Origin of the sequence: Streptomyces enissocaesilis (genome assembly GCF_039533765.1) — a bacterium.
Lineage (GTDB): Bacteria > Actinomycetota > Actinomycetes > Streptomycetales > Streptomycetaceae > Streptomyces > Streptomyces enissocaesilis.
The window spans coordinates 1-40,900 of the sequence record NZ_BAAAUD010000032.1 but is presented as its reverse complement, the minus strand read 5'-3'; the positions used below and the strand labels follow the sequence as shown (position 1 = coordinate 40,900).

The window sequence follows — 40,900 nt, the reverse complement described above, 5'->3', positions numbered from 1 at the left end:
CCACCCCCTGAACCGCGGGAATGCGTCCGACGAACCGCCGCGCATGGAACTGCTCCACTTCCTGGAACGTGCCCGGCTCCGACAGCTCGACCAGAAGCCGGCTCCGCTGTCCCGCAGTTCAGGGGCAGTAACGGTCAGATGGTCAGTCCGTGACCATGGGGGAAGAGCGGGTTCTGCAAGTCGTCGGGTACGTCGGGGCGCGATGCTTCGACCGCCGCCATGGAGCGCGGCAGTTCGAAGGACGGGCGGCCCTGCGGTGTGGCCCGTCCTAAGGCGACGTCGCGGAGTGCGGCGTCGCTCGCGCCGCAGTCCGCGATCAGTGCCGCGGCCCGCCCGGCGGTCTCGAGGGTGACAGCCGCCCGTTCCAGGTCGACCCAGACGAGGGTACGGCGTCCAGGAGCCGCAGTACTTCCTTCAGTCCGTCGTCGGGGAAGGCGAGCGAACCGGAGGGGAAGAAGGGCTCGAACCTGGTCGCGCGCGGCTCGTGGGGTGTGCGCAGGCGCAGTACCGCGAGATCCGCGTCGGCCGGGCGGGCGACCACCTCGCCGTAACGGGCGGCGGTCTCCTCGGCGACGCCCTGGAGGTACAGCTCGGGGCGGCCGGTCAGTGGTACGCGGACCAGCCTCGGGGCCTGCGGCGTCATTGCGCCGGACGAGCGGCTTCGTCCTCACCGGCCTGGACGACCACGAAGGCCCGCCCGGGGGATGCGGGGGTCGCGTCCGGGTGCACGACGGGTACCGGTGGTCGGGCTCCTGCCGGGAATCCACCCGCGTCCTGCCGCCCGAGCAGGTGCTGTCCCCGCTCGTCCTGCGGGAACTCGCCCAGAAGGATCATCTGCGGGCGGCCCTGACGAAGGGCGCCCGACGAGGCAGGGGCACGCCTCCGAACTCCCGCTCCCGCGCCGGTTCCTGCCGCCGCGCCCGCACCCGCTCCCCTCGTCTCGTCGTGGCGAAGGCCGGGGGCTCGGACACCTTCGTCATGCCGCCGTTCGGCGTGTCCCTGGCGCGGTACAACGACCTTCCATGCGCACCGGGGCCCGAGTCCACGCCCGTCGCGTCACCTCTCGATGGAACGCGTGGAGGGGCCCTGGTGCCATATGGCACCAGGGCCCCGAAGGAACTGCTACACCATCTGCCGGCCCTGGTACTGCGCCGGCCTTCTGTTTCCGCAGACCCGGCCTGAGCACTGCCGGGGGTGCGGGGATCGCGGATGCGTGACCGGAGACCACCTGCCTGTCGATGTCCTGCGGTACCCAGGCTCCGTACTGCTCGCCCGGGCGATCCTGATGGCGCCCAATCCCTCCGTTCTTCCTCTGGGTCACTCACTTGCCAAACGGGAACTTCGAACCGCTGGTGGCCTCGAACAGCGCCACCCTTCGACAGCCAGCCCCGTCGCCCGTCCCGCATCTGCTCTGGCTTGGAACCCCACTGCCGAACCTCCCGGTACGCGCGCCCGCAGCCAGACGCCTTTACCGAGGAACTACTGGAAACCTCGCTGCTGGTACTGCGTGTGGCGGCCCCTGATCACTGCGGGCCCCCCGGTCCGGCCGTCAGCCCCGTCACCGTCCTGCAACCGCTCTGGCTTCGGAACTCCACCGCCGCACCGTCCTGCGAACTGCACTTGCGGGTACTGCTGCCCGGCAGTTCATCTCTGCCGGGCCCTTCTCGATCTCGGCTACGAGAGAAACCATAACCACACCACCACCCAATGTCTACTCCGGCCACCATAGATTTTCATGCGTTCGACAGTGAGGTAGTCGCCCTCGAACAGAACAGGGACAGGCGGTGGCCCCCATGGGGCCGCGTCGCCGATCCGACCGGCTCCGCCACCTCTCACCGGGCGCCGCGACCACGCCGCCCCGGCACCATCGAGGTGGCCGCCGGCCACGCCGGCCCGCGGACACTACGCACGCGCACCCCTGACCAGTACGGCGGCGCGGGAGGGTTCGGCCGGCCCATGGTCAGCCACCTCGCCCGCGCCACCGCGGCGACCCTCCGGACGACCGGCGGGAAGACCGTGCCCAGGTTCCAGGACCCGCGCCGGGCAAGGGCCGCCCTCAGGCCCGCCGAAGCCTCCGTCGCCCCCTTGTGCGGCAGACCGCTTCGCAGGAGGCCCTGAAGCGGGGACGGAGGAATGACGTCGGCGTGCCCTACTTGTTCGGGTCCCGGAAGCGGCCGAACGCCTTCGTGAGGGCGTTCAGCGGTGAGCCGCCCGCCTCGGCCGGACCCGGTGAGGGCGGCCGGGGCACACCGTCGCCACCGGTCACCTCGGCCAGAGCGGCGTGCGCCGCCTCGGCCGCCTCCCGGTAAAGGTCGCAGGACTTCGTCATGGCATCGAGCGCCTCGGCGTACTTGACGACCATGCCCTGGGCATGGACCAGCTCCTCGTCCCGGGACAGCAGGTGCCAGCCCTGGCGCAGCCGCGTCAGGGCCCGCTCGGCGTCGTCGGGCAGCGGCCGCGGCAACGCGGCGAACTCCTTGACGGCATCGAGGAGTTCCGTCGGTTCGGAGCCGTCCAGGAAGACAGTGCGCACCGTGAAACGCTCCGCGTCGTAATCCGGACTCCGCGGCTCCGAGGGCAGCACGACGGCGCCGCCGCGCGGCATCCGCACGTTCAGTTCCCGCTTCATCGCGAAGTCGGCGATCTGTGCCTGCTCCGGAGTGCCCCGGTGCTCGACCACCCGGTGCCGCAGGCTCGGCGGCAGGAACGTGGAGACCGGCTGCCGCCCCCTCGCGTCCGGCGTCATCGCCTCGTGCACCACGACATGGATCAACCAGCTCTTACGGGAGCAGTCCCGCAGCCGGTGGCGCAGCTCGTCGTCGTCCTTCGGCAGGTGGTTCACCGCCCGCAGACGCACGCCCGGCACCGTGTCGTGGCCCCAGGCGACCCGACCGCTGTCGGGCCAGAACATAGTGGCGGGCGAGGGCCACCGCATGTCCCACGTCAGCTCCGCCTCGGCGGCGAGGACCCAGGTGATGCCCTCGTCCTCCTTGCGGCGGACCTCGGGGTCGTACGTGGTCAACTGCGCACGCACCGTGACACCGTCGGCCACGCGCCAGCGGGCCTCGAAGAGACGACGGGCCGACGGACCGGGGTCGGCGGACTCGTCCCGCGGATGCAGGACGGTGGAGCGGGCCGCCTCGACGGGGTCGAGGTCCAGGAAGTCGTCGAGCACCCCGGCCGCCTTGAGGGCGATCAGGTTGCGCCGGACGTCCTGCTCGGGCTCGGGCCCGAGGTGGCGCCCGCGTCCCAGCCACGCGGTGTCGGGGACGATGGTCGAAGAGCTGCTGTTCTTGGCCATGGAATCGTTCTGTGGAGGGATCGGGGCCCGACCAGTATGGCCCTAGTACTGCAGCCGCGTCGTGCATGGTGGGGGTTGGGTTCAGGGGCTGTGGCCTCGCCGTTTGCAGGGGCTGATGCATGCTCGGTGTTGGGCGCGGCATCGTCGGCAGGGCCTGGGCGGCCGGGTATGTACAAGACTTGCTGCCTGTTGTCGGTCAGCAGCGCGATCACCAGCGCGGCCCCGCCGGCGCTGGAATCGATCGCCCAGGTCACCGGCCCGCCCTCGCTCAGCGCGAGGACGTCACCGCTCAGATCGAGCAGTGCGGTCTCGTCATCGGCCACACGCCGTGACAGCTTCCGCTTGCCGTCGGCCTCGATCACCACGCAGTGATGCTCGGCTTTGCCCGCGTCCGTACCGGCCCACAGCTCGGGCACGTCCACCTCCGACGTCGTCGCCTGTGTTTGTCCCAGCGGACGAATTCGCCGGCGTTGTCCTGCTCAGCGCTCTCCTCGCACATCCCGATCGCCACAGCGATCATCCAAAAAGCGGGAACCGATCAGCGTCGGTGCCGAGTCGGTGTTTCTCGGCGGCGGTCAGCGGCAGCCGGCCGGTCGCGGCCAGCGCGTAGTGCTCATCGCTCCAGTTCACCGGCACCGGACGACCGAGCAGGCCGTCGAGAGTGCCCCGTACACACCCCAGCCCGGCGGCTGCCGGCCGGGATGCAGGTGCCGGAAGGTGGGCAACGAGGTCAAGATGATGAATCGTGGCCTCAACCGCGAGAGTCTCCATCAGGTCGCCGACGGTGAGTACATGCCCCTGTGTACCGACGAACTGCTGGGGATCGCTGCGTTCAGCCGCAGTGACGGCCGCTGCCGCAGTCGCCAGATACAGCTCTCGCAACTGCTCGAACTCCAGGAACATGCTGGCGCCCACCCGGATGTACCGCCGCTCGTTCGCCGCATCTGCTGCGCCCGGCCGCCAGTCCGCCCAGTAGGTGACACCATCGCGGTCCGCGGGCCCATCAGCGGGCGTATGCAGAGCCACCAGCGCTCTCTGCGCGTCGGTCACGCAGTGGAGGACGAGATCCCGCACGGCCCACCCCACACATCCACTCGGCAGCCAGGACTCCTCCTCACCGAGCGAGGACACCACACCCGCGAAGGCGCCGTACGCGCTTTTCAGAGCACTGAGCGCCCCTGGCCCCGTCTCCCCTGTGTACATGCCGCCTCTCCCGTACCTGGTCGAACCGCGAGGCCGTCCGGCGCCCCGCGGCGGCTCACCAATGATCGTAGGCAGATCTGCCCTGCCCGACCCCGGTTCGGCCGATCCGGTCGCGCAGTCGGGGGGCCCGGGCCCATGCCGGGCCGGCTCCACAAATGTCCCGTGGGGCTGGTGACAACCAGCCTGCCTTTGTGACAACTGTCGCGCCTCGACTCAGCAGTCCGGGCTCGCGGGTTGTCCGGGGTACGGCCTCCACAGGCCGAACTCCAGGTGCCCGATGTCGGTGAAGCAGCCCTCCGCACCCAGAGCCGGCGCGGCAGCCGCCGCCCTGGAAACAGGTCTCCTTCGGGCCTCGACCGCGGCTTCGGCGGCAAACACCTGTGTACTGGCTACGGGGAGGGCACGAATTCGCGCCAGGGTCGTGAAACCAGGCTGCCTCACCTCTGCTCACCTCTGCTGTGTTGCGGCGCTGCATGATCCCTCCTTCGCGCAACGCCCGGCCACAAGACCACGTCCTTCTGGGCGTGACTGAACTCGTCGGCTCCTCCGGTCCCGACGACTACGAAGAGAAGGTGCGGCCTGGCCCGCTGCGGCGCCATGCCCTGTGGGGGGCGGGCATCGCAGTCCTCGGGGTGGGACTGGGTCGGGCGAGCGCCTTGTTCCGTACAGGACCCGAGGAATACGGGCTGCCGCCCGCCGCTCCGGGGACGGTCCGGCCGTATCTGGTCGCCTGGACTGCGACCGGCCTGGCTGCGGCAGCCGTCCTGCGGGCTGCCGCGGCGGTGATCCGGTCGATTGGCGGGGCGGCCGGGGGGGCGTTGGCCTCCCGTATCCAGCAGTGGACGATCGTGACGCCGATGCCGAGTCCGGCGGCGAGCTGGGCACAGGTGTCGCCGCACCGCAGGTGGGCCAGTGCGAGGAGGGCCTGACGGTCGGCTGTCAGCCGGCGTCATCGGGTACCGGTCTTCCGTCTCCGGAGGCCGAGTTGGTCAGCGGACGACGTCGAAAACGTTCTTCTGCAGGCCGTTGGCGTAGGCCTCGTGCTCGACGAGCTTCAGCTTCTGCGCGTCCTTGTCCGTGGCGCTGAAAAGCCGCTTGCCCGCGCCGAGCAGCAGCGGGAAGACGAGGAGGTGGTAGCGGTCGATCAGGCCGGCGTCCGAGAGGGCCCGGTTCAGGGAGGCGCTGCCGTGGACGATGATCGGTCCGCCCTCCGTCTCCTTCAGCGCGGCCACCTCGTCGAGTGAGCGCAGGATCGTCGTCTCGCCCCAGTTCGCCACCAGGCCGTCCTCGGTGAGGGTGGTGGAGACGACGTACTTCGGCATCACCTTGTAGTCGGCGAAGTCCTCCATGTCGGGCCACACCGGGCTGAACACCTCGTAGCTGGTCCGGCCCATCAGCATCGCGGTGGCTTCCTTCTGCTCCCGGCCCTTGATGTCGAATGCCTCGGGAAGGAACTCCACGTCCTTGAAGGTCCACCCCGAGTTCCGGTAGCCGGGCTCGCCGCCCGGGGACTCCACGACGCCGTCGAGCGACATGAAGGCGGTGCTGATCAGGGTACGCATCTCGGGTTCCTCGGTGTCTCGTGTCTGGTTTTCAGTGGGTCCGGCCGGTGCACGCTTCGAACACGCTCGTGACTGCGGTGCACCAATCATGAGCTCTGACTGTGGATCACGTAGAAACTCATCGGCCGTCGCCCACCCGTTCCGGCGGCCTCGGCCAGCCGGATCACCTCGGTGATCGAGATACGTACCCGGCCAGGAGAACTGCCAGCGGCGCGACAGCGACGGGCGCCACGGCCGGGTTGAAGGCGGTCTGCCAGACCACCTGCGCAACGGCTGGTACACCGAGAACCACCTCCAGGGCTTCACCGGTGCCCGCGAGCGCGACGTCGTCGCCGACAGCGTCGGCGCCGGCCGCGGCCACCTCGGCGGCCGGGACCGCTCCCAGCCGGGCGGACAACGCGACCAGGACCACGGCCAGGCTCATCGCCTTGTTCAAGATGACGGCCGAAAGCGCGGCGAACCCGAAGAGGCTGATCAGCAGCGGCAGGCGGAACTCCGCGCCGCCCAACCCGATCAGCCTGCCCAGAAGGCCGATGGCTGCTCCCGCACCGAACACCACGGGTGCTGAGCGCGTCGAGCGGAGGGGGACGTGGCTTCGGTCAGCGGTCATGGCGGGCATCCTCGCTGGTGACCGTCCCTGCCTGCTACGGCACGGCCTCACCTTCGGTGAAAGGAACCGGGTGTCCGCCCAGGATTCGTCCGGACCTCCGAGCACCGGCATCGACGCCCAAGTCCGCTCTGCGCCGGCACGTTCTGCGACCGCGCCCCGGTCCTCACGGAGCGACGCCGGTGCTTTCGAGAGCACTTGCACGAGCACTCGCACGAGGCTCGGGCGCTGACCGGTGTCTGACGGAAGCACGACGTACGTGTTCCTTGCATGTCTTCCGGCGGGCCTTGTCGGCCGCCCGCTCGTGTGCGTCGGCCTCTTCCGGCGCGATCACGAGGCCCACTGTCCACGGAGGCGCCTCCCCCGCCCGTGGCGGGCGGCGGGACCCCGGTCCGGTACGAGGCGATGGTGCCGCTCCCGCCGGGCGCTCCGGCCGGAGGCGGGCCGTCGACGGTGGGTTCGCTGTGGTCCGGCGGCCGAGGGGAGCCTGGGCGGCCGCCGTGGCCGGGAACTCCACGTGGTGGGCGCCTCTGACATCCGCGACGCCCTGTGGGCCCCCACGTCCGGCCACGACCGCGTCGACGCGCTTCGCGCCGGGGTGGCCTTCGTGGCGCCGAGTCCGCTCCGCGTGCTCCCGAGAGCGCAATGCCGCACACTTCGATATACGGGCCGGCGTTCACGAACGGCCCACGACGAGGGTGTTCGGTGTGCTTGAGGTCCCGTTGTGGCTGTGGGGGGCTTTCGCCGCGACCGTGGTGGTGTCGCTGGCGGTGGATCTGCTGTCCCACCGCACCGCGCACGTCATCGGTTTCAAGGAGGCCGCCGCGTGGAGCGGCCTGTGGGTGAGCCTCGCTCTGATCTTCGGCGCCGTCGTCTTCGTCGTTCTTGGTACGACGGCGGGCACCGAGTACACGACGGCCTGGCTGCTGGAGAAGAGCCTGTCGGTCGACAATCTCTTCGTCTTCGCCGTGATCTTCGCCTACTTCAAGGTGCCCCGCGCGTACCAGCACCGGGTGCTGTTCTTCGGCGTCATCGGCGCCCTGGTCTTCCGCGGCATCTTCCTCTCCCTCGGCGTCGCCGTGGTCAGCCGCTTCACCGCGGTGCTGTTCGCCTTCGCAGCGGTCCTGTTCTACAGCACCTACAAACTCCTCAAGGACGAGGAGGACAGTTTCGACCCGGGCAAGAGCTTCGCCGTACGGATGCTCCGCAAGATCATCCCGGTCCGGGACGAGTACGCCGGGGCGAAGTTCTTCGTCAAGGAGGCCGGCAAGCGGACAGCGACCCCGTTGCTCGCGGTGGTCGCGGCGATCGAGGCCGCCGACCTGATCTTCGCCGTCGACAGTGTGCCGGCCGTCCTCGCGGTCAGCGACGACGCGTTCATCGTCTACACCAGCAACGCGTTCGCCATCCTCGGCCTGCGGGCGCTGTACTTCATGCTCGCGGGGCTGCTGGACCGCTTCCGCTACCTGAGCAAGGGCCTGGCGATCATCCTCGCCTTCATCGGCGGCAAGCTCATCCTCCAGGCGTCCCACAAGATGATCAGTCCCAGCATCCCCGAGATCCCCTCACCGATCAGCCTCGCGGTCATCGTCATCGTCCTGACGGGCTCCGTGGTGCTCAGCCTCACGAGGCCGGCCCCCGTGCGCCTCCCGGAACCGGCTGACGAGCGGAGTGACGCCTCCGCGGCCGACGAGCAGGTCGAGGCGGGCTGCGCACCACCTGCGGTGGACGCCCCCGCGCCACCCATTGGTTCACCGGATCAGGACGGTGAAGCACCGTCGCGCGCGAGTCGGTCAGGAAACCGACCACTTCCCGATGTGACATTTCAGGCATATCGTAAAGAAATGGTCAAGATGAAGCACAAGGTCGACACGTACGTGTGTCCGGCCTGCCAGCAGTCCGTACCGGCCGCGGTCCACCGCCACAAGACCCTCGGGGTGTTCGTTCCCGTATGGGGCCCGGGTGCGTGCCAAAACCGCGACTGTCCCGACTACCGATTGGACCCCAGGCGCAAGCACCCTCCGGCCCGGTAGCGAGATCGACCACGCGTCGTGAGCCGCCTGCCTGGACCGGTGCGCCTGCCCGGTGTCACCGCGAACTCACGGGCACGGCCCCTGCGGGCCGGCGGTGGCGTCGCGGCCAGTGGGCCGGACCGGCTGCGGGGGCGCCGCGCGTCCGGGGCGACACCTCCCTGGTGCTCGGCATGACGCTGGTCGCCGCCGTCCTCGAAGAGGCCGACGTCTTCGAGTCCGTCACGTCCCGAGTGACAGGACGGGCCCGCGGGCCGTCACCGGCTGTCACCGGCCTGTACCTGTGGCTGCGCTGCTCAGCGCCCGCCTGCCCCGGGCGTCCACGCCGAGGAGGTGAGGACCGCGCCCGACTCCGACGACGACAGGAGCGCCGGTCTCGAAGCCGTGCTCTGATGCGGTCCCGCCCCAGGGACTGCTGCTCGCGGCGGGCCTGGCCGTGACCGCGACGGCGGTGAACCTCTTCGCGTCCGCCCGCGGGCGCCGTGTTCCGGCCGCCCAGGTCGTGAGACGGCTCGGGCCCGTACGCCAGGAGTGACGCCGACGCTGGAGCAGCCGCGCCGGCGGCGGCCGGGACCCCGGGCCCCGGGGCCGTCCCGGCCGGGCAGAGGCGCAGGCCGGAGGGCGCTTCCTGCGGCGTGCTCGGGTGAGCCGGGCGGGCATCGCGCCCGTACCTCCGGAGACGGGAGCGGGCCGACGGGAGGCAAGTGCTGGCGGCGCACGGGGCCGGATAAGATGGGAGGCTGCCTTCCCCCGCGCACAGGGCCGGACATCGCAGGGGGTTCAGCAGTGGTCCCCCGCCCTGCATCACCAGGAGAGCAACCGTCTTGTCCCAGCACACCCCGAACGCCGCCAACCCCGACCTGCAGGCCGACTGCGGGAACTGCTTCGGCCTGTGCTGCGTGGCGCTGCCCTTCGCCCGCTCGGCGGACTTCGCCGCGAACAAGGCCGCCGGTACCCCGTGCAGCAACCTCCAGCAGGACTTCCGCTGCGGTATCCACGAGCGGCTGCGAGGCAGCGGTTACAACGGCTGCACGGTCTTCGACTGTTTCGGGGCCGGGCAGAAGGTCTCCCAGGTGACTTTCGAGGGCCGCAGCTGGCGCGAGGAGCCGGCTTCGGCCCGCACGATGTACGAGGTCTTCCCGGTCATGCGGCACTTGCACGAGCTGCTGCGGTACATCGCCGAGGCCATGGACCTCCCGGCCGCCCGGCCCGTCCACCGCGATCTGCGTCGCGCCTACGACCGGATCGACGCGATGACCCGGGACACGGCCGAGTCGTTTCTCGCCGTCGACGTGATGGCGTTGCGCGGGGAAGTGAACGCGCTGCTGCTGCGGGCCAGCGAGCTCGCCCGCGCCGAAGTGCCCGGCCGCAAGAAGGACCACCGGGGCGCCGACCTCATGGGCAAGCGCATGCGGAACGCCAAGCTGCGCGGCGCCAGCATGCGCGGCACCTACCTGATCGCCGCCGACCTGTCCGGGGCGGACCTGCGGGAGGCGGACCTCATCGGTGCGGACCTGCGGGACGCAAACCTGTGCGGGGCGGATCTGACGGGAGCCCTGTTCCTCACGCAGCCGCAGCTGAACGCCGCCCGGGGTGACCTGGCGACCAGGATCCCGGCGGCGCTCCAGCGGCCCGGGCACTGGGCCGCGTAGAGCCCGGACCACCGGCGCGGCTTCGTGGGGAGGCCGGCCGAGGTCATCCGTACCGATCCGGGACGGCTGCGGGTGGCACTCACCACCTCGGCGTGGACGGGCGGATCGGTGGACGCCCAGGTGGCGGAGACCACGGTGACCGCCGGCAAGGTGCTGGAGCGGATCGGCCACACGGTGACCGAGACAGGGCTGGACGTCGATGGCGAGGCGGTCGTCGAGGCCGCCATGCTCACCGCCGTCACCACAGGTGGCGCAGTGCCGAGGGGCGCGTCCCGCCGGCCCGACGCCTCGTCGCTGGAAGCGGTGTCGCGCCGTGTGCTCGCCGAGACCGAGGCGTTCACCATGCTGGACGTCATGAGGGCGATGGAGGCCCAGCACCGGGTGACCCGGCCCGTGGGCCGGTTCTTCCAGGAGTACGACCTGCTGGTCACGCCGAAGCTGGCCCGGCTGCCCGCTCCGCACAGCACCCTGGACTACGACGCTCCCACCCTTCGGTGCGCTCCTGGCTGAGCCGCATCTTCACGCACGGGCCGTTCACCGCCACGTTCAACGTGTCGGGGAACCCGGCCGTCAGCCTGCCTCTCGGCCAGAGCGTGGAGGGCCTGCCCATCGGGGTGCAGCTCGTCGCGGCGCACGGCCGGGAGGACCTTCTCCTCCAGGTGGCCGCGCAGTTGGAGCAGGCCGTGCCGTGGAAGGACCGCCAACCGCCGGCGTACATCGGCTGACACCCGGGGCGGCCGGGCGGGCGCGTGCCGTGAGCGGGGCGGGCGCTTCGGCCCCGCCCCGTCAGGGCTCAGGGGCGGCGCGCGGAGTCAGCAGAGCGGACCTCGCCCGCGGACGACGACCGCGGTGGCCAGATGGCCGGGGCCCTCACCGGCCAAACTGCGCCACCGCCCCTCGAAGCGGTCGATCCGCTTCCCGGAGACGACCGGTCCGGGGACCTTGAGGGTTCCGGTGAAGGTTCCCCGGACCGGATCGGGCTCGATCACGCACTCGCTGAAGTCCAGCCAGCGGCCGGTCAGCGGGTACCACGCCTTGAAGACGCTCTCCTTGGCGCTGAACAGCAGCCTGTCCCAGGCGATCGCGGGCTCGGCCACGACGAGCCGTTCGAGGATGCCGCGCTCCTCGGGCAGCATCACCAGTTCCGCCACGCCGTCGGGCACGGGAGCGTTCGGTTCGGCGTCCACGCCCACCGAGGCGACCGCCGGACGCCGGGCCACCGCCGCGGCGCGGTATCCGTCGCAGTGCGTCATGCTTCCGACCACGCCGTCGGGCCATTTCGGCGCGCGGTGCGCCCACGGCGGACCTTCCCGGGCGGGCAGGATCGGCCCGGGTGCCACGCCGAGCCGGGCCAGCGCGGTGCGCGCGCACCGCCGTACGGTCGCGAACTCCCGCCGCCGTGCCTCGACGGCGCCGGCCACGACCTCGGCCTCCTGCGGGAACAGCGCGACGTCCGGTGGGTCGGTGAACAGCTCACTGACCATCACGTCGTCGGGGAGCAACCGGGTGAGCAGCCCGCGCCGGCCGAGGGCGGCGGTCACCGCCACCTCCCCGGTCCGGGGAGTATGCGGCAGAGTCCGGCGGGCGCGACCGGCCGGCTGCGCCACTCGCGCGGGTAACCGAGCGACACCTCGCGGTGAGGCACCCCGTCGCACTCGATCGTGCGCGGGATGTGCAGATGTCCGTAGACGACGGTGATCGCGCGGTACCGCACGTGCCAGTCGGCCGTGGCCTCGGTGCCGCACCACAGCGCGAACTCCGGGTAGTGCAGGACGCGGGTGGGCTCGCGCACCAGCGGGAAGTGGTTGACGAGCACGGTGGGCAGGGCGGGGTCGATCCGGTCCAGCCGCGAGCGGGTGCAGGCCAGTCGCGCCCGGCACCACGCCTCACGGCTGGGGTACGGGTCGGGGTGCAGCAGGTACTCGTCGGTGGCGACCACGCCCGCCTCGTGGGCGACGGCGAGCGCCTCTTCCTTGGTGTACGTGCCTTCGGGCCGGAACGTGTAGTCGTACAGCACGAACAGCGGCGCGATCACGGCCGGCCCGTCAGCGCCCTGCCACACCGGGTAGGGGTCCTCGGGCGTGACCACTCCGAGGCCGCGCAGGGTCTGGACCAGGTGCAGGTAGCGCTCCTCGCCGCGGAACTTGACCGGGTCGTTCGGCGGGGTCCACAGTTCGTGGTTGCCGGGGGTCCAGATGACCTTGGCGAAGCGGTCGTTCAGTGTCCCGAGCGCCCACACGATGTCGTCGAAGGTCTCCGCGACGTCTCCGGCGACCACCAGCCAGTCGTCGTCCGACTCCGGTCGCAGACCTTCGACGATGTCACGGTTGTCGGCATAGCGGACATGAAGGTCGCTGATGGCGAACAGACTCATCTCAGCGCCCTCGCCGCACCGTGATGGCCGCGCTGCCCGTCCTCGTACACACCGCTTCCCCGTCCATGTCGCCTGCGCACGCTGCCGCTGCGCAGCCCTGTCCCCGCGCACCGCTCCGTCCCGCGACGCGGGACGGCACACGATCTGCCCACTCTACGTGTCCCGGTCCCCGGGGCCGGGGCGCGTGGCGCCACGGCCCCGGGGAGGGCCCCGCGCGGTGCCGTCAGGAGTGTCCGCGGGGGCGCGGCGCCCGCCCGGCCGGCGCCTTCGTCCGGACCGTCTCCCTCTCCTTCCCCTCGGTCAGGGGTGGGGCGAGGGCTGCCGCGGTGCCGAACCCCGTGGCGAGCTGGGCGCAGGCGTCACCGCATCGCAAGGGGGTCAGGGGCAGGTGGGCCCGGCGGCCGGGGCAGGCGCCGCCTCCGGGTTCCGGTCTCCTGGCGGACGGGGCGGTCCTGGTCGAGAACCCGCCGGTCAGGGGCTTCGTCGTTCCGTACAGCCCTTCGCCGTCACCACCTCGACGCACCGTCAGGTCGGAGAAGGCTCACCGTCTTGGACATGTACACCGCGTTCGTGCCGTAACTCTTCGGCAGGCTGACCTCGTGATGGGCTTCGAATCCGTTCGCCGACCAGAAGGTGTCACTTCCCCCCACCGATACCAAGGACATCCGCTCATACGTTTTCGATCTGGCCGTTGCCGTCAGGTGGCGTATGAGACGTTTCGCCAGACCCCTGCCACGGAAACTTTCGGCGACGGCCAGATCGTGCAGATGCAGGTTTCGCGAGTGAAACGTGGTCTCTTCCACCCGGGTCAGATCCGGATAGTGGAACGTCGGGTAGGGCAACGCCAGCGAGTAGCCGACTATCTGCTGCTCACAATCCAGCACGAAGCAGGTGTCCGGTGAGGCGTGAGCCCTGGACTCCAGCGCTTCCCGTTCCTCCGACAACTCGCTTTCGATGTAGATGCTGGCTTCCAGCGCCACGATCCCGTCCCAGTCGCCTTCGGAGATGTGCCGTATATTCACCTTCCGGCCCATCTACGCACGGCCTTCCGGGCATTCGCCGTCCATCCATGCGTACGGGAGCGGGCCGGGGCCGTTGAAACCCCGTGCCATGCGGTCGGCGGTGTGGGCGGCGCAGGGGAACAGCCGGACCGGATCTCCCGGTGCGGCCGTCCTGGGCACGTGGACGGGGCCGCGCTCGTGCCAGGCTTTCCTTGCGCGTCGGGCGGACATCCCGGGCAGCTCCCGCGCCAATGACGCGTATCGCCCTTCGATTCCCACGGGGCCGAAGAACACCCGGCCCTCGGAAGCGGCTTCGGGGGCGGCGCGCACGCGCGTACTCACCTCCATGACCGGTGGACGTCCATGGTCCTGCTCGCCCGCATCAGCGGTTCCCAGGCTTCGGTCAGGAGTGCGAAGTCCTCGATGTCCTCCTGGGCTTCCTGGAGCAGCCGCCTGCCGCGTGACGCCAGGACGCCGGCGAACTCGGCATACCTGCCTCCCAGCTTTCGGTAGGACCGGTCGAGGACGTCCAGCCGGTGTACGTTCTCTCCCCGGTCCAACCGGGTGCTTTCCCTGGCGAATTCGACGATCGCGGAAGCTCGGACGCGATGCCGGTCGTCGAGCAGCGAATCGCCGGCCGTCGCCATCCTGTCGTAGATGAAATTGAAATAGAGCATCGACAGGAAGAACTTCGTCAATCGCAGCTGGTAGGCCAGGAATCCGGGGTCGGTTCTCCGCTCGGCCGTGTAAAAATTCACGATGTTCCGGTTGTGCAGGACGCCGGGTAATTTGGCGTCGTGTATCAGGTGCATGAGGAAGTAGTCACTGCCGATGGTGTCGGTGGCCGGTGGCAGGGGGACGAGCTCGTACACCTCGTGATGGAAACTGATGTTGCACATGTCCACCCGCATGGGGTCGACGGTGGTCAGCAGGGAGTGGTCCTCGACGAACGTGTCGGTGCCGGCTCCCCTGAAGGACTCGTCGACCAGCTGCCTCTTCTTCTCGTCCGGCCACTGTCCGGGAGCCCACAGGCCGACGATGTCGTAGTAGATCTCGCGGTCGAGCCGCTGGACCTCACCGATGTCCACGGACAGCTCACCGACGAAGGAGCTGCCCACCAACGCCACCGGTCTGTGCGCGTGTTCCGGATCCAGCTCGGTCCGGGACACGGCGTTCGCCGCGTCGGCGGCTCTTTTCCCGAGCGACATGAGCTCATGGTGAATGGGGAAGACGGGGTCGCCGTTCAGGAGCTGATAGCTGCTGTCCGAGTCCCTGCGGTGTACCGACCGGCACCCGAGCGCGCTGGCGATCAAGAACGCCCGGTTGGTGCAGGCACCGTAGGAGACGTCGGCCGGGAGCATGAGATCGAGCAGCAGGTCCGGCTTGGCGACGCCGGCCCGGTGGATCACTTGCCGCAGGAAATCCCTCTGCTGGGCTTCGCCGAGGTGATGGACGATCACGTTCGGCGCCCTCTGCTCCTCGTCTACGGTCCTGGCGTGCTCCGCGAACGCGTCCTCGTCGGAGGAGTCGAGGATCAGCAGGTGCACCTCGACGTCGAAGTTCTTCGCCGCGTAATCCGCCTCGTCGCCCATCGCCGATATCGTGTCGGCACACGCCCTGTTCGTGGGGAGAGTCAGACAGATTCTGCGCATGCCAGGTCTCCGGTCGCCCCTTCGAGTTCTTTCCCGCTCCAGGACGCGAGCCCCAGCAGCTTCGCACCGAGGTCGTTCAGAGTGGCCCTGCCGTACCTGAGGGACTCGTGCTTCGTCGCGTCGCCGACCAGCGTCTTGTTCCAGTCCGGCGTGCTGAGCCGGCGCCACGAGTCGACCCTGGACCGTCTCATCTCCTGGTGCGACTCCAGCGCGGGCATCATGGAGAGGTACTGGACCGCCCGCACACCGTTCTCCGAGGTGTTGCGTTCCACCCCGTGCGCCAGCAGACCGTTCCAGATCAGCAGGTCGCCGGCCTCGAGTTCCGGCCGGACCACGGGAAACTCCGTGCGGTCGGCCTCGGGCCGGACCGGATCACGGTCCGCCGGCTGGAATGCCTTCCACTGGTCGAACGTGCGGAACAGTTCGGGCGAGCACTGGAAACCGCCGTGGTCCGGCTGCGTGTCGTTCAGCGCGATGATCCCCTGGACTCTCTGGGGCGGCACGCTGAGTGTGCTGTCGACATCCCAGTGGAGCTCGATGTCGAAGCCTCTGTCCGTGGGCGCGATGAGCGCGCGATCGCGGTCCCTGATGTTGGGCGGGTTGAGGTTGAGCCGGTCCAGGGTCACCCACAGCTCTTCGCAGTCCCACACATCGACGAACGCGTCGTAGACTCGCCGCGTCTGGCGGCTGTCCCATATGAGCTGGTGGTGGTACGCCTCGACGAATCCGTAGACGTGCAGGTCTCTTTCCAGATCCGACCGGAACCGCCGTTCCGCGTACCAGCTGTCCGGCCTGGCGGGGTCGAGGCCCTGGAAGTCCCAGGTGAACTCCAGCAGGCGTTCCGCCGCCGCGGCGGGGATCGCCTGCTTCACGATGACGTAGCCGTAGGTCTGCCAGAAGGCGAAGTCCTGTTCGGAGAGCACTCGGAGCGGTCGTGTCTTCCGGAGGTCCCGCAAGGGTTTCTGTGCCAGGTACGACTCACCGTCGGAGCTGAAGTAGGGGATGTCCGAAGAGGCTCGGTGCAGGTAGGGGTCGGGCGTCGGCATGCAATCATTCCCAGGCTCGGATGTGCTGCGGCTGAGTGGGTCAACCGCGTGGTACGTGTGCGGGGGCGGCCGCACGGCCGCCCCGTCCGGTCAGACGGCGCCGACCAGCACCTCGGCGGCGGCGATGCCGGAGACGCGTGTCGCGCCGTGCGTGGCCAGGTGCACGGCTCCGGGGCGGTCGCCCGCGGGGACGCCCATCTCGACGACCAGCGCGTCGGGGCGGCGGCGTACGAGGACGGCCAGGGCCTGCGACATCCAGCGGTAGCGGGCCGCGTCGCGGACGACGACGACCAGCGCGCGGCCGGTGGCGGGCGCCAGCGCGACCCGGTCCAACAGACCTTCCTCCTCCGCGAGTTCGGATTCGCCGATGCGTACGGACGTGGTGCCGGGGCGCAGGTCCCGCAGCGGGCCGGCCACGCCCCAGGGGGTGCCGCCGTCGATGGCGAGATTCATCACCGGGGACAGTTCGACGACATGCGCGTCGCCCACGAGGGGCAGCTCGGTGCCGGTGTCCGGGTTCCGGTGCACCCGGACCGCGCGCCGGGCCGCCACCAGGCCGATGTCGGAGGCGTTCTCGTCGGGCTTCGCGTTGCGGGCGAGTTCGGCGGACCAGGCGGCGAACTCGCCCACCCGGGAGGCGGCTTCGGCGAGGCGCGCCTCGGGCAGGGTTCCTTCCAGGACACCGCGCACGAGCGCGTCGGCCAGCTCCTGGGTGGTGGACTCCTCGGCGCTCTCGCCGCCGACGCACACCGCGTCGGCGCCGCCGGCCACCGCCTTGACGGTCGCGCCCGCGATGCCGTAGCGGCCGGAGACGGCGCCCATCTCGATGCCGTCCGTGACGACCAGGCCGGTGAAGCCGAGTTCGCCGCGGAGCAGGTCGTTGATGATCGGGTGGCTGAGTGTGGCCGGCAGCTCGTCGTCGTACGCCGGGATGAGCATGTGGGCGGTCATGACCGTGCGTACGCCCGCTTCCATGGCGGCGACGAACGGCGGCAGGGCGGTCCTGGCGATCTCGGCGGCGTCGGCCGTCGCCCGCGGAAGGCTGTGGTGGGAGTCGACGTTGGTGTCGCCGTGGCCGGGGAAGTGCTTGACGCAGGCGGCGACGCCGGCTGACTGCAGTCCGCGGATCCAGGCCGCGGTGTGGCGGGAGACGACGTCGGTGCGCGCGCCGAAGGAGCGGACGCCGATCACCGGGTTCAGCGGGTTGGAGTTCACGTCGGCGCTGGGCGCGTAGTTCAGCGAGACACCGATGTCGCGCAGCGCGCGGCCGATGTCGCGGGCGACCTGTTCGGTGAGGTCGGTGTCGTCGATGGCGCCCAGGGCGAGGTTGCCGGGCCGGGAGGCTCCGGTGCGCGCCTCGATGCGGGTCACGTCGCCGGCCTCCTCGTCGATGGCGATGACGAGGTCGGGGTTCTCGGCGCGCAGCGACGCGGTGAGCGCGGCCACCTGTTCGGGGCTGACGATGTTGCGGCCGAACAGGACGACGGAGGCGAGACCTTCGGCGATCCTGCGGCGCACCCAGTCCGGTGCGGTGGTCCCCACGAATCCCGGCTGGAGTACGGAGTGGGCCAGCCGCATGAGTTCCGGGTGGCTGTTCTCTGCCATGAGGGTCCTCCGAGAGGGGCGGGGTGCGGGGCCGATGGATCGGAAGACCGCGACAGCATTGGTATAGGCCAGGACGGATATTGGCCTATACCAATCTGGGATGTCAAGGAGTGTCCGCGATGCGATTCGTGTCGAAATGAGCGCTCCAGAAAGCGAGTTGACGGATCCGCGACCTCGATTGACGCGCCGGGCAGCCTGTGCAAACCTCCCCGTGATCCATTTCTGGCGACGGGGGGACGACCATGCATGCCGCCACGGGGACGCCATGACCACAACGGCCGCGCCGGGGGTGTTCTCCCGCCCCTACCGGGCCTGCACGCTCGCGGTGGGCAGTACGTTCGTCCTGGTCGCGTTCGCCGGCCTGGCGCTGAGTACGGTCATGCCCATCGCCGTCCAGGACCTCGGCGGACTCGGCCTGTACGCCCTCGCGTTCGGCGGTTTCCTCACGACCGGCATCGTCGGAACCGTACTCGCGGGCGGCTGGGCCGACCGGCGCGGTCCCGCGCCCGCCCTGTGTGCGGGGCTGCTGTGCTTCTCCGGTGGCGCGCTGCTGTCCGGGACCGCGGCCTCCACCCTGCCCTTCCTGCTGGGGCGGTACGTCCAGGGGCTCGGCGGCGGTGCGGTGACCGTGGCACTGTATGTGGTGGTCGGCCGCTTCTACCCGACGAAGTTGCGGCCGCGCATGTTCTCGCTGATCACCGCGTGCTGGATCGTTCCGTCCATGGTGGGCCCGCCGGTCGCCGGGGCCGTCGTCCAGGGTCTGTCGTGGCACTGGGTGTTCCACGGCATCGCGCTCCTCGGGGTGCTCGCGCTGGCTCTGCTCGCGCGGCCGCTGGGGCGCCTGCGGCCGGACGGCGTCGGGGAGAGCCCCGGGGGCGGCGGGCGGACGAGCGGACTCCGGGTCGTGCCCGCGCTGGCGGTGGCCCTCGGGGCCGGCCTGCTGCAGTACGCGGGGGCGCAGTCGGTACCGTACCGCGTGGCCGCGGCGGCCACCGGGCTGATCCTGCTGGCCGCTGGTCTGCGGCCGTTGCTGCCCCCGGGCACCCTGAGGGCGCGGCGCGGCATCCCGTCGCTGGTGCTGCTGCGCGGCGTCTCGGCGGGCGCGTATTTCACCATCGAGACCTACATCCCGCTGATGCTGGTGAACGAACGGCAGTGGTCACCGGGGATGGCGGGCATGTCGCTCACCGGGGCGGCACTCACCTGGTTCGCCGCCTCCTGGCTGCAGGGCCGCCCCCGGCTGCCCTGGCCGCGCGAGCGGGCCGTCCTCATCGGCGCACTGGTCCACGGCGCGGGTGCCGCCCTGGCCCTGAGCGGCACGCTGCGGGCGATGCCCGCCGTGACCGTCGCCGTCGGCCTCGCCGTCGCCGGCTTCGGGATGGGGCTGCTGCTCCCCGGTGTCGGGGTCCTCACTCTCGAACACTCGCCCACGGACCGGCAGGGCCGGAACTCGGCCTCGCTGCAACTGTCCGACAGTCTGTCCAGCGTGCTGCTCGTCGGCCTGTGCGGGGCGCTGTTCAACGCGGCGCACGTGCGCGCGGGGCAGGACACGGCGGCCTTCGCCGCCGTGTTCGCCACCGCCCTCGCGGTGGCCGCCGCGGCCGGCCCGATCGCGCGCAGAATCACGCTGCCGCACACGGAGGAGAAGAAGAACCATGCGACGGTATGAGCTCGTCGACAGGCGTGACATCCGCCTGGTCACCGACGCCCCGGTGCCGGTGCCCGGTCCCCTGGAGGTGCTGGTGCGGGTACGGGCCTGCACCGTCTGCAACCGCAGCGACCTCGCGTACTACCACTACTACGGGCTGCGCGACCACTGCGCCCAGGGCTGCTACGGCCATGAGATCGCCGGTGTGGTCGAGGCGGTCGGACCGGGAGTGACCCGTGTCGCACCGGGGCGGCGCGTCTTCGTCCGTACGCCGCTGACCACCGGTTACGCCGAATTCGCCCTGGCCCGCGAGATATCCGTGGGCGCGCTGCCCGACGCGGTTCCCTTCGAACAGGGCGCGATCCTCCAGCTGCTGCCGCTGGCCGTGCACGCCACTCGCGGTGTGCGGCTCGGCGACCGGGTCGCCGTCCTCGGCCAGGGCCCGGTCGGCCTCATGGCGCTGCGCATGGCGGCGCTGCGCGGGGCCTCTCACATCACCGCGGTCGACCTCGACGACTGGCGCCTTCAGCGGTCGGCCCGGTTCGGAGCGGACGCCACGCGCCGGGTCGACGGCAGTACGGAGCAACTCCTCGGGACAGGAGCGGAGTTCGATGTGGCGATCGATGCCGTGGGCACGCCGACGACCTTCAACGCCGGTGTGGGGCTCGTACGGCAGAACGGTCTCGTGGTCATGCTCGGCACCCACCACGTGGACACCCGGGTCACCGTCGACCTGGTGGCCTGGGAGCGCAAGGGGCTGCGGGTGCACAGCTCCGCCGAGCCCCTCGACGCCGCGCGCGCACAGGCGCTCCAGACCGCCGAACGACTGGCTCGCACCAAGGAGTTGTTCCTTCCCGAGCTGCTGACCCACACGTACGCCCTGGAGGAGCTGCCCCGGGCGATGGAGCAGTTGTCGGCGAGCCGCGCACTGTACCCGGACGCCGGGCCGGCCCCGTACGACGGCCCGCCGCGCGAGACGCTGAAGGTGGCGATCGTGCCGTGAGGCGCCGTCCGTGAGGTGGGGCATGGCCGGGGCCGGCGACATCGTGTCCCGCCGGGTGCTGCCCGCGCTGCGCGCGCTGGGGGAAGAGCCGGTGTTCCTGTGGGCGCGCGATCCGGCGCGCGCGGCGGCGGCCGCCGGGCGGTGGGGCATCGCCGCGTCCGGCGATGACCCGCGGGGCCTGGTGACCGGTACGGACGCGGTGTACGTCGCCACCCCCGTCGTGCACCATGTGCCGCTGGCCGCCACCGCGCTGGACGCCGGGCTGCCCGTGCTGATCGAGAAACCACTGGCGGGGTCCCTGCGCCCCGGCGGCGCCGCCCTCGCCGCGGGCGGGGCGGGCGCGGGTGTCGCGTACTACCGCAGGCTCGCCCCCGTCGTGCGGGAGGTGCGCCGGGAGCTGGCCCGCTGGTCGCCGGACCGGGTGGACGTGCACTTCCGGTGCACGTTCGAGCCCGGTCCCGGCCACCCGATGCGCTGGCGCACCGACCCCGCCGTGTCGGGCGGCGGGGTGCTCACCGATGCGGGAAGCCACCGCCTGGACCTGCTGCTGATGCTGTTCGGGCGGCCCGCGCGGGTGAGCGCGCGGCTGGGCCGGCGCTTCGCCGCGGGCGCCGAGCGCAGGGCCGAGGTGGAGCTCGGGTGGCCCGGACTGCGCGCGCGCTGTCTGATGGAGTGGAGCGGCGGGCCCCCGGTGGACCGCGTCGCGTTCCACGGCGGCGGCCGCTCCCTCGTCCTGGACCCGCTGGACTCGGGGAAGCTGACCGCGACCGGCCCCGAGGGCACGCGGCGGGTGCGGTACGAGCCGGACGCCAATCCTCATCTGCCGCTCGTCGCCGACTTCGTCGCGGCCGTCGCGGCCGGACGGCCACCGGTCTGCCCGGTGGCCGAGGCCGTTCTCGTCGACGACGTCATCGTGGCGGCACACCGCTCGGACGCCCTGGGCGGGGCGCCGGTCAGGGCGTGGTGACGGTGAACTTCCGCCGGTCGCCGTATCCGTGGGCCGGGGTCCAGCTCATCGGCTCGACATGGGCGTTGAACGGCGCGCCGTCGTCCCGGGTCATCGCGGGCCGGGGATGGTCGAGGTGCAGCAGCGCGTCGTCGTAGCGGCGCAGCGAGGCGGCGGCGCCCAGGCGGGCGACCACGTCGTCGTCCTCACCGCCCCAGCCCTCGTACCGCTCGTCGAAGCCGCCCACCGCGTGGAAGACGTCGGTGCGCAGCCACACGCAGCCGCCGGGCGGCTCCCGCAGCAGCAGGCCGCGCAGGACGGACGCGGGCACGTCGGCGGCGCCGTCGTCGTTGCGCAGGGCGATGGCGCGCAGCGTGGACGGCGCGTCGAGGGAGAGCGACCAGCGGTACGGCAGGTGGGTGCCGTGGCCGCCGTCGCGCAGGCGTGCGGTGTTGCGGGCGACGAAGAAGCGGTCCACGAGGATGTCGGCGTCCAGGACGCACACGTACGCGGGCTCGGACACGGCGTCCCGGGCCGATTCGACGACGCCCACGTTGACCGCCCACGCCTTGTTGAACAGACCGTCCTTGCGGGCGAAGACGTAACGGTCGACGACGCCTTCCAGCACCCGGCGCGTGCGGGGCTCGCTGTCGGCCTCCACCACGGTGACCCGGTGGCCGGGTCCGCCTTCCTGGTCGGCGAGCGCTCGCAGGCAGGCCAGCAGATTGCGGGTCCGCAGGCCGCCCGCGCGGTCCCGGAAGGGGATCACCACGTGGGCGGCGGCGGTCCCGGGACGCGGGCGGGGGCCGGGTGCCCCGGACGCCGCCGGGAGCGGCTGCGCGGTGTACGCGGCGCCGAGGTGGTAGTCGATCCAGATGTGCCGGTCGGCCTCCGTCACCGCCGCCGCCAGCCGCTTCCGTTGCTCCGGGCGCTCGTCGAGCAGCGTGGTGAGGCTCTCGCGCAGCGCGTGCTGCGCGGCGGCGCGCGTGGGGTCGGCGAGGACCTCCCCGTACGGCCGCGCGGCGGCGGGCGCGTCCGCCACGAAGGTGGCGAGCGCGGCGTCGACCGTACGGTAATGGGCCTCGCTCCTGGCCCAGTAGTCGGCGGCGATGGCCGGCACGGCCGGGTCGTGGGCCAGTACGGCGTAGGCGGTGAGGCGTTCGGCGAGCCGGGGAACGGCCGGTTCGGGTGACGTGGACATGTGGGTGCTCCGATCGGGGGCCGGTGGGGTCATGCTCCGTCGTCCGCCGACCAGGGACGCAGCCAGCGCGGGTCGGGTGTGTCTCCCGAGCGGAGGAACCTGACGTCGGCGGACAGGCGCATGGTGGTGGTCATGGTGTCCAGCGAGGCGTGGATGATCTGCGGCACGTGCACCATGAGGTCACCGGCGGCGAAGTCGGTCCACAGCCAGCGGCGGCCCAGATGACGGGCTGTCAGTTCCAGGTCGTGGGAGATCGGCCGCCGGTCGCCGGGGCGGTCCGTGGTGTCGCGCAGCGGCGCGTACTCCTCGGGTGCCAGCGTGTGGGAGCCCTCCAGGTAGACGAGCGAGCCGGTCCGCCTCGGGCAGTCGCCCACCGGGATCCACATGGTGAGCACGCGGGGCGGTGCGGCGACGGCGTCCATGTAGTCGAGGTCGACATGGGCGCGGGAGGCCCGTCCCGTCCCGCGGTGGAAGTGGCGCAGGATACGGCGGGGCAGCATCTCGGCGCCGCCGCCGAGAAGGGTCTCGGCGAGGCCGGTGAGGAGGGGGTCGTCCAGGAAACGCCGGAAGGCGGCCGAGCGTACGAAGGCGTGGGCGGGGTGCCCCGCCACGCCGTACTCGGGGAGCCCGTCCGGGACGCTGCCCGAGAAGACGCCGTCCTCGGGGCGGGTGCCGTCGGCCAGGTAGCCGGCCGGGAAGAGCGAGAAGTACGCACCGCGCAGGCGCAGCACCTCGGCCCGGTCCAAGATCCCCGGCAGGTACACGTACCCGTCGGCGCGCAGGCGCCGGCGCAGGGCCGCGGGGTCGGCGAGGTGGTCGGTACTGGGGACGAGGGGGCCGAACAGGTCCGGCGAGGAGGCGATGGGGACGCCGTTCGAACGCAGCGTCGGGGCAGGGTTCGAGTGCAGTTCCACGAGGGGGTCCTTCGGCGCGGGTGGGGTGGGCACGCGGGGGGGGGAGTCGGTCAGTACACGCCCTCCACGGCTTCCTCCGTGTCCTCCTCGTCCTCGCCGAACGGCCGCACGGCCGCCACGCCGTCCCAGGGGAACCAGGGGTGCGGGCCGGTCCTGACGGCGCTGTCCCGCTCCAGCAGGTTGGGGATGAAGAGGTCCTCCAGGAGCGTGGTGACCCGCACCCGGCCGCGCTCCCCCACCGCCACCTCCCGCCAGGGGTCGTGCGGGTCGACGACCGTCATCACCGCGAAGGGGGGCGGCAGGTGGTACGCGTGCGTGCTGCCGTCCGGCAGGGCGGGCGCGCCCGGCACGGCGTCGGCCTGCAGGGCGTGGCCGACGAGCGTGTTGCCGTACGTGTCGATCCACTCCACGCCCACGAGGTGTTCCTCGCGCAGGAACTGGGCCTCGGCGGGCGTGCAGGAGGTGCCGCCGGTGCAGACGGCGCGGACGCCGTACGTGTGCAGGGGGCGCGGCAGCCGCATGGCGAGCTCGATGAGCAGGCGGGGGGTGGTGAAGAGCAGTGCGGGCCGCTCGCCGGCCAGCAGCGGAAGCGTCTGCGCGACGAGGTGGTCGGTGTACGCCTGCGCCTCGCCGCCCGCGCGCAGCGCGGCCTTCACCCAGCGCGGATCGAAGTCGATGGCGTGCACCGCCCCGTTCCAGCTGTCCGCGAGGGCTTCCACGAAGTGCCCGTACGCGTGCGGTCCCATCGGGGTCATCGCCAGGATGTCGCCGCGGGCCACGCCGCGCGCCCGGAGCATGAGGCGGTAGATCTCCACGTCGTACGCGAGGCGTGTGACATTGACGATCCGGCAGGGGGTGCCGGTCGTCCCACCGGTTTCGAAGATCCGGAAGGGACGGCCGTGGTAGCCGCGCGGGCGCAGGTCGCGGGCGCGGGCGGCGCGCAGTCCGGCCTTGTCGAAGAGGCCGAAGAGCTCCAGTGCCGCGAAGCCGTCGACGTCCTTCTCGGGGTCGAAGCCGAGGGAGTCCCGGCGGGACACCCAGAACGGGGAGCCGGTCCCCGGTGAGAAGTGCCACCGCATCATGCGGCGCGTCCAGGTGTCGAGGTCGACGGTGAGTTCCGGCACGCTCTCGCGCATGGCGGCGTAGGCCGTTTCGGGGCCCAGGAGGGTGCTCGGTGCGGTCGTCATGGGGTTCCCCTCTGCGCCGTCCCGTCGGACGGCGGTCGGTACACGAACAGGGATCCGTCCGCGATCGCCGCGGCGGCCGGGCCCGTGGCCCTCACCACGGCGGCGAACGGGAACGGCACTTCGTGGCCGATCAGCGGATGCCGGTCCGGCCCCTGCGGGCCTTCGCCGACCAGCACGAGGTGCGGAGTCACGCAGGTGTCGCCTCCGGGCCCTTCGAGGACCGGGGGCCTGCGGGTGAGCAGCCGGTCCCCCGGGCGCATCCGGTCCGCCACGGAGCGGGCCGCCCGCTGTGCGGAGCCCGGCTCGCGGAAGGCGGTCAGCGGCCACGGGCCCGGGGAGGGCGGAGGGCCGATCGTGTCGAGTTCCGCCGCCAGGGCGATGGCCAGTGGCGCCGCGGGGCCCGCGTGGACGACGGTGCGGACGTTGCTGCAGAACCGCCCGGAGTCGGCCGCGATCAGTGGCAGCAGCCAGTCGACCGCCTCGGCGGTGTCCATGCCCTCGGGCACCAGGGCACAGCCCCGGCCGGGGCCGCGCAGGGTGAGGGCGGCGGACGCGCGGACCGAAGCGGCGACACCGGTACCGCCGAAGACCACGTGCCGGTCGGTGAGCCCGATCAGACCTCCGAGGGCCCGCTGCCCGGCCGGGCAGAACGCGATCCGCACGGGTGGCCAGCCCGCCGCCAGCAGGGCCGCGACCAGCCGGGCCGCGGAGAGCGGTTCGCGTCTGCTGGGACGCACCCACACAGCGGCCGAGCGCTCCACCTGCTCCAGCACCGCGTCCAGACAGGTGAAGGTGTTGCCCGGCAAGGAGACCAGGGCCAGCGCCTCGTCCGGTTCGGGTGTGCGGCGTTGTGTCAGGGTCGTGCGGAGCATCCCGCACCAGCGGTCGACCAGAGGGGCCGGAAGCCCGGCGGTCCGCCACAGCGCGGTGCGGAAGTCGTCGCCGCTCTGCGGCCCGAGCCCCCCGACGGTGAGGGTGCCGTGTTCGAAGAGGTCCAGTGCGCGCAGCAGCAGCCGGCGCCGCCCGGCCGGTGCGGGCGGCAGGCCGGGGGCGGTCCGGTCCCACCAGCGGCGGTCGGCGGCGGCCACGATCTCCGGGACGAGGGCGAGACGCGTTCCCGTGGCGCCGGGCAGCGCCACCGTGTCGAGGGACGGCTGCCAGGCGCCGCGGCGGAAGGTGTGGACGAGGGGGGCGGGGGCGGGAAGTGTCACGTGAGTTCGCCGCGCAGCGCCGAGACCACCCGTACCTGCTCGCCGTGGGTGAGGGACGGATACAGGGGCAGGGCGATGTGGTGGCGGGCGAACCACCGGCCCCGGGGGTAGGCCCCTGTCCGGTCCGCTCCCCCGGTGTCCTGGGTGAAGTACGGGTGGTCGCAGAGGAGCCGGTCGTAGACCTCGCCCGCGAGGTGGACACCGTGCCGCTCCCGCAGTCGCCTCTTCAGCAGGTCGCGGTCGACGGACTCGTCCAGGCAGACCAGGTACTTGTAGTAGTTGCTCCGGGTGCCGTCGGGCACGGTGTGCGCCCGCAGGAGGGCCGTCCCGTCCAGCAGGACGTCGTAGTGCGCGGCGAGCGCGCGGCGGGCGGCCAGGGTGTCCGCGAAGCGTTCCAGGTCCACGGTGCCGACGGCGGCGTGCAGTTCGCTGAGCCGCCAGTTGCCGCCCGGCCGGTCGTGGAGGGTGGAGCCGACGGCGCTCTTGCCGTGGTCCCGCCAGCGCCGTACGTGTTCCAGGTCGTCGGGCCCGGAGCCGGTGAGCAGCCCGCCCTCGCCGCTGACCGCGACCTTCGTGGGGAAGAAGGAGAACGCGCCGAACCGCCCGAGGCTGCCGGCCGGGCGCGCGCCCAGGGCGCTGCCGAAGGCGTGGGCGGCGTCCTCGACGACGGGGATGCCGCGTTCGTCGCACTGTTCCAGCACGCCGTCGAGTGCCGGTGAGACGATGCCGCCGATGTGCACGGGCACCACGGCGGCCGTGTCCGGGTACCGGCCGAGCGCGGTGCGCAGGGCGTCCGGGTCCATGCCGAGGCCGTCGAGTTCGACGTCGACGAAGCGGACCCGGGCCCCGGCGCGCACGGCTGCCGCCGCGGTCGCGAAGAACGTGTTGACGGGGACGAGGACGGTGCGGCCGGCCACGCCGAGCACCCGCAGGGCGATCTCCAGGGCGGCGGAGCCGGACGCGACGGCGGCGCCCGGCGTGCCGGTCCAGGTGCGGGTCAGCTCTTCGAAACGGGTGACCAGCGGGCCCTGGGTGAGGACGCCCGAAGCGAGTGCGGCGTCGACGCGGTCCAGTACGGCGCGCCGGTCGGCGACGCCGAAACGGATGCGCTGGGCGGGCACGGGGGCGGGAGGCGCCGTGGGTGCGGCCAGGGCCCGGGTGAAGAAGTCCGCCGCGTGCGCCCCGTGGGTGCCGTGTCCCATGGGGAGTTCGAGGATGTCCGGCTCCTGCGCCCCGGCTCTCGTGTACGCGCGGCGGACCGTTTCGGCGGCGGCGCGGGCGTCCGCCGCGTCGAGGTAGGGGTCGGCCGTTCCGTACTGGAGCTGGAGGGGTGCGGGGGCGAGGGCCGCGTAGAGGTCGGGCAGGTCCGCGTACTCCAGGACGCCTGGCAGAGCCGCGCCCTCGCATCCGGTCAGCAGCCGTGCGTACAGCATCTGATAGGTGCCGAGGTGGCCGGCCGCGCAGACGGGGAGGGGGTGTTCCGTGAGGAGCGCGGTGTGCAGGGCGACAGCGGCGCCCAGGCTGTGCCCGAACAGTCCGGTGCGGTCCGGGTCGACGAGCGGGTGGGCGCGGAGCACGTCCAGGGCGCCGAGCGCGTCGCCGGTGAGGGCTCCGAGCAGGGAGCGGCCGGTGAGCGCGAAGGCGTGGGCGAGCAGCGCTCCTTCGTCGCGCCCGGTGAGCCGCTCGGTGTCGAGCCCGCCGCCGATGCCGTACGCGAAGGCGAGGGTGGTGAAGCCGGCCCGCGCCAGGTGCTCGGCGACATTGCGGTCCGGGTGGTCCGGCGCCGACTCGCCGGTGAGGTGGTCGAGTCGGGCGTTCTTTCCGCCGAGCACCAGGATTGCGGGCCCGGGCCCGGCGTCCTCGGGTGACAGGAGCGTGGCCCGGAACCCTCCGCGTACCGGGGACTCCAGGGTCAGCTGCTCGCGCCGCAGCCCCTCGCGTACGGAGACGGTGGCGGCGGTGACGTGGAGCGGCGCGCGCTCGATGCGCGCCAGGCGCTCCACCGTGGAGCGGACCCGGCCGGGCCGGGCGTGGCGCAGCGTCGGCCCGGCGGTGAGGAGCCGGCGCAAGTGGCTGGTCTGCATGGGGATTCTCGGACCGGTTCCGTGAGAACGGGCAGGGGCTTCGCGGCTGGTGGGGCCGTGTCAGATGAAGTCGGCGTGCAGGGTGCTGGGGACTTCCACCGCATACGAGTCCAGCGCCCGGTCCAGTTGGACCTGTCCGCGGTGGAGGTGCTCCAGGAGCTCGTTCTGCGGGCGGTAGAAGCACGACTTGCACAGGTCGGTACGGCGGGGGTTGGCGGCCTCCCACTCGGCGCGCGGACCGCCCTCGAGGACCTCCGCGTAGCCCTGCTCGAGCACATTGCCGATCAGGTAGCGGCTGTTGAGGTGAACCTGCGGGCACGGGTAGAGATTGCCGTCGGCGCCGACCGCGGTGACGAACCGGCTGTAGTGACACCGCTCGAAGTCGCCCTCTACCTCGTCGACCTGGTCCATCGGGCCGCGGTCGAGCTTGGGGACCGACACCTCGTACGCGTCCGTGGACAGCGCCGCGGCCTGCCTGAGGGACTCCGCGATCTGCGGCATCACGGCCTCGATGGTCTCGTGGCCGAGCCCGCTGTAGAACTCCGGCTCGAAGCGTACGTAGTGCGCTCCGGAGTCGAGGCCGATGCGGGCCGCCTCGAGGATCTCCCGGTGGTTCTGCCGGGTGATCACGAAGTTGAAGCCGATGCGGAAGTCCGGGGCCACCGCCCTCTCGCGCAGCCGTCCCACCGCCCCGACGAAGGACGCGAAGGTCTGCTCCCGGTCCCGGGTGATGTCGTTGAAGGTGGCCTCGGTCCCGGCGTTCAGCCCGATGCGCACCCAGGTGTGGGTGGCCGCCACGGCCTCGGCGACGGCCGGCCGGCCGAGCCTGGAGCCGTTGGTGATCAGCCCGATGCGCAGACCGGCCTCGTGGCCCGCCCGGCTGATCTCGGCGTACCCGGGGTGGATGGTGCACTCGCCGCTGCCGCAGAAGGTCACGGCACGGCCGTCGTTGGCCGCGAACTCCCTCAGCAGTCCGACCGCCTTGCCGGTGGCGATGGAGTCCTTGAACGAGAACAGATCGTAGAACTGCTCCTCGTTCGGGGAGTGGAAGTTGCAGAAGTCGCACCGCATGTTGCAGGCGCCCATGATGCCGATGCGCATGTGGATCGGCTTGAACTCGTCCCCCGCCACGAACCGCCGGAGCAGGTCTCCGTGTGCCATGACCTTCTGCGGGGAGTGCGCCTCGTCGAGACTCACGGGGAGCAGCGGGACTGCGCCTTCCGCGACCGTGGCCACACCGTCTCGGGATTCACCAGGACTGTTCACAAAACCCCCAAGTATGAATGTCCGGCACATTTTCGATCACCGGATTGCGACCCTAGGAGGGCCCTCCCGGGGCTGTCAATAGGTCTAGACAATTGACTGAATGAACGTCAGTTTGTGGGCATTGGGGGCGAGTTGACCTGCCCGCGCGAGACCCATGAATCCAGCATGTGATTACTCTTCGTATTCGCTTGACACCTCCATAGGTCCATACCAAGCTAACGCGAGATCCGAGCAGGAAACGTCAACGCCAGCTTGCCTTCCGGCACTTGGAGACAGGTCGCCGCAGAGGAGGGAGCGGCTGTCGTGCGCGCGATCGGACGCGCCGGACGGCTCCGACGATGCTCGGAAGTCACGTACGGGGGGATCTCTGCTGTGCTTGTCCATGTCCTCGGCCCACTGCGCGTCACCGTTGACGGAGAACCCGTCCATCTCGGGGGAAGGCGAACCAAAATCGTTCTGGCGGTCCTGGCCCTGGAGGCCAACTGGGTCGTCGCGCTCGACCGGCTCGTCGACGCGGTCTGGGGCAGCACCCCACCCGCGAGCGCCCGTACGCAGATACGGATCTGCGTCTCCTCGATGCGGCGCGCCTTCGCCGCGGCCGGCGCACCGGAACTGATCGAGACCCACCCCTCGGGGTACCGCCTGCGGCTGGCCGAATCCGATCTGGACGCGGCGGTGTTCGAAGCACGGGTCGGCCATGCGCGGTCGCTCGCCGGGGCCGGTCTGGCAGGCGAGGCCGTCCTGGAACTGCGCCGTGCGCTGTCCCTGTGGACCGGACCCGCTCTCGCCGGGCTTTCGGGCCCGGGGGTGGATGCGGGCGCACGCCGTCTGGAGGAGGCACGGCTGCGCGCCGTCGAGGAGCGTGTGCGGCTGGAGCTCGATCTCGGACGGCACCAGGACCTGATCGGGGAGATCATGGAGCTGGCCGCCGCGCACCCGTACCGGGAGCATCTGCACGCCCAGCTCATGCTCGCCCTGTACCGCTCGCACCGCACGGCCGAGGCGCTGGCCGTCTACCGCAGGATCCGGTCGACCCTGGTCGAGGAACTGGGCATCGAGCCGGGTCCCGAGCTGAGCGATCTGGAGCAGGGGATCCTGCTCGGCATGGAGAGGGTCAAGCTCTGCTGAAGGCCCGGGGACCGGGGACCGGCCGGCCGCCCGCCGCCCCCGGTCCCCCGGGGGCGGCGGCCCCGGCCCCCCGGGCGGCATGGCGCCCCGCGCCGTCACAGGGAGAGCCACAGATCCTGCATCCGGTGTTCCGAGATGCCGTCGGTGGGCCGGAACGCGTAGCGGTGCAGATCGACGGGGCCCGCGGTGAAGCTCCAGTCCACCCGCCACAGCGGCAGCGAACGGTTGAACACACTGTCCCACTCGAACCCGGCCGGTGCGTTGAACTTCCAGCTCAGCGGCAGGAAGTCGTCGTTGGCGCGCAGTGCGTCGTCGGCCCTGGCCCGCAGCCCGTCCAGTTCGCGCATCGACGCGGTGGCGTTGAAGTCCCCCGCGATCACCGTGGGGTGGGGGTTGTCGTCCAGATCCTTCTCCAGGCCGCGCAGTTCCTCCTGCCGCCAGGTGAACTTCCGGTGGAAGTAGGAGTCGAAGTCGAACCCGGAGAAGGGGTTCAGGTTGTCCGGCGCCAGCTGCACGGTGATGTGCGCGTTGTAGACGCTGAGGATCCTGCCGCCGACGCGCAGGTCCGTGCGCATCACCTTGTCCCGGGCGAAGACGCGGCTGAAGGGGGTGGCGGGGTCGGCGTCGATCTCCGCCCCGGGGCCGATCGGCGGCTTGGCGACGATCGGGAAGCGGGAGAGGGTGAGCAGCTCACCGCGGCGGGCGATGTGGTAGCCGGGGAACTCGGCACGCAGCCGCGCGTCGTCGTCGAGCTTGACGTACCCGTCCTCGCCGAGGCCCGGCTTCCAGATCACGTGCTCCTGGAGCAGGTAGACGTCGGCCTTCTGCCGGTGCAGCAGGGCGTACAGCCGGTCGACGCTGGTGGCCTGGCCCCAGTACTGGGTGTTCAGCGACACCACGTGGAGCGCGCCGGGCGGCACGGCGCCCTCGCCGCGCCACAGCGCGGGCCAGTTCAGCCCGGAACCGGTGGTGAGTCCGAGGAGCAGTGCGGCCAGGGAGACCCCGGCGGCCCACGGCCTGCGGCGCCCGCAGGCGGCGGCGCTCGCCGACAGGAGTACGGCGGGGGTGGCGACCAGGAGGAGCGGCGGGGCGGCGTCGAGGGGGATGGCCCAGTGCCAGCGGCCGCTGACCAGCCACCGGACGGTCGCGTACAGGAGCCAGAGTCCGGCCAGGCCGACGAGACCACGCCCGTACCACAGCCGCAGGAACCGCCCGGCCCGTCGCCCCCGGCTCGGGGCGGGGCCCGGCTCCGGCGTCTGCGACGGCTCCTCGGCCGGGTACGGCCGGACCGGTTCCGTCTGATGGGCCGTCATGCCGTGGCCTCCTGTTTGTACATGCGGCGGAAGCGCCCGCTGAGCACCCACTGGGCCAGGCCCGCCGCGAGGCCCGCGACCACGGCCGTGCCGACCAGGAGGTGGCACAGAGTGAAGAAGACCAGGAAGGCCGGGCCGCGCTCCTTGGCGACGAAGGTGTACTGGCCCAGGTCCGCCAGGACGCAGAGGACCAGCGCGATCCCCGGCACCAGTGCCGTCGTCGGCCACACCACGGCCGGTGGCAGGCTCACCAGGGTGAGCGCGGCCATCACCGAGGCCACCGCCCGCCCGCCGGTCTCCATGCCCTGCATCGCGCGGCCCCGGTCCAGGTAGAACGGCACCCGCAGCCGGCTGCGGACGAACGCCTTGCGCAGCAGCGGCCGCATCCGGCTCTCGTCGGACAGCCGCCCGCGGATGCGGGAGGTCAGCAGCATGGGACGGCGGGCGGCAAGGCGTTCGGCGTGGTCGATCTCCTCGGTCTGCCGCAGCGCCGGGTTGAACCACCCCGCTTCGAGGAAGGCCGTCCTGCGGACCGCGCCCAGGGCGTAGAAGCCGCCGCTGACCATGCCCTCGGCGCTCTTGCGCCAGTAGTAGTACTGAAGGATGCGGTACTGCCCGACGAGGGTCTCGGCGAACAACGGCTCCTTGTCCGGTATGCCGAACACCGCGCCGTACGAGGGGTTCTCCTCGAAGAGCTCGACCGCCTGCGCGACCGCCTCCGGGTGCATGGTCAGGTCGGCGTCCAGGAAGAAGACGATCTCACCGGTCGCGTGCCGGACACCCAGGTTGCGGGTGGCTCCGGGGCCGCCGTTGCGCTCGGCCCGCACCAGGGTGACGGGGTGCCCGGCGGCCAGCTCGGCCGAGTCGTCGGTGCTGGCGTCGTCGACGACGATCACTTCCAGCTTCGGGTAGGTCTGTTCCAGTACGGAGCGCAGGCACAGGTCGACGGTGCGGCGGTCGTTGTACATGGGGACGACCACCGACACGAGGGGTGCAGCCATTCGGATCCTCGGTTGGTGCGAGTACGGACACGGGTCATCGGTACGGGTTCGGGAAGCGCGCGGACCGGCCGGGCGTCAGGCGATCTGGAACACCACCAGCAGGGCGCCCCAGATGGACGAGTTCGTCATCATGACGCGGTCCCGGAGCAGTGTCCGTACGGGATTTCCGCCCTCGCTCCTGACCACCACGATCTGCAGGTAGCGGAAGAGCGCGAACAGCGCGCAGGGCGCCGTGAGCAGCGCGCCCGTCCCGTAACCCGATTCGGTGCGCAGGTAGAGCAGGTACCCGACCATGGTCAGCGCCGAGCACATCACCAGCATCAGATCCAGGAAGTGGGCCGAGTAACCGACGAGCGCGGGGCGGTGCCCGGTGCCGGAGACGCCCAGCTCATGCCGTCGTTTGCCCAGGATCAGCACCAGGCACAGCGTGAGGACCGTGAGAACCAGCCACTCCGCGACAGGACGGCCACTCGCCTCGTAACCGCCCAGCAGACGCAGGACGAAACCGGTGGCGACGATGAACACGTCCAGCAGCGGCAGGTGCTTCAGCCGCCAGCTGTAGGCGGCGTTGACGACGAGGTAGAGCAGTACCGGCCAGGCCCCGCCGGGGCCGAGCAGCACGAGCAGTGGAGCGAGCAGGCCGGCCAGGCCCAGGCCCAGCGCCACCGCCGTCCGCATGCTCACCCGGCCGGAGGCCAGCGGCCGGTTCCGTTTGACGGGGTGGCGCCGGTCGCGTTCCACGTCCGCCATGTCGTTGACCACGTACACCAGCGACGAGGCCAGTACGAACGCGATCATGGCGACCAGCACCCGGCCCGCCATGTCCCACTCCCAGGCGGCGCCGAGCAGCGGGAGCGGTACCACCAGGAAGTTCTTCGGCCACTGGCCGGGCCTGATGAGGGCGATCGGCCCGCCGGCCCGGGGCCTTTCGCCGGCCGGGGCAGCCTTCGCTCTTTCGTCCAAGAAGGTCATGGCGCACTCCTCAGAAGAAGATCTTCGCCGCGGTCAGCAGTCCCTGGCTCCACGGGTCCCGGCTGGTGCGGCCGGTGGAACCGCCTCCTGCGGGGCTTTCGTGGCGGGCGGTGCGCCACCATGCGTAGGTGAGCAGGATGGCGTCCTGGTTGGAGAGCCGGGGGGTGAACCCGAGCCTCGCCTTGGCCTTGTCGATACTGACGTACGAGTCGTCCATCAGCTTGTGCAGCAGCCGTCCGTACACCGGTGAGAGCCTGGCCCGCTGCAGCACGCTCAGTACGCTCAGCGCCGGGCGGGCGGGCAGGCCCACGACCCGCTTGCCGTGGCCCGCCACGTCCAGGACGGACTGGAAGTCCTCGCGCAGCGTGCCGAATTCGGCCGCCGCCAGGTTGTACGTGTCGTTGGCGACGTCGTCGGACGCGGTGAGCACGGTGACGACCGCGTCGACCAGGTCGTCGATGCCGAACATCTGGATGCGGACGTCGCCCCTGCCCAGGACCGGGAAGTTGCGGCCCTCCTCCGCCCACTCGAACAGCATCGAGAACAGGCCCATCCGGCCGGGTCCCACGAAGGTCTTGGGCCGAAGGATCGGCACGCACATCCCGTTGTCGCGGTGGCGCTCGGCGATCACCTCGGCCGCGGCCTTGGCCCGGCTGTAGGTGTCGACGGGCTCGCGCGGGTACTCCTCCGGCGTGGGGACCACCGTGGGCAGCCCGTACACGGCGGTGGAGGAGACGTGCACGACGCGCGGTGTCCTCGCCGCGCTCGCGGCGGCGAACACGTTCTCCGTACCGCCGATGATGATCGAGCGTATCTGCTCGTCGGGATAGCTGGGCAGCGCGGCCGCCGCGTGCACGAGGGCGTCGGCGCCGGCCAGGGCCCGGTCCATCACCGCGCGGTCGCGGATGTCGCCGACGAACTCCACGCCGGGTCCCGGACGCAGGTCGACCCCCCTGACCTCGTGTCCGTCGGCCAGCAGGCGTTCGGCGAGCCGCGAACCGAGCATGCCCGCCGCACCGGTGATCGTGATCACCACTGTGAGCTCACCTTCTGCTTGATGAAACGGGTGATGAGACGGCCCAGGCTGCGTTCCAGGACCTCGCCGAGCGCGTCGACCGCGCGCTCCACCTCGATGGGTTCGGTGACCAGCGAAGGGCCGAGGATCAGGGGGTTCCGGCCGTTGAGGGTGTAGTAGGCGAAGATGCCGTGGTCCTCGTAGAGGGCGTTGACCACAGCGCAGGTGACCAGCTTGGTCTTGAACTGCGGGTCCTTGGCCATGCCGCCCGGCGCCAGCTTCGCCACCAGGTCGAGGATCTTCGGGCCGCCGTCGATGAACACGCCCCAGAGCGCGCCCGCGCCCGCGACCTTGCCGATCGCGTCGGGATACTCCTTGGCGAGGCGGGCGAGCCCGGGTTCGAGGACGGCCTCGATGGCCCGGGCACGCGCCGGATAGTCGTCCTCGACCGCGATGTTGACCGCTTCGAGGGCGGTGGCGCACTCCTCGCCGAAGCCGTAGTACGTGGTGGAGGTGGAATTCAGCAGGGAGTCGCCGAGGTTGTCGTACGCCTTGCGGAAGACCGGCTCGCGGGCGACGTACGCGGAGATGGAGGACTTGCCGCCACCGAGCGACTTGGAGGTGGTGACCACGTCCGGAATGAGGTCCGGATAGCGCATGAAGTAGAACATGCTGCCGGTCTTGCCCCAGCCGCTGTAGATCTCGTCGAAGATCAGCACGATGTCGTGGCGGGTGCACAACTCCCGCAGGCCGCGCAGGAATTCCTCGGAGCACCACTGGATGGTGGAGGCGCTGAACGGCTCGATGAGAATCGCGTAGACGTCGCCGGAGTGGGCGGCGACGGCCGCGCGCACCGAGTCGAGGTCTCCGTACGTGAAGGTGCCGATGCCGGGAATGGTCGGGAAGGAGAACTGGTTCTGACCGGTCAGACCGCCGGATCCCAGGAGCTTGCCGTGGAAGGCGCAGTCCGCGCGCAGGACGGTGTGACGCTTGCCGTTGTGGTACTTGTACGCGAGTTTCACCGCGCCCTCGACCGCTTCCGCTCCCGAGTTGGGGAGGAACGACATGTTCAGGTCGCCGGGCAGGACCTCGGCCAGGTTGCGGCTGAGCGCCGCCAGGTAGGGCGAGAAGTAGGTCTTGTGGACCTCCATCCGCTTGTTGCGGGCGAAGCGTTCACGGGCGGCGAGGATCCGGGGGTGGTTGTGGCCGTGGTTGAGTACGCCGACGCCACCGGTCAGGTCGAGGATCCGGCGCCCGTCCGCCAGCGTCAGGTAGGCGCCTTCGGCGTGGTCGACCAGCTCCCGGCCGAAGCCGAACGAGGTCATCAGGGACACCTGGCTCTTGTTCACGTACTGCCGGTACAGGTCGTGCACCTCGCCGACCTCGAGTTGTTCGGCGTCGTCAAGGGTGTACACGGGTTTCTCCCATCGGAGCAGCGGACTGCGGGGTTACGGACAGGGGGACTTCGGACAGCGGGGTCTCGGACCTGAGCCGGGACCAGACAAGGACGACCGCCGAACTGCCGAGCTCGGCCAGGACGCAGACGATGCGGCTGGCGATGGCTGCGGTGGCCGCGGTGCCGGTGGGCAGCACGGTGGCCAGCGCGGCGGTGATGGTCAGCTCGCGCACGCCCCAGCCGTCCGGGACGATCAGGGCGAGGCTGCTGACGACGGTGGCGAGCGCGAAGGCACCGACCGCCACGCCCAGCCCGGCCCACACCGGTGCGTCCAGGGCCAGCACCAGGAACCACAGGTGGAGTCCAGAGAACAGCCAGGAGACGACGGCCAGCAGCATCGCCCGCCGCACGGCGCTGTCCGGCGGCGGTTCCACGGGCCTGCGGACCATCCGCGACAGGGCCGTGACCGGGCGGGTGGCCAGAGCCGGCCACACCACACAGGCCACGAAGAACAGGGCGGGCGGGCACAGCCACAGCCAGTGGCCCGGCAACGCGGCGGGGGCGGCGAGCAGGCTGACGCCCACCCCGGTGAGGATGGTGAGCATCAGGCTCAGCAGGTACGCCGAGGTCATCTGGGCGCCGGGCACTCCGGCCGCACGTCCGTGGGCGACATGGGTGAGCACGCCCCAGACCCGCCCGGGAACGTACTTGCTGAGCTGTCCCAGGAAGTAGATCTTCGCGGCGTACAGGCCCTTGATGGGGTGCTCACCAGGGATCAGCACCCGCCAGGCATGCACCGCGAACACGAGCCCCGCCACGTTGGTGACCACGGCGGCGGCCAGCAGCGGGACGGCCTCGGGCCGGGCGAACGCCCGGGCGGCGGCCGCGCCCTCGTTGCGGACCACGAAGTACACGCCGATCAGGGCGGCGAGTACGACGACCGGGGTGAGCAGTCTGCGCAGCCGGTCCATCATCGGTGCACCGCCGTGTCGCGGGTCTCACGGGGTGTCCGTCGTCGCCCGGCCGCCGCCCCGCCGAGCATCCGCAGGGCGCCGAGTGCGGCGCCGGTCAGCAAGGCGGCGTGGGTCAGCAGGTGGACGCCGGTGAAGAACGGGACGAAGCCGGGCCCCCGGTGGCGGGCGACGAACCGCAGCAGCCCGGTGTTGGCGGCACAGAACGCCAGGAGGCCGGCCACGGGCAGGAGCGGGTACCAGGGGGCGAGCGGCAGTGCCGCGAGGAGCAGGGCGGCCGCCGCGACGGAGGCCGGGCTGTTGGCGGTGAGGTTCTTGCGCCCGCCCCGGCGCGCCGACACCAGGGCCGGGACCAGCAGCAGGGCCCGTCGGAACGTTTCGGCGAGCAGCGGCCACAGGCGGTGCTCCTCGTCATGGAGGGCCACGATCCGGTCGGTGAGGACGATCCGGTAGTGCGGCGCGAGCCGGTCGCTGAACTCCAGGTCCTCCGAGTCGCGCAGCCGCTCGTCGAAGCCGCCCAGTTCGTCGAAGACCCGGCGCGGGACGGCGGCCTGGGCGAAGAACGCGGTCTCCACCTCGCCGGCCCCCCGCGCCCGCCACCAGTAGGCGTGCAGCACCTTGTAGTGCTCGACCGGGCCGTCGTCGAACAGCGGGTCGGGTGCGATCACCCCGTGCACACAGCCGCACTCCGGGTCGGCGCCCAGGATCTCCAGCGCGCTCGCCACCGAGTCCGGGGTGAGTGCCTCGTCGGAGTCGAGGAAGAAGAGGATCTCGCCGGTGGCGGCGGCGATGCCGGCGTTCCGTGCCGCCGACACGCCGCGGTTGCCGTCACTGCGGATCAGGGTGCAGGGATAGCCCTGCGCGACCTCGGCCGTCCGGTCCGTGCTGCCGTCGTCCACCACGATCACCTCGTGGATCCGACAGGTCTGGGCGTAGACCGAATCCAGGCAGGCGCCGAGGGTGCGGGCTGAGTTGTGGGCCGGGACGACGACCGACACGGATTGCGTCATGTGACCAGTTCAGTGCCGTCGCATATCGGCCGGATATTGGTTCTGTATCGAGCCGGCGGGCATGACAGCGGGGTCGCGGGCACTGCTACTGTTCGGCCGCGTGTTCCTCAAGCGACCGTACGACCGCACGCTCGGGGTGTCCGCATGACGGCCGCCCCCGACACCCTCACGTCCTCCGCGCCCGAGCCCGGGGCGGCGCCGGGCCGGTCCGGGCGGCGCCGGGCCGTGGCTGCACGGGCGCTGGTCGCGCTCACCGCGCTCTGGGCCCTGTACTCGGCGCTCAACTTCCTGCTGAGCGGCCGCTGGTGGCTGTGGCTGGTACCGGATCTGGCCCCGCCGGTGTTCTTCCTCGCCGTACCGGTGGCGCTGCTCGCCCTCAGCTTCGTACCGGTGGCCGTTCCGGTGCGCCGCCGGCTGGTTCCCGTACTCGTCCTGCTGCTGGTGTCGGGGGCGACCCGCGCGGGTCTCAACTGGGATGCCCTGGTGCCGGGCGCCGGCCCCGCGCCCGCAGAGGCCCTGAAGGTGTTCTCCTGGAACACCAAGTACTGGGACACCACCGACGACTCCGGTGCCTTCTACCGCTACCTCAGGGCGAAGGACGCCGATGTGTACCTGCTCCAGGAGTACCTGGCCTGGGTGGACGGGCAACCCGCCCCGATCGACGAACTTGCCCGGATCCAAAAGGAGTTCCCCGGTTACCGCATCGTGGTCGCGGGAGAGCTGGTGACGCTCTCGCGCTTCCCGGTGCTCGCGCGCCCTCCGGTGGGGCGGGGCGAGGAGGTCCGCCCCGGCACGCCGTGGCGGGAGGCCTTCGAGCGGGACAAGGTGCTGCGTACGGACCTCGATGTCCGGGGCCGCGTGGTCTCCGTCTACAACGTCCACATCCCCGTGCAGCTCGACATCGCGCGGAACTGGCTGAGCGGCGGCTTCTACCGCGAGATACGGGAGCGCGACGTGGCACGGCGCGGCCACTACGCGGCACTGGAGCGCGACGCGGCGGCCAATCCGAACCCGTCGCTGGTCGCCGGTGACTTCAACACCACCCCCGCCATGGGCGACCTGGACGGCCTGCGGGACACCCTCGACGACGCGCTGCCCGCGTCCGCCACGCTCCACCCGGGCACCTGGAACAGCGAGGGCCTCGGCCTGTGGCGGCTCGACTGGACGTTCACCAACGACCGGCTGCGCGTGCACCGTTACACGTTCGAGGACCCGGCCGGCATGNGGCGGCCGGGGGGCGCGTCACCCCGGCCGCCGCCCGCTGCGGGCGGGCGTCAGACGCCCGCCTCGTCGAGGCGCCGCCGCTGGCTGTCGTCGAGGACGAACTGGAGGGCCGACATGGCTTCCTCCACCTGGGCGACCTTGCTGACTCCCACGATGGGCAGCACGAGCGGGTCGTGGTCGAGCAGCCAGGCGAGCACGACCTGGTTCAGGGTCGCCCCGAGCTCGTCGGCCACCTCGCGCAGCGCCGCCAGCCGCTGCGGCGTGCCCGGGTGGTCGTACGCCGCCGGGATCTCCACGTCCTTGCGCGTGTAGCCGCCCGACAGCAGCGGGCTGTAGGCCCACAGCCGCAGGTCGGGCTCGTTCCGTACGTAGTCGAGCAGCTCGTTCGTGACATGGACGTGGGCCGACGAGGGCAGCGCCATGTCGGAGCGGGGCTGCGCATACGAGTAGCGGTACTGCAGGTGGGTGTAGCGCGGCCGGTCACCGGCGAGCGCGCGGGCCCGCTCGACGCGCCACACGGCGTGGTTGCTCACACCCAGCTCGCCGGCCTTGCCGCCGTCCACGAGGTCGGCGAGGGCGTTCACGGTCTCGGCGAGCGGTACGGACCGGTCCTCGATGTGGGTCCAGTACACGTCGATGCGGTCGGTGCCCAGGCGGCGCAGACTGTCGTCGACGGCCGCCCTGACGGCCTTCTCCGAGAGGCCCTCGGCGGTCTCCAGACCGGTGCCGGGGACGGTGGGCCGTCCCCCGGCCTTGGTGCTGATCACCACGTTGTCGCGAGCGCCCCGGTCCGCCAACCACCGCCCGATCACGGTCTCGCTCTCGTCACCGGTGGCGCCGTCGACCCAGAACGCGTAGTTGTTCGCGGTGTCGAGGACGGTTCCGCCGAGTTCCGTGAAGCGGTCGAGGATGCGGAACGACGTCTCCTCATCGACGCTCGTGCCGAAGCCCAACGTCCCGAGGGCTATTGTTCGCTGACATGCCGTCATGTGCATGGGTTCTTCCTGGTCGGCGTCTGGCCTTCACCTGTGTATACCCCTGGTACCACGCAAAGGTCTAGGCCAAAGCGCATACAGGTCTGAACCATTACCGGCGATGGGGGCCGCACCGGCAGGCGGGCGTGCCCAGGACCGCCCCGCTTGCCCGCCCGGGAGCTCGCACCGAGACGCCGGGCGGCCCGGCCGGCGGCCCGGGGCGGACTGCCGGCCGGGCCGGGGAACCGCGCGTGCGGTACCGGCCGGATGCCGCGGTCAAGGGGCGACGCGGAGGCTAGGTGTCGATGCCGGTCACCGCGGTCGGGCCCAGCGGGGCATCGTCCTCGGTGATACCGGCCTCGCGCAGGGCGGCGGCAGCCACCTGTTTGGCGTGCTGCTCCGC

Annotated in this window: 33 protein-coding genes and 4 pseudogenes; 10 read left to right on the top strand and 27 right to left on the bottom strand. The window is 71.4% G+C overall.

Features of this window, described 5'->3' with window-relative positions; translation table 11 throughout:
* Positions 1-316: 316 nt before the first annotated feature.
* Positions 317-643, bottom strand: a complete 327-nt coding sequence (locus tag ABD374_RS14815; protein ID WP_344495264.1) for a hypothetical protein — start codon at positions 641-643, stop codon at positions 317-319.
* A gap of 8 nt (positions 644-651) precedes the next feature.
* On the opposite strand from ABD374_RS14815, the pseudogene ABD374_RS14810 reads away from it, so the two are divergent.
* A pseudogene (locus ABD374_RS14810) lies at positions 652-867 on the top strand (barstar family protein); the annotation flags it as partial.
* Positions 868-2,149: 1,282 nt separating this feature from the next.
* Here ABD374_RS14810 and ABD374_RS14805 read toward each other — a convergent pair.
* The 6 genes from ABD374_RS14805 to ABD374_RS14780 all read right to left on the bottom strand — a co-directional run bounded on the left by ABD374_RS14805 (position 2,150) and on the right by ABD374_RS14780 (position 6,676).
* On the bottom strand, positions 2,150-3,301 hold the full coding sequence (locus ABD374_RS14805; protein WP_344495262.1) for a hypothetical protein: 1,152 nt from the start codon (positions 3,299-3,301) through the stop codon (positions 2,150-2,152).
* Positions 3,196-3,717 carry an IS110 family transposase gene (locus ABD374_RS34625; RefSeq protein WP_425577244.1) on the bottom strand — a complete coding sequence of 174 codons (522 nt, stop codon included), beginning with the start codon at positions 3,715-3,717 and terminating at the stop codon, positions 3,196-3,198. The genes ABD374_RS14805 and ABD374_RS34625 overlap by 106 nt, the downstream gene beginning before the upstream one ends.
* 100 nt (positions 3,718-3,817) lie before the next feature.
* On the bottom strand, positions 3,818-4,504 hold the full coding sequence (locus ABD374_RS14795; RefSeq protein WP_344495260.1) for a maleylpyruvate isomerase N-terminal domain-containing protein: 687 nt from the start codon (positions 4,502-4,504) through the stop codon (positions 3,818-3,820).
* Positions 4,505-5,063: 559 nt separating this feature from the next.
* Positions 5,064-5,408 (bottom strand): hypothetical protein, encoded by a 345-nt coding sequence (locus ABD374_RS34620; protein WP_425577243.1) that lies wholly within the window; start codon positions 5,406-5,408, stop codon positions 5,064-5,066.
* A gap of 85 nt (positions 5,409-5,493) precedes the next feature.
* On the bottom strand, positions 5,494-6,066 hold the full coding sequence (locus tag ABD374_RS14785) for a dihydrofolate reductase family protein (protein ID WP_344495258.1): 573 nt from the start codon (positions 6,064-6,066) through the stop codon (positions 5,494-5,496).
* Positions 6,067-6,229: 163 nt separating this feature from the next.
* Positions 6,230-6,676 carry a hypothetical protein gene (locus ABD374_RS14780; protein ID WP_344495256.1) on the bottom strand — a complete coding sequence of 149 codons (447 nt, stop codon included), beginning with the start codon at positions 6,674-6,676 and terminating at the stop codon, positions 6,230-6,232.
* A gap of 704 nt (positions 6,677-7,380) precedes the next feature.
* On the opposite strand from ABD374_RS14780, the pseudogene ABD374_RS14775 reads away from it, so the two are divergent.
* The 4 genes and pseudogenes from ABD374_RS14775 to ABD374_RS14760 all read left to right on the top strand — a co-directional run.
* Positions 7,381-8,313, top strand: a pseudogene (locus tag ABD374_RS14775) (TerC family protein); the annotation flags it as partial.
* Positions 8,314-9,527: 1,214 nt separating this feature from the next.
* A complete protein-coding gene (locus ABD374_RS14770; RefSeq protein ID WP_344495254.1) occupies positions 9,528-10,355 on the top strand; it encodes a pentapeptide repeat-containing protein in 828 nt (275 codons plus the stop codon).
* A 24-nt stretch (positions 10,356-10,379) separates the two neighbouring features.
* A complete protein-coding gene (locus ABD374_RS14765) occupies positions 10,380-10,865 on the top strand; it encodes an amidase family protein (protein ID WP_344495252.1) in 486 nt (161 codons plus the stop codon).
* A 23-nt stretch (positions 10,866-10,888) separates the two neighbouring features.
* Positions 10,889-11,080 (top strand): annotated as a pseudogene (locus tag ABD374_RS14760) (amidase family protein); the annotation flags it as partial.
* An 87-nt stretch (positions 11,081-11,167) separates the two neighbouring features.
* Here the strand turns inward: ABD374_RS14760 and ABD374_RS14755 are convergent.
* The 6 genes from ABD374_RS14755 to ABD374_RS14730 form a co-directional block, all read right to left on the bottom strand.
* Positions 11,168-11,869: a 4'-phosphopantetheinyl transferase family protein gene (locus tag ABD374_RS14755; RefSeq protein WP_425577242.1), complete on the bottom strand. Its 702-nt coding sequence runs from the start codon at positions 11,867-11,869 to the stop codon at positions 11,168-11,170.
* A 23-nt stretch (positions 11,870-11,892) separates the two neighbouring features.
* The gene (locus ABD374_RS14750; RefSeq protein WP_344495248.1) at positions 11,893-12,729 is read right to left on the bottom strand and encodes a metallophosphoesterase family protein; all 837 of its coding nucleotides are present in this window, start codon (positions 12,727-12,729) and stop codon (positions 11,893-11,895) included.
* A gap of 506 nt (positions 12,730-13,235) precedes the next feature.
* On the bottom strand, positions 13,236-13,709 hold the full coding sequence (locus ABD374_RS14745) for a GNAT family N-acetyltransferase (protein WP_344495246.1): 474 nt from the start codon (positions 13,707-13,709) through the stop codon (positions 13,236-13,238).
* A 359-nt stretch (positions 13,710-14,068) separates the two neighbouring features.
* A complete protein-coding gene (locus ABD374_RS14740) occupies positions 14,069-15,382 on the bottom strand; it encodes a DUF6271 family protein (RefSeq protein ID WP_344495244.1) in 1,314 nt (437 codons plus the stop codon).
* The gene (locus tag ABD374_RS14735; RefSeq protein ID WP_344495242.1) at positions 15,364-16,428 is read right to left on the bottom strand and encodes a phytanoyl-CoA dioxygenase family protein; all 1,065 of its coding nucleotides are present in this window, start codon (positions 16,426-16,428) and stop codon (positions 15,364-15,366) included. The genes ABD374_RS14740 and ABD374_RS14735 overlap by 19 nt, the downstream gene beginning before the upstream one ends.
* A gap of 90 nt (positions 16,429-16,518) precedes the next feature.
* Positions 16,519-18,033: a glycoside hydrolase family 3 protein gene (locus tag ABD374_RS14730; RefSeq protein ID WP_344495240.1), complete on the bottom strand. Its 1,515-nt coding sequence runs from the start codon at positions 18,031-18,033 to the stop codon at positions 16,519-16,521.
* Positions 18,034-18,298: 265 nt separating this feature from the next.
* On the opposite strand from ABD374_RS14730, the gene ABD374_RS14725 reads away from it, so the two are divergent.
* From ABD374_RS14725 to ABD374_RS14715, 3 genes are read left to right on the top strand one after another with little or no spacing between them, the layout of a single operon-like run.
* Positions 18,299-19,702 (top strand): MFS transporter, encoded by a 1,404-nt coding sequence (locus ABD374_RS14725; protein ID WP_344495238.1) that lies wholly within the window; start codon positions 18,299-18,301, stop codon positions 19,700-19,702.
* Positions 19,689-20,684, top strand: a complete 996-nt coding sequence (locus tag ABD374_RS14720; RefSeq protein ID WP_344495236.1) for a zinc-dependent alcohol dehydrogenase — start codon at positions 19,689-19,691, stop codon at positions 20,682-20,684. Before ABD374_RS14725 ends, ABD374_RS14720 begins: the two co-directional genes overlap by 14 nt.
* A 22-nt stretch (positions 20,685-20,706) precedes the next feature.
* Positions 20,707-21,651, top strand: a complete 945-nt coding sequence (locus ABD374_RS14715) for a Gfo/Idh/MocA family protein (protein WP_344495234.1) — start codon at positions 20,707-20,709, stop codon at positions 21,649-21,651.
* On the opposite strand, the gene ABD374_RS14710 is transcribed toward ABD374_RS14715, so the two are convergent.
* The 6 genes from ABD374_RS14710 to ABD374_RS14685 are packed head-to-tail and all read right to left on the bottom strand — an operon-like array spanning position 21,638 to position 29,424.
* Positions 21,638-22,831 carry a galactosyltransferase-related protein gene (locus ABD374_RS14710; protein ID WP_344495232.1) on the bottom strand — a complete coding sequence of 398 codons (1,194 nt, stop codon included), beginning with the start codon at positions 22,829-22,831 and terminating at the stop codon, positions 21,638-21,640. The genes ABD374_RS14715 and ABD374_RS14710 overlap by 14 nt on opposite strands.
* Before the next feature lie 29 nt (positions 22,832-22,860).
* Positions 22,861-23,745 (bottom strand): phytanoyl-CoA dioxygenase family protein, encoded by an 885-nt coding sequence (locus tag ABD374_RS14705; protein WP_344495230.1) that lies wholly within the window; start codon positions 23,743-23,745, stop codon positions 22,861-22,863.
* 50 nt (positions 23,746-23,795) lie between these two features.
* Positions 23,796-24,932: a hypothetical protein gene (locus ABD374_RS14700; RefSeq protein ID WP_344495228.1), complete on the bottom strand. Its 1,137-nt coding sequence runs from the start codon at positions 24,930-24,932 to the stop codon at positions 23,796-23,798.
* On the bottom strand, positions 24,929-26,143 hold the full coding sequence (locus ABD374_RS14695; RefSeq protein ID WP_344495226.1) for an aldehyde dehydrogenase family protein: 1,215 nt from the start codon (positions 26,141-26,143) through the stop codon (positions 24,929-24,931). The genes ABD374_RS14700 and ABD374_RS14695 overlap by 4 nt, the downstream gene beginning before the upstream one ends.
* Positions 26,140-28,227, bottom strand: a complete 2,088-nt coding sequence (locus ABD374_RS14690; RefSeq protein ID WP_344495224.1) for a DegT/DnrJ/EryC1/StrS family aminotransferase — start codon at positions 28,225-28,227, stop codon at positions 26,140-26,142. The genes ABD374_RS14695 and ABD374_RS14690 overlap by 4 nt, the downstream gene beginning before the upstream one ends.
* A gap of 60 nt (positions 28,228-28,287) precedes the next feature.
* Positions 28,288-29,424 carry a radical SAM protein gene (locus ABD374_RS14685; RefSeq protein ID WP_344495222.1) on the bottom strand — a complete coding sequence of 379 codons (1,137 nt, stop codon included), beginning with the start codon at positions 29,422-29,424 and terminating at the stop codon, positions 28,288-28,290.
* Positions 29,425-29,865: 441 nt separating this feature from the next.
* On the opposite strand from ABD374_RS14685, the gene ABD374_RS14680 reads away from it, so the two are divergent.
* Entirely contained in the window at positions 29,866-30,621 is a 756-nt protein-coding gene (locus tag ABD374_RS14680; RefSeq protein ID WP_344495220.1) for an AfsR/SARP family transcriptional regulator, read from the top strand.
* Between the two features lie 95 nt (positions 30,622-30,716).
* On the opposite strand, the gene ABD374_RS14675 is transcribed toward ABD374_RS14680, so the two are convergent.
* From ABD374_RS14675 to ABD374_RS14645, 7 genes are all read right to left on the bottom strand, one after another.
* Entirely contained in the window at positions 30,717-31,934 is a 1,218-nt protein-coding gene (locus ABD374_RS14675) for an endonuclease/exonuclease/phosphatase family protein (RefSeq protein ID WP_344495218.1), read from the bottom strand.
* Positions 31,931-32,935 (bottom strand): glycosyltransferase family 2 protein, encoded by a 1,005-nt coding sequence (locus ABD374_RS14670; protein WP_344495216.1) that lies wholly within the window; start codon positions 32,933-32,935, stop codon positions 31,931-31,933. The genes ABD374_RS14675 and ABD374_RS14670 overlap by 4 nt, the downstream gene beginning before the upstream one ends.
* A 75-nt stretch (positions 32,936-33,010) precedes the next feature.
* The gene (locus tag ABD374_RS14665; RefSeq protein ID WP_344495214.1) at positions 33,011-33,907 is read right to left on the bottom strand and encodes a UbiA prenyltransferase family protein; all 897 of its coding nucleotides are present in this window, start codon (positions 33,905-33,907) and stop codon (positions 33,011-33,013) included.
* Positions 33,908-33,917: 10 nt separating this feature from the next.
* A complete protein-coding gene (locus ABD374_RS14660) occupies positions 33,918-34,943 on the bottom strand; it encodes an NAD-dependent epimerase/dehydratase family protein (protein WP_344495212.1) in 1,026 nt (341 codons plus the stop codon).
* Complete coding sequence (locus ABD374_RS14655; protein WP_344495210.1) at positions 34,937-36,337, bottom strand: aspartate aminotransferase family protein; 1,401 nt, start codon at positions 36,335-36,337, stop codon at positions 34,937-34,939. Before ABD374_RS14655 ends, ABD374_RS14660 begins: the two co-directional genes overlap by 7 nt.
* Positions 36,324-37,292, bottom strand: coding sequence for a lysylphosphatidylglycerol synthase domain-containing protein (locus ABD374_RS14650; protein WP_344495208.1), 969 nt, complete (start codon positions 37,290-37,292; stop codon positions 36,324-36,326). Before ABD374_RS14650 ends, ABD374_RS14655 begins: the two co-directional genes overlap by 14 nt.
* Positions 37,289-38,299 carry a glycosyltransferase family 2 protein gene (locus ABD374_RS14645; RefSeq protein WP_344495206.1) on the bottom strand — a complete coding sequence of 337 codons (1,011 nt, stop codon included), beginning with the start codon at positions 38,297-38,299 and terminating at the stop codon, positions 37,289-37,291. The genes ABD374_RS14650 and ABD374_RS14645 overlap by 4 nt, the downstream gene beginning before the upstream one ends.
* A gap of 144 nt (positions 38,300-38,443) precedes the next feature.
* On the opposite strand from ABD374_RS14645, the pseudogene ABD374_RS14640 reads away from it, so the two are divergent.
* A pseudogene (locus ABD374_RS14640) lies at positions 38,444-39,487 on the top strand (endonuclease/exonuclease/phosphatase family protein); the annotation flags it as partial.
* A gap of 86 nt (positions 39,488-39,573) precedes the next feature.
* On the opposite strand, the gene ABD374_RS14635 reads toward ABD374_RS14640, so the two are convergent.
* Positions 39,574-40,512 carry an aldo/keto reductase gene (locus ABD374_RS14635; RefSeq protein ID WP_344495265.1) on the bottom strand — a complete coding sequence of 313 codons (939 nt, stop codon included), beginning with the start codon at positions 40,510-40,512 and terminating at the stop codon, positions 39,574-39,576.
* Between the last annotated feature and the right edge of the window lie 388 nt (positions 40,513-40,900).

Coding starts and splice junctions, on each gene's coding strand:
- ABD374_RS14665 (WP_344495214.1), bottom strand. CDS start 33,907: ATGACCTTCTTGGACGAAAGAGCGAAGGCTGCCCCGGCCGGCGAAAGG.
- ABD374_RS14710 (WP_344495232.1), bottom strand. CDS start 22,831: ATGTCCACGTCACCCGAACCGGCCGTTCCCCGGCTCGCCGAACGCCTC.
- ABD374_RS14690 (WP_344495224.1), bottom strand. CDS start 28,227: ATGCAGACCAGCCACTTGCGCCGGCTCCTCACCGCCGGGCCGACGCTG.
- ABD374_RS14670 (WP_344495216.1), bottom strand. CDS start 32,935: ATGGCTGCACCCCTCGTGTCGGTGGTCGTCCCCATGTACAACGACCGC.
- ABD374_RS14635 (WP_344495265.1), bottom strand. CDS start 40,512: ATGACGGCATGTCAGCGAACAATAGCCCTCGGGACGTTGGGCTTCGGC.
- ABD374_RS14780 (WP_344495256.1), bottom strand. CDS start 6,676: ATGACCGCTGACCGAAGCCACGTCCCCCTCCGCTCGACGCGCTCAGCA.
- ABD374_RS14735 (WP_344495242.1), bottom strand. CDS start 16,428: ATGCCGACGCCCGACCCCTACCTGCACCGAGCCTCTTCGGACATCCCC.
- ABD374_RS14720 (WP_344495236.1), top strand. CDS start 19,689: ATGCGACGGTATGAGCTCGTCGACAGGCGTGACATCCGCCTGGTCACC.
- ABD374_RS14715 (WP_344495234.1), top strand. CDS start 20,707: ATGGCCGGGGCCGGCGACATCGTGTCCCGCCGGGTGCTGCCCGCGCTG.
- ABD374_RS14700 (WP_344495228.1), bottom strand. CDS start 24,932: ATGACGACCGCACCGAGCACCCTCCTGGGCCCCGAAACGGCCTACGCC.
- ABD374_RS14785 (WP_344495258.1), bottom strand. CDS start 6,066: ATGCGTACCCTGATCAGCACCGCCTTCATGTCGCTCGACGGCGTCGTG.
- ABD374_RS14675 (WP_344495218.1), bottom strand. CDS start 31,934: ATGACGGCCCATCAGACGGAACCGGTCCGGCCGTACCCGGCCGAGGAG.
- ABD374_RS14795 (WP_344495260.1), bottom strand. CDS start 4,504: ATGTACACAGGGGAGACGGGGCCAGGGGCGCTCAGTGCTCTGAAAAGC.
- ABD374_RS14650 (WP_344495208.1), bottom strand. CDS start 37,292: ATGATGGACCGGCTGCGCAGACTGCTCACCCCGGTCGTCGTACTCGCC.
- ABD374_RS14750 (WP_344495248.1), bottom strand. CDS start 12,729: ATGAGTCTGTTCGCCATCAGCGACCTTCATGTCCGCTATGCCGACAAC.
- ABD374_RS14815 (WP_344495264.1), bottom strand. CDS start 643: ATGACGCCGCAGGCCCCGAGGCTGGTCCGCGTACCACTGACCGGCCGC.
- ABD374_RS14725 (WP_344495238.1), top strand. CDS start 18,299: ATGACCACAACGGCCGCGCCGGGGGTGTTCTCCCGCCCCTACCGGGCC.
- ABD374_RS14730 (WP_344495240.1), bottom strand. CDS start 18,033: ATGGCAGAGAACAGCCACCCGGAACTCATGCGGCTGGCCCACTCCGTA.
- ABD374_RS14645 (WP_344495206.1), bottom strand. CDS start 38,299: ATGACGCAATCCGTGTCGGTCGTCGTCCCGGCCCACAACTCAGCCCGC.
- ABD374_RS14805 (WP_344495262.1), bottom strand. CDS start 3,301: ATGGCCAAGAACAGCAGCTCTTCGACCATCGTCCCCGACACCGCGTGG.
- ABD374_RS14740 (WP_344495244.1), bottom strand. CDS start 15,382: ATGCGCAGAATCTGTCTGACTCTCCCCACGAACAGGGCGTGTGCCGAC.